This window comes from Bremerella cremea (genome assembly GCF_003335505.1).
Taxonomy (GTDB): domain Bacteria; phylum Planctomycetota; class Planctomycetia; order Pirellulales; family Pirellulaceae; genus Bremerella; species Bremerella cremea_A.
In genome coordinates, this window is sequence record NZ_QPEX01000034.1 from 1 (window position 1) to 57,671 (window position 57,671).

The window sequence follows — 57,671 nt, forward strand, 5'->3', positions numbered from 1 at the left end:
GAAATTGCATCGTTTTTAGGCGACAAAGCTTTGTTCGTTGCGTTACTCGTCAAGCGACAAGCAACTCAATCAAACAGCACTTCGTCACACAAAATGCCATCTACCAACCAAATTGTCAAAGATCAAAAAGACTCGGCTTGAAGGCCTTGTCTTACTCCGCTGAGCGGAATGAAAGAGAGTTGAATGAACTCCGTTTCATTGCGACCAGTGAAGTGTTTCGTAACTGGGAAGCGTCAAAGTTTACTCGGCGTTTTCGCTTTGTAAAGGGCCCCTCGAAAAAACTTTCGAGAGATTTTTTCGAGGCCGATCTGACGCAGATCATTGGCCTCGAAAGTGGAGCTGACAGGGATCGAACCTGCGACCCTCTGCTTGCAAAGCAGATGCTCTCCCAACTGAGCTACAGCCCCCTTCTTGGGATCGACTACTTTAGAATACGCTTCTAAGGTTGTCTAGTGGGCACACCAAGATTCGAACTTGGGACCTCGTCGTTATCAGCGACGCGCTCTAACCAACTGAGCTATGTGCCCCCTTGTTGAGACCATTGCCTCAACGGGAAGTAGCAAATTCTAGCGAGGCTTACCAATCTGTCAAACGGGGGTTTGCCGAAAAGTGTAAGAACCGCTCGATTATTCTTCGCGTATAGGTAAGGTTCTGGGGTAAAGGACCCGAAAACACGGGGAATGTTCGCGGAAAACGCCCATATCAGGTTTAAAAAAACTGAGGGTGAATTCATTCGCCCTTTTGTAGATAATCTGGCTTAGCTATCGCATGCAATGAACGAGTTGCTGTCAGCTTTTGCGACACTATTTAGAGACAAGGATGTGTGGAATGAAGAGTCATACGGCTCGATGGGCGATGGCCCTGGGGTTGGCGGCTTTAAGTGGGGGGGCTGCATTTGCGGCAGGACCGACCGCAGAACAAGCCCTGAAGTTGCAGCCTATTCAACCGGATGTCGAGTTCCAACGGCCCGGTGCAGAACAAATTGCTCAGTGTACGATTGCCGCTGAAAAGATCGGCAATGCCACCGGCTGGGTTGTCACCGGTGCTAATGGCGAGCGTTTACGTGTGTTTCTCGACACGAACGACGACAAAAAGGTCGATCAGTGGTCGTATTTTAAAGATGGCGTCGAAGTCTATCGCGACGTCGATAGCGACTTCAACGGTAAAGCCGACCAGTATCGCTGGCTGGGGATGGCTGGAACCCGCTGGGGTGTCGATGTTGACGAAGATGGCAAAATAGATGGGTGGAAGATGATTTCCGCCGAAGAAGTCTCGTCGGAACTGGTCGAAGCCGCCAAAACTGGCGATGTCGATCGCTTTCTCTCGCTGATTCCTACCCAGGAAGAGCTCAAATCGCTCGGTTTGACCGGTCAGCGGGCCAAAGACATTACCGATAAGGTCGCCAACAGCGAAGAAGCGTTCGTCGCTTGGGCCCGCGCCCAGAAGGCGATTGATAAGAGCACCAATTGGGTTCACTTTGGGGCTACCCGGCCAGGCATCGTACCGGCGGGCACCGAAGGGGTTTCTCAAGATCTGATTGTTTACGAAAACGCGATCGCCGTACTCGAAACCGACGGACAGCATGGTCAGGTCGAACTGGGAACGTTGGTCCGGATTGGTGATACTTGGCGTTTAATCGGTGCCCCGAGCGGTAGCGCTGGTTCCGCTGACGTGGCGACAGCCCCTCAGGGTTCGTTTTTCTCGGTTAGCTACAACGGTGCTTCGTCTGCCGTGCCTGGTAATGTGGGCATGGGGGCTGAAATGCAGCAGTTGTTGGATCAGCTGGAAAAGATCGACCAGCAAATGGCCCAAGCGACCAGCCCGCAGCAGCGCGAACAATTGGCGATGCAGCGAATCGATGTCATTAAAAAGGTGATCGGGGCCGCCAAAGATCCGGAAATGCGTGAGAACTGGATCAAGCAATTGGCCGACGCCCTGAGTGGTGGGATTCAAACAGGCGAACTGACCCAGGGAATTGGTCAGCTACAGGCCCTAGCCGACGATATCGAGAAGCAAGTGCCTAAGTCTGACTTGGCAGCTTATGTTCGCTTCCGTGAAATGAGTGCGGCCTATACGCAGCAGTTCACCGATCCGAAGGCCGATTACACCAAGATTCAGGAAGCCTGGCTCGGAAAGCTGGAAGGCTTCATCGACACCTACCCCAAAAGTGCCGATGCTGCCGAAGCGATGATGCAGTTGGCAATCGCGCACGAATTTGCGGGTGAGGAAGAGGATGCCAAAAAGTGGTATGCCCGCATCCGCAGCGACTTTTCTGGCAGCACGCTAGGTGACAAAGCCGAAGGGGCAATCCGCCGCTTAGACGCCGTGGGCAAGCCGTACGTCCTGCGGGGCACGACGGTCGACGGTAAGAAGTTGGACACGTCTACCCTCAAGGGAAAGGTCGTGCTGATTCAATACTGGGCCACCTGGTGCGAGCCGTGCATTGAAGACATGAAGACGATTCGCGAACTCCAGGCCAAATATGGGGCGCGTGGTTTTCAGCCGGTTGGTGTTAGTCTCGATTCAGGCGAAGCGGAAGTACGTCAATTTCTGACGGCCAATCGTTTGCCCTGGCCGCAACTGTACGAAGATGGCGGCCTCGACAGTCCGTATGCCCTGGATATGGGCGTGCTGACGCTGCCAACGATGATTTTGATCGGCAAAGACGGGACAGTGATTAGCCGTGGCTTGCACATCTCGCAATTGGATGACGAGCTCGGCAAGTTGATCAAATAGTTTTGGTCGATGAATGTCGATAACAACTTAAGGGCACTTCTCGTGGTTCGGGATGTGCCCTTTTTCGTTGTGCGAAGCAGCGGATTCCTCTGGTGGGAATGCCTCGACTTTAGTAAAACCTGGCCTTCTCGAAAGGAATTCGAAGAATACTTCCAAGGATTGGAAAGCGGATGTTTCCATTTTACGTGCCACTACAAGTTTGGTGGTTTGCGGCTCTGATCTATTTGTGTGCGATTGCTAGTGTGGCGTGGTTGCGTTTTGCCCGCGACGCTCACAATCAGCAATTGGCTCAGGTTTGCTCGGTGACTTGCTTCCTGGTAATGACCGTTCACCTGGTCCACGAAATCACCAGCGGCTCAGGCTTCTGGCTGGCCGGGGCGATTGTCTTTGTCGTGCTAGCCGTGCTGTGTGTCTTCGAGCCGAGGCCCACTCAGCCGACGCGGCATATCTAAGTGAGAAGTCGAATCAACGAGCGTGATGGCACACAGGGAATCTACTGGGGCCAGCTTGACTGTAAACCTTCTCCCCTCGGGTGCCCCGAGCATCTTGTTCGGGTGAGACTATTTACCCGGTTGCTGCTTCACTGGGCTTTTGCCGCTGGCAAGCGTGCCGCAAACTCGGGTGCGTCGAGACGGCACCTAGCGATGGTTCGCATCGCGACTAAAGCCCCCCTTCCCTGCTCTGGATTAGAAAGCGGGAGTGCGATGGGCGGCGATTTGTCGCGTTTTTTCGAGTGCTTTTTGCAGCGAAGCTTCTAGGGCTGGGCCTCCCCATTCGTCGTTTTCAGCCGCGACGATTTCGATATCGGTAATGCCGATAAAGCCGAACACGGTGCGTAAGTGCGGATCGAGGTGGTTCATCGCTTCGTTAGGGCCGCCTGGTTCGTAGCCGCCGTCTCCTCGCGAGATCAAAGCGATCATGCGTTTTCCCTTTACCAGCGATGTATAAGGGGAATCTCGTTGCTGGGGATCAAAAGCGAATGTGCGACCAATCCGCACGATTTGGTCAACGTAGGCTTTGAAGCCGCTCGGCATGCCGAAATTGTAAAACGGTATTCCGGCCACAATCAGGTCGGCCGCCAGTAGTTCGTCTACCAACTCATCGCTCTGGCGTAACGCGGCTTGCATGTTAGCGGTCCTGGATTCGGCAGGAGTGAACGCGGCCGCTATCCATTCTTCGCTGACATGAGGGAGCGGGTTCAGGCCCAAGTCTCGATAGGTAACCGTATCGTGCGGGCTGCAAGCTCGCCACTTTTCAATAAACGAAGCGGTAAGTTGGCGTGTGTGAGAGCGGGCCTGGCGTGGGCTGGAATCAATGTGTAGCAGATGCATCGAGGTACCTCCGAAGTAGCGGTTGAATTTGCTTTCATACTCCGGGGCTGATCGTGATCGAGCAACTGGGAACAAATTTGTGGGGTACTTACTTTTCAGGACGACTATGCGAATATGGCCTTATGGACACCACCGATATTTTTGAAAAGTGCCTGGGCTGCCGTTACATGGTCGCTTTGATGCGCCGAATCGGCGAAGGTATTCAACGGCCAGGCCAGCTAGAAAGGGCCCTGGAAGACATTTCCGCGAAAGTGCTTTCCGAGCGACTCAAGCGGCTGGTTGAATATCGAATCGTCGAGAGAACGAACTTCCCCGAGATTCCGCCACGGGTTGAATACCGCTTAACACCCTTCGGCCAACGCTTGTTAGCAATCGTTGACGAAGTCGAGCAGCTGCATGCTATCGCGTCTCAGCAAGCAGATTAGCTGGCGATACGGTTTCTAGCTCAAGCTCTAGGTATTGCCGCTTTATCGGCACCTGCACGGCGGCAGCGATTCAACCACCCTGGTAACCGCTGCACACTCTATTAAACCGGTGAACCCCAAAACTCTGCCTGAAGACCTGTTCCCGGCTCAGTCAACCGGGATGGAAGTTACAGAAACGGCGAGTAGCAGAAATGGATTTTTGGGGTCAGGCCAATGGCCAGCAGGCCTCGCCCTGGCAGAGTCGCTCGGGTTATTTCGACTCTAGTTTGAAGTCAAAGGTGTTATCGCCTGGCTTCACGTCTGCCTCTAATTCGGTCTTGGTGTTATACCGGGCCGGAATTTTGGGCTTTTTGGATTTGGCGGGACGTTTGACCTGGGGGGTGTCCTCGTCTGTTTCCTCTTCGTCCTCATCTTCCGCTTCTTCGCTCGGGGCGATTTCAACGCGGTTGTGTCCCAGCTTGGTTCCTCGCGTATCGCGAATATAGATCAGCTCGTATTTCCCTTCGGCGTCTGTAAGGCCCCGGGCCGGGCGACCACTGTCGGGGTAAAACACAATCGCCGTGTCACTCAGCGGCTTTCCATCCAGCGTGACGGTTCCGGTTACTTGGCCGAGGTCTGGTTGATCGCTCGTCCCGCCGCAGCCGGTTACGCTGAGAAAGATGACCGATAAGGCTATCGTCCAGCAGCCAGCTTGTATCGATTTCACTAGAGAACTCGCAGAATGTGTATTGAATGATTATCGAGAATTCAGTCAGCAACCGCGCCGCTGCAAGGTGTGCGGCGGCGCTGGTTCATTTCCGCAGACTTTTAAGGATTAGTAATCCTTCAGGACTTCGCCACCTGCACGGGTGCTAACGCCCTGGTAGGTCTTCATGTCCATGTTTTCCGAAAGGAAGCGAACGCTGCCGTCTCCCATGCAGAAGTTGGCTCCGCCTGGGTGCCAGCTACCGGCTGCCTCTTCGCTGCCGCCGTTGATCGGGTCGTTGCCTTCCGCTGCGATTAAGTATTCCGTCATCTCGCTGGGCGGATTGCCGTCAGCACCACCAGAGAACACGGCACGTCGGTCGCAGCCAGATGAGAAATGGCCCATTGTGTCGCCGCCTGAATCAGGGACTTCACTAACGACGATCGTGTTGGACAAACCGTCTTTCACGTCTGCAAACCGGGTTTTGCTGTCTACGTAGAAAATGCCGTCCCCATTCATGCAGCCCCACTCATTCGTCATCATATCGGAGAGAGTCGAAATGCTCCCGCCTTTGCAGTTGTCACCAGAAGCACCGATATGAGTACCCATGTTGCCATTGTAATTGGACGGCTGGTACCCATTTTTTTGCGCGCCATTGGTGACATCGGGCTGCGAAGGACACCATAGCATGTTGATAATGGTTGCTTTCAGGATCTGAGTTCTGCCGGTGTTTTGATCGCCTTTTTCGTTACCGAATCCATCGGGCCCGGTGATCGCATCGGACAATGTCTTTTGTTCGATGAATGGCAAAATACTTGCCTGCCACGTCCAGCCGTGACCGTAGTACTTGGTGCCCGCCGAATTCACCATTCCGTAATTGCCGGAAGGGTATTTGTTGTAAGTGCCGTGATAGTTGTGCAGCGCCAAACCGATCTGCTTCAAGTTATTCTGGCACTGCATTCTGCGAGCCGCTTCACGTGCTTGTTGCACAGCCGGCAAGAGCAGCGAAATAAGGACACCAATGATCGCGATAACCACCAGCAATTCAACGAGGGTGAAACCACTCCGGGTAACCAATGTTTTACGCACTACAAATACCTATTCAGCACATGAATGGGAAGCCTGGACACGCCTCGTTCTCCGTGAAAGAGGGGATGCACCAAGCTATTAGTCGCTGTTAAAAATTGCGAAGGTAACCACCGACAAGATGCTTACCCTAGAAAGTATTTGGCAAAGTCTAGCCAGTGCTATCGCCGGTGCGGAAGTGCTAACAACCGCCTCTTGCGTGAATTCATAAAACCTTCATTTAACGCAACGCAAACTGCGTTAACCCGCTGTTTCGGCGGGGGCACTGCTTAATGAAACCGCTCTGTGTGCCACGGTGCCTCTGGCCGGTGTCTTAGGAAGCAGGGACATCGTCAGCCCGAAATTCAGTAGCCAGGAGTTCGATTGTTTGCTGCGTCCGGGGAGTCGGTTAGCAACTTTCTCTCGCGGTTGTAGGGTTCTACGAAACGACACCGTAGCCCAACCCGGGCAAGATGCCCGGGGCACCCGGCGGATAGAGGCATGGGCAGAAGACGAATCGCTTGGGTAGCTCAAGCTTCTTCCTACGGGGGCCAACGGGCATCTTGCCTGGGTGGGCCGGTTAACCTGTTTTGCTAATTCGCTGGGCAATCGTCGCTGGCAAGCAAGCGTGCCGGCAAATTCTGGTGCTTCGAGGGAGCACTCTGCGGTTGTTGGGCACTCTCCGTCAAAGTTTGCAACGGACAGATACCGCCAGTAGACTCTTGCGTATTGGTATAGCCAGTTCAATATTGAACGTTATTGAGGTCTGCGCCACCAATCCAAGAGGGGCGACCAACGGAAGCCCCAGATTCGTGGCAAATCGGTCTGCTGCGATGTTAGATTGCGTGCGCAGACATCAATAAACGGATTTGTCTATTTTCTTTCGCAGGGGTTCTTTTATGCCGTCAATCCGCCTATCGCTCGTTAGTTTCCTCTTACTTGCTTTCGCTGCGGTGGCCTGGGGGGAAGATGCCGCAGCGGACCCGCGCGAGACACTCGCGACCGCCATCCCTGAAGGAATTCGCCTTCTGGAAGCGGAGCAGTACGAAGAGTTCCTGACAAAGTTTGTGAGCCCTGCGGATCTTAAAATGATCACGGCTCGCAAATCCATGGATGAATTCGTCAATAGCTTTAACGAGCGAAAAGCCGCACGAGTACTCAAAGCCCTTAAGGCTATCGAAGGAACCAAGCCCAAACTGGATGCCGCAGGGACGAAGGCCAACTTCGTTTTCAAGCAGGAAATCGACGGCAAGAAATCGTTGACCTTCGTAAAGGTCGACAAATACTGGTATCTCAGCAACACATAAGGCGAGTAGCAACTATCTACGGAACCCTTTCCGTGAAATGGCTCAATTCTGCCCTATGAAATCGGCCAGGTGGCGCTGCCTAATGAAACTTCCCGGTGTGCCACGGTGCCTCTGGCCCGTGTCTTAGGGAGCTGGACTATGGCCAGCCAGTGAGCAAGCTGTGGGGAGTTCAATTGATTACTGCGTCTCGGGAATCTGTTGCCTGCTGCAGTAATAGGGGGCTCGGAATCAAAACCGTAGCCAGCCCAGGCAAGATGCCCGGGGCACCCGGCGCAGGATTTCAATTTGAAGGAGGTCGTGATTAGACAATGACACCCATTCCAAGAATTCAAGATTCATTTCCTTCTGCTTCTCATACCGATATCACAAAGTTTGAAAAGCAATTCAAACTGCAAATCCCTTTGTCTTACCGCAACTTTCTGATGACTACCAATGGAGGCAGCTTTCCTGTTGATGTCTGCTTTGGCCCTTATAAAGCCGAATTGGGTATTCGTCTGTTCTATTCTCTCAACGCAACATTCGACTATCTGGATCTTGGGGCTAGAAGAAAAGTCTATTCGTGGAAGCTCCCTAAATCGATGCTAGTTATCGCAGATGATGGCTTAGGGAATCCGATTTGTATCAATCTCAAGAGTCCCAGCGCTGAGGTCTGCCTTTATAACCACGAACAAGGGGATATCGAATCTGTCTGCACAGACTTTGAACAATTTCTTGCGGGGCTCCACTATCCGCTGGATCCGGCAATCCAGCTTTGGAGTGAGACGGTAGAGCCCTTTTTATCAATCGAACAAGGGAACATGAGTCGAGTCTCCCAAATTTCATTCGACGAAACTGCATTAACGAATGAAGATGGTTACACGCTTCTCGGCTGGGCAGCAGCTTCGCGGCAGCCAGAAGTTGTGGAGTTTCTTCTTGATCTTGGAGCCGATATCCAGGACGGAGCGGGCGATGCGATGACCCCGCTCATGCTGGCAAGTCGCGCTGGGGCCTTGGATGTAGTCCGCATCTTGTTAGATCGTGGAGCCAAGTTAGATGAAAAGGATTCGGTAGGCAAAACGGCCTTGTTGCATGCGTTATCAAGCAGGCAGACACGTGCCGCAAGGTATTTGATTGAACGCGGTGCTGACACTCGCGTGCAGGACAAGAACGGAAATTCTCCAATAGATTACTGCGAGGATGGATCAGCCCGTACATACATCTTGCCGCTGCTTTAACGATTACTGGCGTTAGCAATAACGTAACCCAACGAAGGCAAATTAAAACCTGTATTAAGCCCTCTTCTCGGATATGCGATAGCCCACGACTTTCGAACAGTAGCGGAGGGGACTCGGGCGGTTGGCACTGCCTAATGAAACCGCTCTGTGTGCCACGGTGCCTCTGGCCCGTGTCTTAGGGAGCTGGATCATGGCCAGCCAGTGAGCAAGCAGCCAAGAGGCAGATTGATTGCTGCTGCTCTGGATTCCGTTGGCAACTTCCTCTCGCAGTTTGTAGGCTTCTAGGCATCGAAACCGTAGCCCAACCCGGGCAAGATGCCCGGGGCACCCGGCGTGAAGTGACTCGTTAGCAAGGTTTGCCGAACCGACGAGATCGAAATTCCGGAAGTTATGGTCTCGTGAGACCATGTTCACGTGCCACTGCCGTGCTAGCCAAACAATAGATACAAAGTGAAAGGTGATCATGAAAGAAGACAGCTACCTCAATGACGTTGGATTGCAAACTCTAATTGGTTTTGTGGCACTTGTGATGGCAATCGGATCCTTGGCTCTTGCAATCACAGACTCAAGAATGACAAGCATGCTGGCATTCTTGGCGGTTAGTATATTATTTGCTTGCGCTAGCATCTCCGCATTTCGGAACGCGAGAAGAGCAAGGCGTCTAGCGAAGCAAAATGACGAACCATCAAATCCACAGAGCTAAGAAAGACTGATTCAAATTTTGCCTATAATAGAAAGAGCTGCTAATGCTCCAGCGGGGTGGCACTGACGACACAACCCTTTCCGTGTGCCTGTGCCTTCCAGCTATCCCTAACAGGCGAATCTCAGTCACGAGCAGCAAACACTGAAAAGCCCTGGTTAAATGCCAGGGATTTTTGCTTTGCCAGACAGATTCTTGACAGCAGGCCACTTACAATGATTTCAGCCAACTGATCACCGACTACCAGGCCCACGGAGGTGCCGTGAACATCTCAACCTCTCCCAAAGTCCAATACGGTTACGCCAACGGTTCGGCCAACACGATCCGGCCGACGACGCTCACCTATCCCAACGGGCGGGTGCTGACGTACGATTACGGCGCGGCCGACGGGATGGACGACGCGGCCAGCCGGGTTGCTTCGCTCATCGATGATGATGGCTCAAGTACCCACCTAGTCGATTATTCGTATCTCGGCATGGGAGGCTCCGCCCAATCGGTCGATTCTCCCTTCGGCCAAGGGTTTGTGATTGCCGACTATACGCAGCCTGACACCAAGTGGACGCTTGTCGATCTCTCAAGTTCTAATGACGCCGACACAGGCGACATCTACTCCGGTCTCGACCGTTTCGGACGCGTGAAAGACAACCGTTGGTACGATTATGGTAGCTCCGCCGACGTGGACCGCATCAAGTACGGCTACGACCGCGCGAGCAACCGCACCTGGCGACAAAACGTGGTAGCCAATTCGCTGAGCCAGCCCTTCGACGAGCTAAACCACTACGACGGAGTTCACCGCCTGAAAGAAATGTCGCGAGGTACGCTGAATGCCCAGAAGGATGCCATCACGAACCAATCCATGGCCGAATGCTGGTCATTGGATGCCACCGGCAACTGGCAGAAATACCTGGAGGACACCAACGGCGATGGAACCTGGGACCTGAATCAGACCCGCACATCGAATGATGTGAATGAGATTACCGATATTGCAGAGTTGGTCGGCACTTCCTGGGCAACACCGGCGTACAATCCAGCGGGAGATATGACCACGATACCGCAGCCGAATGACTTAGCTAATTCGTATATGGCAACCTACGATGCTTGGAACCGCTGGGGTGGCCGGCGATGGGAAGCGGAGCCCCTTGTTGCTCCTTCCTTGGGAGGCAACATTCTTCATCCTGCCTGCCGCAGTTGGAAGGATCGGGCCATACGTTTGTTCAACGAGGGATTGGTCAAATGAGCTGGCAAACAGAAAACGACTTCGACGCAGAGAGTACCTGCATCCTGAAAATAACAGAGTATTTCCTGACGGAATACTTTGGGCACTCGGAAAGTGCTTCCTCTGATATGATCGCCGAGTATTTTCGCAGATTCGATATCCCCTATGTCGAGAATTTCATTGCTCATGAGCTATCGTGGGAGTTGGCCATGAGAATCCATTACACGATTGGCCTTGGCGGAGACCGTGGGCTTTTCCCCACCTGGGTAGTGGAGAATAAAATGACACGCACACCAGCTAATGCCCTTGAATACATGAGAAAGCACTATTGGGAAAAATACCCCAATTTCGACTGAAATGGGCCGACTGGACTATTCAACACCGTGCCATGTTATTGAGGGACTGCACTACCTTTTACCCAACCCGAACTCTTATAACTGTGGATCAGAATTTTGGGGCACTTCAGTGGCACTGGCGAATGAAACCTCTCGGTGTGCCACGGTGCCTCTGGCCCGTGTCTGGGGAAGCAGGGATATGGTCCGTCAGCAATCAAGCAGCCCAACCAGGGCAACATGCCCGGGGCACCCGGTCAGGTTCCACGGTTCCACCGAGATACCTCACGCACACCTCCATGGGCCCGCGTGCTTTTCTTGGGCTCGCGTCTTGGATGGCGATTTATGCTTGATTGCGACGTTCGGGGCGTAGGGTGGAAGGTTGACTGCTGGCTGGCTTCCCCTGCCCTGCGTTCGATTTGTGAAGCTGGTTTGTTTGCGTAGACTTTGCCGGTTGCTGAGGGGGCGTGGGCTGGCTGGGGGGTACAGACCAATTGGCCGGAATTTGTGCTACGACTGGCAGAATTGGAAAATTTCCTTCGGTCGGACGGGTCGATCTGCCGAAACACCTTGCTAGGTCAACTTATGTCTATGACCCGAGCGATGGTAGATCGCGCGTGCCGCGGTTGGTAAGCGTCTGCCTGGAAGTGCTCGGAACAGCGCAATACTTTGCCGCGCAATTTCGGGAGAATGCGATGCGTTTGTCAGTCCTTTATTTCGCGTTGGTGTTTGGCGCCTTCGCTGTGCCAGCGACAGGGCTGTCGCAAGAAGGCATGCCGCAAGGCGTTCCTTCCCAGTCCGTTCTGGTGAACTACAATGCCGCCATGCCAGGTCAGGCTTACGGTGGTGCTTATTGCCCTCCGCAGCAACGGCATCATGGGATGTTCCAGCATCACCATCAGCCGAACCTGCCAGGCTATGCCTATCCACAGTACGCCCCGAATCCTAACTTCGGTGCGATGGATTACCCGCGGACGAATGCTCCGGCGGCTTGGCCTTACTCAGGCCCGTTTCATCCGTACCCACAGATTCCACCAGGTTGGAAGAAAGTGGCCTTGGAATGGGACGACGGTTACTGGTACCTCGACTTCAAGTCGGCCCGTAGCCCAAAGCATCACTAATAAGGTGATACCACCGATAGATGAAAAGCCTCCACACCACGTGGGGGCTTTTTTTATGCGCCGATTGATCTTGACTGTTGTTTAAACCGTTGTCGATTCGTCCCTTTTAAGTGTCAAAATCGAAAAAACACTGCCTTTCGGGCCAATCGTTAGCCGAATTAAGGGAAGGCAGGACCGTTGTGATCGGTTTCTGCGCTATTGCTAGACGATCCAGCGGATTGCTAACAGATTTTGGCCCCAGCTGTTCCCAGTAACAAATGGGCCGGATCGGATCGCAGTACGTTAAGCGTGAAGAGAATATTCCTAGGAGGGGGACGATGTCACGTCTATTTCAATTCGCGATGATTGCGGCCATGATGGCCCTGCCCGCGATCGCTATGGGTGGGGATGCAGAAATTACCCAGTCCATCGTGAACCAGCTTAAAGCCAAGAAGTCCGAAGGTAGCCTGAAGGGCTTCAACATTGGCTTGCGAGTCGAGGAAGGAGTCGTTTGGCTGGAAGGCCACGTCTCGAATCCGGCTCAGCATGATGTTGCGGTTGATATCGCACGTCGTGTTTCCGGTGTCCAGCGTGTGGTGGACGGTATCCGGATTGAAGGGGATACGGTCGCCGCTCCTGAATTGGAAGCTCCGGCCGAACCTGTTTCGGCTCCTCGCGAATTGGCTGCCGCCGATTTGACCGAGGAAGCTTTTGAAGAAGTGGCTTTAGAGCCACAAGGCGATTTCAGCTTTTCGCCAGTTCAGCCGGCTAGTGCCGAACGTCCGGCTGCCGACGAAAGCGTGATGGCCAACCAGCCCACGCCTGCCGCTCCGCTGCGTCAGCTTCGTCCGGTTCCGGCATCCGAGCAAGCTCGGCCGATGCCAGCGATGCAGCCTGCTTACCAGGTTGCCGCCAACACCAACGCTCGTGGCAACATGGCTCAGCAGCCCATGGTTGCTCCGCCAGTGTACTATCCGGCCCAGTACGGACAAGGTGGCTACTATCGTCCCGTTCGGTACGATCACCCGCACATGCCTGGCTACGCTTGGCCAGCCTATGCGGCCTACCCGAACTACGCCGCGGTGACCTATCCGCGTCAGTACTCGCCACAAGCTTGGCCTTACATCGGTCCGTTCTATCCTTACCCCCAAGTCCCGCTGGGATGGCGTAAGGTCGAAATGGAATGGAAAGACGGCTGGTGGACGCTCGACTTCAAAGCTCGTCGTCACAACGCCTTCTAGGCAGCGAGGAGAATCGCTTCGCACATTGCTTGCGAACGAAACATCCTCCAGGGGGAGTTCTCTCAGGCCTTCGCCAGTTTTGGCGAAGGCTTTTTTTGTGCTCTTTGCCTGATTTGGCTGGCTTAACAGCCATGCCAGCAAAGTGTGATGCGTTGCTAGCGATGGTATTGCTGGAAATTTCGCGCCAGGCGGAAAAAGCCGCAAGTTTGTTACAGCTTCACACGATAACTAATCAACAGATAAGTGCCCACTTCGTGGAGAGAAGTGGATCTCCGGCGGGTCGAACGAATAGGGGCCCAGCCCTATAAACGCCCTGGAAGCCATTGAGGAAAACGATGAAACGAAGCATTCTGAAGCTCAGCTTGATCTTGGGTGTGGGATTGGCTGCAATTGGTAGCACTGGCTGTACGACCCAAGGCCCTTACCTTGGCCCGCTGCTGTTTCCCATTCCGGTTACCCCGTACTATCAGCAGATGAAGGAAGACCAGTTCCACAACCACGAACGGTACGAGCGAGCCCCAGTCTTGGGCCCACTTGCTCCGGGAGCTCCCCATGTGGCGTTGGATCCTCCGAGCGACGACGAAGTGATGCGGTCGCTGGAACGTTCGCACCCAGTCAACGGCGGCATGCCCTTCCTGCACGAAGTTCAACGTAACAACGTGCGAATCACCAAGGAAAAGATCGCCGACTATGTCGATCCTCCGCGAGTGATGCCCCTGGTTGGTCCGGTTCAACTGCACCACGCTCACTACAAGTGTACCGTTTATTACACCGAAGTGACCCGAGTTGGCTGGCCTTTCCCGCATACCATTCGGGATGAAGACGCCCGCGAAGTGATCTACATCGACCACAACCACTTGCACCGCGTCGGCAACATTCAAGAAGACCTGCCAGGCCCGGTCGGCCCGACCCCCACGGCCCTGTAAGCCGCCTCGGTCCGCCAAACGAAACAACCAAAGCGTCGTATCCAACCTGGGTACGACGCTTTTTTTGTGTTTTCGTTGAATTTATCTTGGCTAAATTGGGCTCCAGATGTTTTATTGATCACCAATTCTGGGGTATAGTAGTCACGATTTTATGAAGAATTACGCTATCAGCCGAGCGATGACGGCTAACAGAAGCCCCGGAATTCGTGGTAAAACACCTGACCTGATTAAGATTGCCTGCGTAGAGATCAATAATTCATAAGGGAGAGAAACTCTCCTTCGACCCGGGTAGGGCCCACGGTGAACTTGTCCCCTTCGCTTACAAACCGCGCTTTAGACGAGACGCTCCCGTCGTGGGGAGTGTTGATCTTAGAGAGTCATCATGGCCCTGAATTCGAAATGGAATTTCGGGTCCACGATTTCGTCAAAGTACTGTACGTCATTGCCGGCAACGGCAAAGCCCATGTTGGGGACGAAACGTACGAGGTTGCCCCGCGCGACATGGTGGTCGTTTTACCTGGCCGCCGTAACCGAGTGGAAGATTCCCCCAATTCGCCGATCTCGTGCTACGTGCTGTGCATTCATCGTTCGCTTTTGGCGTTCGATACCGAAGCGATCGCCTCGCTTCCCTTGGGGTTGTTGCCTCGCCAGACTCACTTTGCTCAGCGGATTGAACGTCGCCTGAGACGGCTACTCTTTCAGCAACTACAGAACAGCCCGCTCACCCCGTTGGCAATGGTTTCCAACGGGCTAGAGATTCTCTCGCTGATCGCCTGCCATCAGGTCGCCAAGTCGGATGGCATGGCCGATTTGTCGCAAGAACCGGGCGTGGACGAGATGGCCGCCTACATTCGCCATTTAGATACGCACTTCTTCGAAGCGACCACCATCGACGACGCCTCGAATAGTATCGGCATCCCCCGCCGCCGCTTCACGCAGCTGTTCCGTGGTATCACCGGCCAAACTTGGCTGAACTACGTCCAAGAGCTCCGCGTCGAGCACGCCTGCCGCTTGCTCGAAAACACCGACCGCCCCATCACCTCGATCGCCTTCGAATGCGGCTTCGCCGAACTATCAACCTTCTACCGCGCCTTCCGCAAAATGCGCGACGTAACCCCCAGCGCCTGGCGGCGCGCGAAGGTCGACTAAGGGATTTGCTTCTCTGAGTTTCAAAGACCAGCTTCTTCTAGTAGCCGTGGGCTTCAGAGAATCGAAACCACATCCAAACCCGGGCAACATGCCCGGGGCACCCGGCTTGATTCCTCTTTTCCCCGAACGAGAATAGGGCCACTGATTTTGTTGTTTTGGTTTGGGGATTCTCGGCGTGGAAGACATCGACAAGAAGTACTTGTGGCCAATACTGAACTGGCTAAACAGATGGAAGTCTTACCTCGTAATAGCGACTCTCGGCATCGCAGTACTTTGTTACATTCGATATGAATGGTGGCAAGTCGTTGAGATGAATCGCAGTATGATTCTTGAACAGAGTCAGCGGCATATTGATGAATCAAAAGGTCTGGAGCAAATTGCACAGCAGGGCGACGCCTTTGGATCTGTGAATGCATGGTTCTCTGGAGTGGCAATGCTCGCGGCGGTCCTGGCGATCGTATTTCAAGCGTTTGAGTTTAGCCATCAACGGGACGAACTAGCAAAGTCGACACAAGCACATATAGATAGGCTTGAACTTGACGAAACACTGCACTTTCATTCTCGACGGATGATAATAATCGAGTTTATCCGTCGCCTAAAGTCGCAGGAGATTAGCAATATCATTAATAGACTCTGGGATAGGTCGCTAGATAAGATCGACCTGAAAGTAGCTTTCGCCTTGGCCTGTGATCCGAAAAGACGCTACCAATACAAACGCAACGAGAGTGCTGAAGTAAAAGCCGAAATTGATGCGAAAGTGCAGTTAATAAGAGACTCCGAACCATTGTTCAATCTTATGCTAGAAATTGGCATCTTTGAGCCAGAAGGGCCTGAACTGTTCTACCTGCTTCCAGTGATTCAAGACACGCGACACGTTTTAAATGAGTTTTTTGCGGCATCAAACGGACTAGACACGATATACATCCCTTTGTGGGTGTCGGCCATCAATCGTGTCTTCCAAGACGTTATAGAAGATTGCTACCAACGAGAGGAGGCACGCGAACTTTCAATCTCTGAAGTTTGGAGTTCAAAGAAGATTAGCAAACACAAAAGAGAGAACTAGAAAGTCGAGGGCGTCCAGTTTCCTTGGCGATTGCCCCGCCCCCGGCTACGTTCGAGGGGGCGGGCAGGTGGCCCTGGCGAATGAAATCTCTCTGTGTGCCACGGTGCCTCTGGCCCGTGTCTTGGGAAGCTGGTACATGCCCAACCAGACAATCAACCAGCCAGAGTCGGACTGGTTTCTACTGCACTGAAATCAGAGCCCAGCATCTTCTAGCACTCTTAGCCTTCAGGCATGCGAAACGGCATCCCAAGACCGGGCAAGATGCCCGGGGCACCCGGTGGATTCTTCTCTCTCATAGCATTCCCTTTGCGGGCGGGTGGCACTGCTTAATGAAACTTCTCGGTGTGCCACGGTGCCTCTGGCCCGTGTCTTGGGAAGCTGAGACATGCCCAACCAGCAATCAAGCAGCCAGAGTCAGACTGGTTTCTGCTGCTTTGGAATCCGTGGCCGGTTTGCCTCTAGCAGTCGTGGGCTTGAGAGGATCGAAACGGTATCCAAACCCTGGCAGGATGCCCGGAGCAGCCGGGGCATAGCGATGTTGCAGTGGTGCCTACTGGGAGATCCTTCTATGCAATACAATGAACGCAATGGCAGCAATCACTATAATATTGGCCATCACTAACAATCCCCTCATGCTCCAGTGATCCCCGCCAGTCAGGCTATTGATGTCTGCGCCGGTAATCCAACATAGCAACGGACCGATTTGCCACGAATCCAAGAGGGGCTTCTGTTGGTCGCCCGTCTTGGATTCGTGGCGCAGACCTCAATGGCGGGGGCTGTGTCCTATTGGGCAATCTTGGGTGATTGCTTAATCAGTATATCTGAGTATGGCTTGCTGATCTTTTGGACATCCGTCGTTCCATTGATAGGGTCGATTTCAATGTACGTGTCGCCGGGAATGGCAGAAACGAAAAACTTAGAATTGGCTATCGGAATATCTAGCTCACATTGAGTGATAAAATAGACTCTGCAGTTCCAACGATTTGGCAACGATGTTTTTCGTAATTCAAAAGTGAGGGATGGAACGCTATGTGGTACTGGAATTTCTGCCTCGCGATGATCAAAATGAAATGCAATTATATGAGGCTTACCTGTCGAGTTCTTTGTAGTTACGCGAGCGAAAATTGAGTCTTTATTCGGGTGTATGAGGAAGTGCTGTGTTGCCACACCTCTGTCAATCGAATACATCGTGAAGTTTCCAACCTGTCTTTGAGTTGCGTTCCCGTTGAACCAAGCGTCCGATCGCGAAAACAACTCTGCGACGCCTTCCCTGGATTGGATTGCCTTTCCCGTTGTACGGGTAATTTGCTTTGCCTGTCCCTGATAGATAATAGATGCGGCACCTTGAGGGGTCTTGACTTGGCGTATTTCGTTATTTGCGAAGTACTCAGAAATGGATTTGCTACTTCCGTCAAAATAGATCTCGGTGCGAATCCAAGGCCGTTGTTTAGGAACGTTTAAAGGGTTAATGCCTTGTGGAATCTTTGGTTGCGGCATTTCCAGAAGGCGTAAGTCAAGCTTATCCAAAAACTCCCACGATGGCTTCGTTTCTTGGACTCTCAATGACTCGTACTTTTCGTAGAACTTTATGACATCTTCAATCGAAGTGAAGGTAATGCCTTCGACCTCTCTGACTGTAGTTCGCATGTATTCGACGTGGCCGCTAATCGGTACATGGCAACGAGAAGAGAGGTCTACCGCCAGGGAAAAGGGGAGAGGCGCTAGAGTGGTAGCAACAACATAGCCGATCAAGAAGATGCATGCTCTTAAGCTCAGTTGCCGAAGCAACTGGCAATGCGTTGCAAGATGGAATAGACAGCTAAAAGTGGTTCCGTGAATCGGCTTCTGCCCGCCACTCCAGTATGAGTGTGTGTTGCCTCGCAAGAGATGCGATGCTGCATATCGCTTGTTCATTGAACTGGGTCCTTAACACGGGTAATAGGTACGTCCTGGCATTGCGAATACCAGTATTACTTTTTTTCAGAAAAATGAATAGTGCGAGAATTTATCGTGGTGATGCATGTGTGCAAAATACCAGGCGAGTTACTGACACAGACATGAACAGGGCCACGGCAATGGGGCAACATGAGGCATCAGGGAGTCCTCGGGCAGGTGGCACTGCCTAGTGAAACCTCTCTTTGTGCCACGGTGCCTCTGGCCCGTGTCTGGGAAGCTGAGAAATGCCCAACTAGGCAATCAAGCAGCCAGGGGCAGACTGGTTTCTGCTGCTCTGGAATCAGAGCCCAAGTATCTTCTGGTAGTCGTGGGCTTCAGGGAGTCGAAACCGTAGCCAGGCCCGGGCAAGATGCCCGGCGCACCCGGCGGAGACAAAAAATTCCGGACACCCTTTTCTTCTCCAATCAATGCCCCCCTTCACCTTTACTTTCCCCGATATCTGAGTCACCCAGTTCCTTCTCAAGCTGATCTATCGCGGCATTCAAACAATCATCAAATTGAGAGGGGCCACTTCCAAGTTTTGAACGAAGGAGCGGCAAATACTTGACCCCTTCTCCTCCGATGTTTCCGATCGTCTGTGCAGAAAACCACGTAGAATCGTTACCTGGACTTGCATCGCGCACCTCTTGTGCGAGTCGATCGAGCGCGGGTGCGGCCGTTGGTCCAAGTCGGCTCAAACTAAGTGCAGCCTCGCGTCTAACGTACCCATCTTCCGAACCCAACAGTAACACCAATTCAGAAACAGCTGGCGCTGCCAATTCACCCAACGTTCCGATAACACCCGTAGCACGAGACGCAGCAAAGCTATCATTAGAGTGCGCAATCCTGACAAGTTCAGCAAGCGCCTCTACGCCGTCCTCACCGGTTCTTACGCGCTCACCCAAGGCGTCAACACGCTTCGACTTTTCCTCGCGAGACTCAGCGCAACCCGAAACCTCTGACAAAAGTAAGAACAGAAGGCAAAACAGCAGGGGTGCGAGTCCGCTCACCCAACGTTTGCGATGTTGTCCCTTTTCCATATTTCTCACTTTAAATTCTTCAGGACTTGGGACGGTTTCCCGACATATCGGAATAAATTTCTTCAATCCAGTTTTTAGGAAATGTGTCGCCACCTGTATCTACAGGATTAGGTGTTTTCAGCTTTTCATAGAACCCGTTATACCTGACTCTTATGTTACCGAAATACTGAGTCCAAATATTCTTCTGCTCCTAATTTCCTGCCATATATGCCCCAAAGTCATTCAGTAACCCCACTTTTCGATCGATCGGCGGTTGGCGCTGGCGAATGAAATCTCTTTGTGTGCCACGGTGCCTCTGGCCCGTGTCTGGGAAGCAGGGACATGCCCAACCAGACAAGCAACCAGCCAGAGTCAGACTGGTTTCTACTGCACTGAAATCAGAGCCCAGCATCTTCTAGCAAGCTTAGCCTTAAGGCAAGCGAAACGGCATCCCAACCCGGGCAAGATGCCCGGAGCACCCGGTGGATTCTTCGCTATCATAGCCTCCCCTTTGCGCAATTGGTGGATGGCATCCCCCGCCTTGGTAGACTACGCTGCAAGTGGTCCCTTTTTCCCGGGGCTACTTGGAATACTTTGCTTCTGGATAGGCTGTCGATGGTCCTTCGTGTTTGTTTTTTGCTGTTAGGAATGATGACCAGTTTGTCTCACGTCGTTTCTGCTGCTGAGCCGCCGTCGCGTCCTCGGGGGCGAGACTTGGGGGTGGCTCCTGGCGTGTTCGCGCCGGGGCCGTTCAATGCCGTGACCGATGTCGCTGGCGTGCAGGTCGGTCAGGTCACGCTGATTGAAGGAGACAACATTCGCACCGGCGTCACGGCCATCATTCCGCACGAAGGGAACCTCTTTCAGCAGAAGACGCCAGCGGCCGTATTCATTGGCAACGCCTTCGGCAAGCTGGCCGGTTCGACTCAGGTCGAAGAACTTGGCAACCTTGAAACGCCCATCATTCTGACCAACACGCTTTCGGTCGGCACGGCGGTCGACTCGGTGGTGAAGTGGACCCTCGCTCAGCCAGGCAACGAGAACGTTCGTAGCGTGAACGCGCTGGTCGGCGAAACGAACGATGGCGGGCTCAACGATATTCGCGGGCAGCACGTTCGCACCGCGCATGTGATGCAGGCGATCGAGTCCGCTACCTCGGGCCAGGTCGCTGAAGGCAACGTCGGGGCTGGCACCGGCTGCATTGCTTTCGGCTGGAAGGGAGGCATCGGTACGTCTAGTCGCGTGCTCCCCCAGCAGTACGGCGGTTACACGGTGGGTGTGCTGGTGCAAGCGAACTTCGGCGGCGTGCTCCAGGTCGATGGTATTCCGCTGGGCAAGGTGATGGGCAAACATGCCTTCGCCGACAAACCACAGCCCAGCCCCCCTGCCCCGCTGAAACCAGGGGACGGTTCGTGCATGATCGTCGTCGCGACGGATGCCCCGCTCGACGCCAGAAATTTGAAACGCCTCGCCGCGCGGGCCTTGTTCGGCCTGGCCCGGACTGGCTCGTCGTATACCAACGGCAGCGGCGACTTCGCGATCGCCTTTTCAACCCATCCAGATCTCCGCGTCGCTTACGGCGAAGAAGAAGTTCAAACCCAGCCCACACTCCCCAACGACGCCGTCTCGCCCCTGTTCCAAGCGGCGCTCGAATCAACCGAAGAAGCGGTCTACAACGCCCTGCTCAAAGCGAACACGATGCAAGGCCGCGATGCCCGCACGGTGGAAGCCTTGCCACTGGAACCGCTACGGACGTTGCTTCAGAAACGAGAACAGATGCTCGCCGAGTAGGTGTTGCCAGGTGCTAGGTCGCCGCTGCCCCGGATTGTTTTTCACGGGTACGCCCACCGACGTACTATTATCGCAAGGACGAGTACTTCGAAGGCGAGCCCCTTCCAAGGCCCAACAGGCCGGCCGTCAACAACCAGGGACAGAAGCCCTTGGTAGAGAGCTATTATTCCAAGGACAAGTGCTTCGAAGGCGAGCCTCTTCCAAGGCCCAACAGACCGGCCGTCAACAACCAGGGACAGAAGCCTTTGGTAGAGAGCTATTGTCCCAAGGACGAGTGCTTCCAAGGCGTGCCCCTTCCAAGGCCCAACGGGCCGGCCTTCAACAACCAGGGACAGAAGCCTTTGGTAGAGAGCTATTATCCCAAGGACGAGTGCTTCCAAGGCGTGTCTCTACCAAGGCCCAACAGACCGGCCGTCAACAACCAGGGACAGAAGCCTTTGGTAGAGAGCTATTATCCCAAGGACAAGTGCTTCGAAGGCGAGCCTCTTCCAAGGCCCAACAGACCGGCCGTCAACAACCAGGGACAGAAGCCTTTGGTAGAGAGCTATTATCCCAAGGACGAGTGCTTCCAAGGCGTGCCCTTCCAAGGCCCAACGGGCCGGCCGTCAATAGCCAGGGGCGGAAGCCCCTGGTAGAGAGTTTCTGAAAAAGTTCTAAGCCCCGAAGGGGCGTTCGTCGTGATAAATATCGAGCTACGGTTGCCCTCTAGGGGCTGGGAATCGGCGTTCACCTTGGCAGGCAGGCGACCAGGCAAGCCGTTGGGCTGCTGTTTCCTTTCGCATTGGCGTAGCGAATGGGGCGGGGGATGTGCCCTCTCCAGATTATCTCTCTCGCTGAAGGGGCGGCACGCGAGTTGCTTTGTAGTTAACTTGGCTAGGCGTTACGCACCTGGCAAAGTTGTTTCCTGAAGCTTCGTAACCAGCGGTGAATTGCCCCCGATGATTGTCAACAAGAACCTCGACTGGCGACACGTTCTCTTCTATACGTGGAAGAGTTTGCTTTATTTTGTCTTTCTGTCGATCGCTGTGTATACGCTGCATCACGTGTATGACATGGAGAAGTTGACGGTTCCCTTTAACGTGGTGGCCCTACTCAGCACGGCCTTGGCAATCTTTCTCGGTTTCAAAAACAACAGCGCTTACGATCGTTGGTGGGAAGCTCGTAAAATCTGGGGCCTGCTGGTCAATTACAGTCGGGCTTGGGGGCGTGAAGTATTGACCCTCAGTCAACATCCCGACGGTAAACCGAACGAAGAACTTTCGGCCTGGCAGCGGCGACTTATCTATCGCCATATCGCGTTCGTCCATGCGCTGCGGGTTTTCCTGCGGCATCGTCACGCTTACAACGAGAACGGCGAAGAATGGATGAAAACTACGAACGACTACGCCGACATTCGCCCGTTTTTGTCCGAAGCGGAAGCGAACGAAGTGCTGCGAAAAAATAACCCGCCCAACTATCTGCTGTTAATCCAAGGGCAAGAGTTGAAAGAAGCCTATCAAAAGGGCTGGCTGTCGGACTATCGCTTTGTGCAGCTTGACGAAACGCTGACCGAGTTCAACAACCACCAAGGGAAAAGCGAGCGGATTAAGAACACCCCTTTCCCGCGACCGTACAGTTTCTTCTCGCGGGTGTTCGTTTATCTGCACGGCACGCTGGTTCCGTTTGCGTTTGTCGAAGAGTTGGGTTTGCTGAACATTCCGCTGGCGTTGTTGATTAACTTCATTTTCTTAAGCCTCGATCAAATCGGCGAAACGACCGAAGACCCCTTCGAGAACCGCCCCAGCGATACCCCGCTCACTGCGATCAGCCGGACGATCGAAGGCAACCTGAAAGAGATGCTCGGCGAAACCCAAATGCCCGCCAAGCCGGAACAAGTCGACGGTGTGGTGTTGTAGCACGCTTTTACGTGTCTTAACAACTCTTAACCGCAGTCTTCGCAGCATGAACGACTGCGGTTAAGTCACGGCTGTCTTGAAAGGTCAGGCCGGTTACCATTTGCTCGCCACGCAAGCAGAAAAGTAGCAGACGGACAAATGATCAAAAGTCGACTGCTACTGCAGCGGCAGAGTGCTGGGTTGGGGGAATTGCTCTGCGGTTTCTGGTAACCTAGCATCCTTCAGGGGATAACACCTTTCTGCTCGGCATTGGTCGTCCTCGCTAACTTACAGAACCGTTTGCGACTTGCGAGGAATACGCGTACCTACGATGCCAACGCCTGAACCTGAAAATCCGTTTCAGTCGCCGGAAACCGTTTCGCAGGACGCGGATGTTAAGTCGCAGGAAGCCTTGAGGGTGGCCACCCTCAAGGCAGCGATCCGGTGGTTCTTGATCTGCGGAATCAGTGCGGCGCCTAGTTGGATAATCGCGGCTGAAGCGACGTGGCCTTCCCAGGCGGGAATGGCAACCGGCGTGCTTATCTTCATGGTTGGTTATACGCTGGTGGACGTGTCGACACGCAACCATCCCCTCCGCCAGCGTAGTGATGTCAAAATAACTCTGGCGGTTACTTACGGAACCAGGATTGCGATTTCGCTTCTGTTTCCGGTTGGTTTCTTTGTCGATATAATGTGCGGTGTTTTCGCGGTTTCAGTTACCGGTTTTTTATTCCATGCCAACTTCGATATAGATGCTCCTATCGTGGGATTCTTTCAAACGCTCGTAACCACACTCATTCAGGGGTGCCTGCTCAACGGAGTCTTGGCAGTTTATGGTCTCTTGATCTACGGCATCTTCCGATTTGCTGTAGGAAGCGGACTTGAAGGTACCAAGTATCGTCGGCGCGGCTACGGTAAGTAGCTGGTTCTCGGCCCGCGCAGCGGACCCTACTGAAGTTTGGAGCAACGTTCCTTCATGTTCACTCTTCGCCCTTCTCGTCCTAGCGATGTCGAGCGTGTCGTTGAAATTTGGTGTCAGGCGGTCGATGCCACGCACGACTTTCTGCGTGCTGAAGATCGTCTCGCTCTCGAACAGGAAGTTCGCGGCTTCTTCGCCACCGCACCGCTGACCCTCGCCGTCGATACGGACGATAACCCACTGGGCTTCATGCTGGTGCAAGACGGCAACATGGATGCCTTGTTCATCGATCCTCACCAGCACGGGCGAGGCATTGGCAAGGCGTTAGTTGCCGAGGCCTTACGGCAGCATCCGCAATTGACGACCGACGTCAACGAGCAAAACCAAGCCGCCGCCGCGTTCTACGCGCATCTAGGCTTCGTGCCCACCGGCCGTTCGGAAGTCGACGGCCAAGGTCGCCCCTACCCGCTGATTCATCTGCGTTACGCGCGATAGCACTCGGTAACCCAGGCCAGGGCTTGTTCCAGTGTGGGTACCGAGACAGCACCACCCAGGCACAAGCGGAACGCATTCGGCGAGATCGGGTCGGTGCGAAAAGCTTCGACCGAGACCGCGCCAATGCCGAAACCTCGCAGCGTTTCGACCATCCGTTTGGCCGAAGTCGTCTCCGGGGCAGTGACCCAAGCGTGGAAACAATGCTCGGCGGTTTGGACTTTTTCCTTGGGAATCGCCGGCAGCAGCAGCTTACGGCGCCGACGCGTTTCGTGGCGGATGCCAGCCAAGATCTTGTCGGCCAAGCCACTTTCGATCCACTGGGTGACAATGGCGGTGGTAATTGGCGAGGCCATCACCGACACGGCCCGCAATCGCTCGGACACGCCCAAGGTCTTGCGGGCAATTGGCACCAGCAAGTTGGCGATTCGTAACCCAGGGGCCATACATTTGGCCAGTCCACCCACGTAGTACGTCTGCTCTGGGGCCAGCATCACGAAAGCCGGAGGGGGTTTGACCGGCAAGAAACCGTAGGCGTCGTCTTCGATAATCGGAATCCCAAACTGGCGGGCCACTTTCACCAAGTCGAGCCGCCGCTGCAGCGGAATCGTGGCAGTGGTCGGGTTATGCAGCGTTGGGTTCAAGTAGATCGCCCGCACCCCTTTTTGTTCGATCGTGCGAGCCAGAGCATCAGGCAGCATCCCTTCGCGGTCGGCAGGTATCCCCTGAACTTTTCGTCCCAGCAAACTGGCAATGCCAAACAAGCCTGGGTAGGTCAGCTGATCGCACGCAATCGCTCCGCCAGCGGCCAGTTCGGCAGAAAGAATCGCGGTGAGCGCGGCGTGGGCTCCGGTGGTGATGTGCAGCGAATGATTCTCGACCACAATCCCGCGGCGCGACATCCAATTGAAAGCAGCCGCTTTGTCGCGGGCATCGCCTCCTTCCGGCTGATACCGCAAGATTTGCGGAAACGCTTCCAGGGCGGTCGCAGCCGAGCGTTTCATCGCTTCCAGCAGCTCTACCGGAAGATCAGGCGGCTGGTTCATGCTGCGATCGACGACATCGGTTCGCGTCGCTGATGTGGCCTCCGAGGACGACACCGCGCGGACAAAAGTGCCAGACCCGACGCGTGATTCTACATGCCCGCAACTGGCCGCCGTGGCATAACCGCGGGCGATTGTGGTGACATCCAGATTCAACCGTTTGGCAAGTTGCCGCTGGGTGGGCAAATGATCGCCCGGCAAAAGCGTCCCTTCGGCGATGTCCTCGGCAATCGACTGGGCGATCGCTTCAAACAAAGGAAGGTCGGTGGCTTCAATTCGAGGAATCCAATCGGTGCGGCGCATGGCGAAATCAGCTTGTCGTCACCGAGGATCTCTCGGCAACTTCTTGTAAAACGACGTCCGCCGCTTTGGGGGTTTGAAAGATTGAGGGCATGATTGCCTGGGCAATTGATCGGATTTTAGCATGTCAGGCCGGCATTGCTTTCATTTTTTCGTCCCACGCTTGAACGTTCAAGGGCTCCCCGCGTACCCTGCCCCTGAATACCGGACGCTGCCTCTCACTGAAAACAAGACCATGACATCTTCCCCGAAAGCCAGGCCCAACCGTGTTGAAGAGATCAAAGCCGAAAGCCACTTCCTGGCCGGTACCATCAAAGACGATCTCGTTTCCGAGGCCAGCACGTTTGGGAAAGACAACCTTCAACTGCTGAAATTTCACGGCACTTATCAGCAAGACGACCGCGACGCACGGGTTTCGCTGCGGAAGCAAGGCAAAGACAAAGCCTACTCGATGATGGTCCGCTGCCGCATTCCAGGGGGCCGATTGACCGCCGAGCAGTTTCTCGCCCACCTCGATATCTGCGACCTGCTTGGCAATTCGACCATGAAGATCACCACCCGGCAGACGATTCAACTGCATGGGATCGTCAAGCAAGATCTGCAGAAGACCATCGTCAAAATCAACTCGCTCGGCCTTTCCACGTTTGCTGCGTGCGGCGATGTGAACCGTAACGTGATGTGCTGTTCGGCGAAGAAAGCGACGCCGGTGCATCGCCAGATCGAACAACTCACCAACGACCTGGCCGAAGCATTAGCCCCCCGGACGACCACCTATCGCGAGCTGTGGATCGTCGATCAGCAGACCGGCGATCGCCATTTGGTCGCAGAGCAAACGGCCTCGCAGCCTGAGCAAGCCGAGATCGAACCGCTGTACGGGCCAACCTATCTGCCCCGTAAGTTCAAGTGCGCCGTGGTTTCGCCTGACGACAACTGCGCCGACGTTTACACGCAAGACCTGGGATTTATCGCCGTGGTCGAGCACGACCAGGTCGTCGGCTACAACGTTGTGGTCGGCGGCGGCATGGGGGCCACGCCCAGCAACGCCGCCACCTTCCCAGCGGTGGCCCAGCCTATGGCGTTCTGCACGCCAGAGCAAGCCATCGATGTCGCCAAGGCGGTCTTGATCGTGCAGCGCGATCACGGCAACCGTGCCGACCGCAAGGTGGCTCGCATGAAGTACCTGATTGCCAACTGGGGCCTGCCTCGCTTTCGTCAGGCAGTGGAAGCGGTGCTCGGTTTCGCTTTGGCCGATTGCCGCGATGTGCAAATCACTGAAATCGACGACCACATGGGCTGGCAGCCGCAAGGGGATGGGCTTTGGTCGTACGGTTTGAATATCGAAAACGGCCGCATCAGCGACGGCAAGACGACGCAGCTGAAAAACGCCCTGCGTCAGCTGACCACTTTTCATCAAAAAGAGATTCGCCTGGCCGCTAATCAAAGCTTGATCTTCTGCGATATTCGCCCAGAAGAACGAGAACCGTTTATGGCCATTCTGCGAAACAACCAGGTCCGCACCACCGAAGAAACCAGCCTCGTGCGGCGTCTTTCGCTGGCTTGTGTGGCGTTGCCAACATGCGGCCTGGCCATCACCGAGGCGGAACGCCGCTTGCCTTCGGTGATGGACGAACTGGAGGTGGTGTTGGCTCACCTGAAATTGGATGCCAGCCAGTTCACCATTCGCATGACCGGTTGCCCCAACGGCTGCGCTCGCCCTTATGTGGCCGACATTGCCTTGGTCGGCAAAGCGGTCGATCGCTACACGCTGTACGTGGGGGGAACAATCTTAGGAACGCGCCTCGGCTACGTCTTGAGCGATATGGTCTCGGTAACAGAGATCGTGCCGCAGCTATCGAAGATCTTTCTCGCCTACCAGGCCGACCGCCACGGGGAAGAAAGCCTCGGCGACTTCTGTTTTCGTTTAGGGCAAGCGGCGCTGCTGGAAGCTTGCCAGCAACAAGCGGACGCGTGGGAACTTATCAACCAAGAGATCAACGGGAAAGGAAAACCATGAATCCGGTTTTAGGTTTGTGGAGAGATACCTGGTACGTCTGGCTGCTGATAACGTTGGTGCTGGGATTTGGCGTGTTTTATGTCACCGCGTTGTTTATCGCAGGCTTCCCGGCTTTGATTGTCTACTTCCTCTATTTCGCCTTCGTCCGATATGATCAGGATGGAAACAGAAAGTCCGCCTAGCTGGCTGCAAGTGGACTTCGTACATCGGATAGAAGGAGACGCGGTATGCCACAACTGACCACCATTCTGGCACGCAGCTTACGATTAAAGTGCCCCTGCTGCGGGCAAGGCAACGTGCTGCGAGGCTGGTTTGGCAGGCCAGAGCGTTGTCGCTCGTGCGGGATCGTCTTCGAGCGAGAATCAGGCTTCTTCCTCGGCCCGATGCTGTTCAATGGAGCCCTCACCACCATCGTAACAGCCATCGCGATGCCGATCTTCTTCATCACCAATCTCTACAGCCGAGAAATCATCTTGGCGTGCGGCTTCGGCTTCGGAATCCTCTTCCCCCTCCTCTTCTTCCCCTGGGCCCGCAGCTTGTGGCTTGGCCTCGACGAATATTTTGATCCCCGCGCGACATGATCGGAGACCACTCAGCGATGTTCGTGAAGGCTGCCAAACGCCTAAGCGACAGGAGCAGATCGTGAGACGCTCGCATGCTTGTGGAAGCGATTCACGGACTTGGTGGGCTCACAGGTAGGGTCGTGTCAGGCAAAACTCTAGGGACTCTGGAAAATACCGGGCAAAACCACTTTGACGCCACGTGATATCTCGCGCACAATAGGTTTTCCCCGCTTGCCTACCTTTCTATTTTCTCACACCTGATTAGAGAACGTGACTATGCGAACGTTGTTGGCTTCCCTGGTTGTTGGCTCGTTGATGCTCTGCTCGGCTGCCGTGGTTTCGGCGGCTGAAACCGAAAAAGGCTTTACCTCGATCTTCGATGGTAAAACGCTGGACGGTTGGGTGGGTGCCACCAAGGGGTATAAGGTCGAAGATGGCTGTATCGTCTGCGATCCTCACACCGGCGGCAACCTGTACACCGAAAAGGAATACGACAACTTCGTCCTCCGTTTCGATTTCAAACTGCCAGCAGGTGCCAACAACGGCTTGGCCATTCGTGCTCCGCTGGAAGGGAATGCGGCCTACGTTGGTTACGAACTGCAGATCTTGGATAACTCGGCGGAAGTTTACGCCAAGCTGGCGCCTTACCAGTACCACGGTTCGATCTACGGTTTGGCAGCCGCTAAGCGTGGTTTCCAAAAGCCGGTTGGCGAGTGGAACACCCAGGAAGTCGTTGCCGATGGCGACCACATCAAGGTCACGCTAAACGGCACCGTGATCCTCGACGCCGACCTGGCCGAAATTCGCAAAAACCCAACGCTCGACAAACAGGAACACCCCGGCTTAGAGCGTAAGGAAGGTCACATCGGCTTCCTCGGCCACGGAGCCAAAGTCGAATTCCGCAACCTGCGAATCAAGGAACTGCCCGAAAAGAAGGCCGAGTAAACCCACGCCACCGGCAATCGTTCCCACCAAATTCACCGATAAAAAAAGCCCTCGCCCCAAAGCGAGGGCTTTAGCATGCGCAGAAATACGCTCGCAATGAAAACAAAACCACAATGCGATCACCGCCTTAAGAACTTGACGGAATGAACACCATCCGAAACCCGCCAGCCCCAAAGGGGCAACCGTCAATAGCCAGGGGCGGAAGCCCGAGAAAGTTCGTTTCCAAACGTCTCAATAGCTTGAAGCAATGAACGTCAACCGAAACCCGCCAGCCCCAAAGGGGCGACCGTCAATAGCCAGGGGCGGAAGCCCCTGGTAAGAGGTTCCCAGGAATCAAGCCCCAACGGGGCGGCCGTAGTCATCAATCCCACATATAACGTTCATCAAACGGGATCCCATGTTTCTCTAGAAACATCAACAACTCATCGCGAAACGATCGCTGGCGATGATGCTCGGCCTGTTGGGCGATGTAACGTTTCACGTCGTCCAGCGCCGATTGGCTGACGGAAAAGACGGAGTACCCTTGTTGCCAGGCAAACTCTTGCGACTCGGCTATGCACTGGTGGACCCAATGGCTTGAGATCGATTTCACATCGCGTACCAGCGCGGCCAACGTGATCTCGCGAGAAAGGGAGATGAGCAAATGAATATGATCCTCGACGCCCCCAGCGGCTAAAAGTTCGCACTTCCGTTCGCGGAGTATCCCACCCAGGTACTCTTGCAGTCGAGGGGCCCAAGCCGCATCGATCCAACGTTGACGCTTCTTGGTGCTGAAGATGAGATGGACGTAGACGCCAGCGAATGATTGGGGCATGGCAAGAGGTCCTGGCTACGAACGCCCCGTTGGGGCTGGAAGATGATTTGCCCAACTTACCAGGGGCTTCCGCCCCTGGCTATTAACGGTCGCCCCTTTGGGGCTGTTTTGTCGTTGAAATTCTTGCGAAAGATCTTAGCTCGTCATTCCAGCTTGTCATTCGAGCTTGTCATTCGAGCTTGTCATTCGAGCTTGTCATTCGAGCTTGTCATTCGAGCTTGTCATTCGAGCTTGTCATTCGAGCTTGTCATTCGAGCTAGTTGTTCGAGCTAGTTGTTCGAGCTAGTTGTTCGAGCTCGTTGTTCGAGCTAGTTGTTCCAGCTAGTTGTTCCAGCTAGTTGTTCCAGCTCGTTGTTCCAGCTCGTTGTTCCAGCTCGTTGTTCCAGCTTCAGACGGTCGTCTGGGTTGTGGTGGGTTGGGAGTATCGCGATTAGCAAGATAAGGGCTGCCGCTGCAGAGTCGCAAGTCCCTGAAAAGCGTCCCCAAGGCCCGCAAATGCTCTAGGCAGATCACGCCAACCGAAGCCCGTCAGCCCCAAACAGGCAACCGTTAATAACCAAGGGCGGAAGCCCGAGAAAGCTAGGCGTTTCCAAACGTCTCAATCGCTTGAAGCAATGAACGTCAACCGAAGCCCGTCAGCCCCAAACAGGCAACCGTTAATAACCAAGGGTGGAAGCCCGAGAAAGCTCGTCGTTTTCAACGCCTCAATCGCTTGAAGCAATGAACGCCATCCGCAACTCGTCAGCCCCAAACAGGCAACCGTTAATAACCAAGGGCGGAAGTCCGAGAAAGCTAGGCGTTTCCAAACGTCTCAACCGCTTGAAGTAATGAACGCCAATCGAAGCCCGTCAGCCCCAAAGGGGCGACCGTCAATAGCCAGGGGCGGAAGCCCCTGGAAAGAGTTTCCCAACCAGGAATCAAGCCCCAACGGGGCGGCCGTAGTCAGACTCGAAGATCATTCCATCTATCGAGTCGGACTTAGCTCAACTCCGACTTCTCAGAAGAAGATTGCGGTGGGGGCTCGAACTTGGGGGCCGAGGCTTCTTCGAAATCGTCGTAGTCGTCGAGCTTCGCTGGCGTGCTTTTCGAGCTGTAGCCGTTGTTGATCGAGCCTTCGACGTCGCGGGTAGCGTTGTTGAATTCGCTTTGAATGTCCGACAAGCCCCGTTTGAAGTCGCCGTAGGTTTTCCCGAATGTCTTGGCGACGCCTGGCAGGTTTTTGCCGAACAGCAAGATGGCGACCACGCCGATGACGGCCAGCTCTTGCATGCCGACCCCCGGCAGAAAGCCAAAGATCAACGGCGATGTTCCTAGTTCATGCAACATGGTGACGATGTTTCACTCCCAAAGGCAGCCCCAAGAACGAGGACTGCCTGATACTGCTCAAGTGAAGGTAATGAACGGCGAAATCGGCCCCGGCCTATGCCTTGGGGGATTCGCTTTCGTGATCGCCGTCGTCCGACTTATCGTTCATACCACGCTTGAATTCGTTGACGCTTTGCCCCATGCTGCGCATCAGGCTAGGAAGCTTTGTCGAACCGAACAGCAGAAGCAAGATCACCAGGAAAATAACCATTTCCTGAGTGCCGATGCCCATAAAACCAAACAGTGCCAAATCGTTCATACCGATCATGCTATATCCTCACACTCAACGAAGTTGGAGCATTGAAAATACACGCAAACAAGTCGGCGAAAGCGAGTCAGCACCCGGGTGGGTCTAACTAGAACCAAACTCGTGCGGTTCCCAAGACAAAAAACGGAACGTCTTAGATTGAATTCCGACACTTTATTCTAAGCAGCCCGCTCGATCTGTCAAAGGGTTTCAGTAAATCGCTGCCCAGAGATCAACGGGGAATCGAGATCGAAGGTACCGGTTTTTCCGCTATATGCGGCTCTTCCGGCAATACATCGCGGTAAATAGGCAAGTAGCGAAAATAGACTTCCAGCGAAAGCGTCGCCATTGCCGTCGAATAGATCCGCCCCCCGTAGCCGCCCCAATGGCAGTCTGGATTCCAGCTTCCGGCTAATTCACCCCCCTTAATTTGGGAGGAAAGCAACCGGGGGTGGAGCGTATCGGCCCACTTTTTCCAGGCCTCGTCTTGCATCTGGTACATCGACAGCGTGCCGTAATAGGCATAGTAAAGGTCGACGCAGCCGTCGCTGGGCTGGTTGAGCAGCAGAAAATCGGTCGCTTCGCTGATCTGTTCTGGTTTGTCTTCGATCCCCAGGAAAAAACGACAGGTGAGCGCTTCGGCGGTCATCGTGGGGGTCGCCTTCTCGCCGGGGCGATAAGCGGCCAGACCTTTGCTTCCGCCGGCGGACGAATCATCGAGAAAGCGGGTCATCAGTTGACGGGTGGTCGTGTCGATCTCGATGCCTGAAAGGGCCGCGCTATGCAGGGCGAGTACCTGCCAGCCGAACTGGCTCATGTCTCCTCGGTCGCCAGGGTGATACCGCCAACCGCCCATCCGTGGATGCTGGGCCGTCACGGTGTAAGCCAAGCCCCGGTCCAAGAACGGGCGAATCCGTTCGTCTTTGGTCATCGCGTACGCTTCGCTAATCGCCAGCAAGGCCATCGCGTGGCAGTACATCCGTGCGTACAGCCCGGCTTGTCCGCTAAGCGAGCCATCTTGGGCTTGGTGGTTCACCAGGTACTCGAGCGCCTTTTGCACGGTCACCCGGTGTTTGCCTTCTAAGTGGGTGTGCCCTTTGGCCAAAAACGCCAGCAAGGCCAGGCCGGTAATTCCCATGTCGGCGTTGTTGCCGGCGCCTTGGCGATCGTGACCGGCGACCATGTTCTCTTGCCCGGCACCATGACGCGTAGCGTTCCAGCGGCCATCGTCTTCTTGCTGCGCTGCCAGCCAGTCGAGGGCCGAGTTCACCGCTGGTTCAATCTCGGGCGAACCACCCAGCATCTCGACCCAGTCCTGAGGATCTTCCACCACGCGGGCCTGCATAATCAGCGGCAGTGGCTGCGCATCCATCCGAGTTCGCGTGGCACGGGGAAGCGGCAAGTTGCGGGCGGCCATCCGACTGGCCCACAGTTCCTGCATTTTGTTCCCTTTCAGCGAAGCCAAGGTCGCATCGAGTGCCATGTGAGGGCCGCCACTTGCTTGCCCGGCACTGGTGGGCGAAGTGGTGGCCGAGCCGCGCGACATCGCTTCCAGTTGATTGGTCGAGGCGGTCAACTGATCACGTTCCCCTTGCAGCAAGTCGGCTTGCTCGGCCTGTGGGTGCGAGCCACGCAGCATGTGCAAGTCGCGCGAAGGCTCGTTCTGGGCGGCGGTGGCCAGCGGGGGCGGGGTGATCTGCGGCATGTCGCGCGCGATCCGCTCTAGTGGTGGCATGGCCGCTGGGGTGGGGGCATTGTTCACCAAATTTCTCTGCGGCGTCGGTGCTGGCGGCGCGATCGTTTTGGCTTCGAGCGGCGTCGGAGGCAGCTCCAGTTCCGGCTGAGGGCCGGTTGGGGTGATGCTAGGCTCCGTTTCGAGCGTCGGCAGCGGCGGCTCGGTCAACTGCGGCATGTCCCAGTTGCGCTGGGCGGGGTTAGGCAGTTCTGGCTCTGGCAGGGCCGAACCGGGCAGCATCGGCAGCGGCATATCGAGCCGGTCGAGCGGTTTCATCATCCCTTCAACCGGCGCTGGCGACATGGCCAGTTGATCCCACGGTTTGACTTCGCGCGGGGCGTGCTTTTGGTTGTTCTCTTCAAACTCGACCTGACTCAAACGAATGTTCACCGGTGCCGAGTTATGCGCGATCGGTGGTTGAAACAAGCTGGTGACCTGGGCATAGGTCATCAGCAATAAGTGGGCGAAGATCGAGAGGATCACGCACTTCGAAACCGGGCGAGCCTGCCCCCAGCGCGTTTGCATGAGGATCAACAGCGACAGCGTGATCAGGGCGAGGCCACCCCATAAGATGCCCCACACAATCTTCGAGGTCACCTGACTCATGTCGGCTATTAGCGCGAGATCTGCCCCTAGCATGGCCTACCTCCGCTCGTTGGTTAAACGTACCGAGATAGCCATCTCGGCAATGCCGGCCTGACGAACGGTTGTCAGCACGGTGGCGACTTGCTGAAAGGGAACATCGCTATCGCCGCGTACCAACACGCCTAAGTCTTGGTATTCGGCCAACGAAGCGGTCAGTTCGGCTTGCAGGTCGCTAAGATCGACTTCGCGAGTACCGAGCATGACGCGGCCATCGCGGAAGATGTTGATCACCTTCTTTTCTGGGGCGGCGGTCAGGGCTCCCATATCGCTAACTTGTGGCACGTCGAGATCGACCGCCTTTTCTATTTCGGTGAACTTCGAGCCAACCATGAAGAAGATGATCAACAAGAACAAAATGTCGATCATCGGCGTCAGATTGAGCGTCGGAGCGTCTTCGTGATGCGTTTTTAGCGGCATGACACGGCCTTTCCGTGGGCGTGGTTAGGCCGCTTTCGCGGTGGTGCGAGACGAAGTACGACGTGAAGGGGACTTCTTCTTTTCTTTCCAGCCGTCCGAGGCGATCGCGTTGACCACTTCCTGGCTATGGGCGTCGATCTCGATGATTAATCGATCGACCCGTCCCGAGAAGAAAAGGTACGCAATCAGGGCCGGCAGGGCGACCGTCAGCCCGGCTGCCGTCGTTAGCAAGGCCTGGCTAATGCCGCTGGCTAAAAGCTCGCGTTGACTGGCCGCTTCGCCATTGGCTGCAATCGCATTGAACGCGCTGATCATACCTAGGACCGTGCCGAGCAGCCCCAGCAAAGGACTAATGGTGCTGATCCCGTTGAACAACCGCAGGTACTGACGCAGTCGCGAAGTCACCCGTTCGCCGGAGTCGAGAATCGCTTGTTCGACTTCCACGCAACTGCGGCCCCATTTCTTAACCGCTGCGGCAAAGACTTCCGCCACGGGGCTTTGATTCTCTTCGCACAGGGCCAGGGCTTGGTCTTGGTCGATGCGACCATCTTTGACTTGTTCGATGAAGCGTTTGACGAACGGACGCGGAATGACGCGGCCTCGGCGGAGGCTGATGGCCCGCTCGAAGACAAACACCAGCAAGATGAACGAGCAAAGCCCGATCGGGTACATCAACAACCCGCCGTCACGAAAGACCTGCAGCAGGTTTTTGGTCGGAATCGGATCCCCTTCGGCGACGGCCGGCATGCTTGGCAGCGGTGCCGGCTCGGCGTTGGTGGGGACCGCCTCGACGATTTGCGGGCGTTGAGCTTGGACTTCACCTATCGAGATCCCAACCATCACCAATAGCAGCGTGCTTCCCAGAAGCGCGCGGCCAAGACGTGAGGCTCGAATCCGTTCTACCCCATTGTGAATCATCTTATTTCCTTGTCGGTTCTCGTACTGCCTGCTGGGTTCGCTGACGAACAACACTCAGCCGCGTTTCCGCCTCTGGGGCAAAGGGCGAATCGACATGATCGGCTTTGACCTCGGTATAGTACTGGGTCGCTTTCTCCCAGTTCTCTTGAATCTCGTGGCACTTCCCAATTTGCAACAGCGCCGCCGCTTTCCACTTGGGGAAATCTTCCGGCGAGGTCGCGACCTTCACGTAAGCTCGGATGGCCGCGTCGTAATTCTTTTGATGGAAGTAGGTCTCGCCCACCATCCACTGTGCCATCGCCGCCGTTTCGCTGCCGGCAGCAACCGGCGATTGAATCACCTTCATATAGGCCGCACGGGCCTCTTGAAATTCCCCTTGGCGAGCCAAGCAGCGGCCGAGCAAGTAGTCGAGTTCGTGGGCTTGCTGGAAGTTGGGATACTTGCGTTCGATGGCCTGGGCTTGTTCGTACGCTTTGTCCCAATCTCCTTCGTGGGCATGAATCTGAGCGAGCCGCATCTCGGCTACCGGCAAGCTTTCCTGCTCGCGTCCCAGGTTGTCGGTTAGCAGTTGCTCGAACTTGGTACGGGCAGCGGTGAATTGCTCTAAACGGAAACGAGCTTCGCCGCTCCAGAAAACGGCCATGCTGTGCAGTGGTTCGTCTGCGGCTTCTGCGGCCACTTGATCCATCAGCGGGATGGCTTCGCTCCAGTTGTCTGCTTGGATCTCGACTTGGCCCAGCATATAGCGGCCAAACAACGCGACCTTCGATTTCGTCTCGGCAGCGCGGACGTTGTTTTCCAGTAACTGCTTGAGGTACTTGCGGGCTTTGTCGGTGTCGCCGGCTTTCAAAGCGGCTTCAGCCAAGCGGTAGGTCGAGTCTTCCCACAGGTCGCTTTCGCGGAAATGCTGGTGGATTTGCTCGAAGGCATCGAGCGCCTCGGCGACCTTCTGTTGGTCGAGTCGAACCCAGGCCAGGCGATACCAGATGTCTTCGGTTGGCAGCACCGAATTTTCGTCGGTGGTTAGCTTCAGCAAGATCGCTTCTGCTTCGGCGTCTCGGTCAAGGCGATCGAGAATCGTCGCACTTCGCAGCCGAGCATGCGAGGCCAGGCGGTCGGTTGGGTGGTGCTCGATCAGCTGACCGTAGCGGGCCAACGCCAAGTCGAGGTCGGTCGTTTCCAACTGCTGAGCTTGCTGATACAAAGCCCCCACGGCCAATGGGCTGCTGGGGTTTTTCGCCAACAGGTCATCCAGCGCCGAGGATGCCGAGGTGGCGTCGGACGAGGCCAATTGGCACCACGCCAAGCCAGCCAAGCCTTGCTCGACGATTTGCGGCGGGTTGCCTTCAGTGGCCATCTGTTGATAAAGCTGTTGAGCCCAAGCGGTTTCTCCGGCACGATAGGCCGTGTTCGCGATCTGGGCCACTTCGTTCAGGTACTGATCGGCGGGAATCACGTTACGATCAACCTGGCTCCAAGCTTGCTTGGCATCGGCCAACTTTTCGGCATGCAGCAAAGCGGTGGTACGACGGAGCTGAGCGATATTGCGATGCTCGGTCGATTCCAGCAAGGCAAGCGATTGATCGTACGAGACCGCTGCGGCAGCCCAATCTTGCTGTTGGCTCTGAATCATTCCCAGTAATAGAAGCGACAGCCCGCCGTAGCTTCCTTGGCGATTGCCTGCCTCTTGCAGCAGTAATTGACGGGCCTCGTCGGCTCGCTGGGTGGCGAACAACGAAACCGCCTTCAGGTAGATTTTTCGTTGGGAACTGTCAGCCTCGACGTCAACCGACGGGAACTCAGCCGAGAGAACTTGCAAAGCTTCGCTGTGGCTACCGTGTCGCTGTAGCGTGGTCGCCAAGGTGAGTTGAGCCCGCACCGTCAAAGGGCTTGCGGTGGGCAGCTTCGCTAACTGCGACCAGGCTTCGGTCGCCGCTGGCATGTCGTCTTTTTCCAAAGCGATCGTCAACAGTTGATACAGGGCTTCGTCGGCCCATTTCGACTGCGGCCAGGCTGCCAACTGCTCGCGGAACATGGCGACCGCTTCGTTCGACTTGCCTTGTTCGAGGTACGTTTTGCCGATCAGATAGTGAATTTCGTCTTGGAACTCTGGCAGCGCCTGGGCGGTCTTTAATTGGTTCAGCCGCGCAAGTGCGTTGTTCCAATCGCGAACCTGGTAATAGGTTTTCGCAATCCAGAAGTTGGCTTGATGGGCCAGGTCGGTTTGATTCTGGGCGGCCAGTTCAAATCGACTGACTCCGCGGCGATAGTTGCCACCGCGATATTCGGCGATGCCAGCTTCCAGGGCGATCGAGCCGGTGGGATAGGTGTCGGCCTGTTCTTTCAGGTCGATCAGCAACTGTTCGTACGCGAGGCCCGCTTCTTTCCAGAGGTGCAACTGCGAGTAAGCCCGAGCCAAGCCGAGCCGCGATTCGATCACCACATTCGGCGAGGCGGCCGCTTTGACCGCTTTGCTGTACATCAGGATGGCATCTTCCCACTTCTTTCCCTCGACGGCGATTTCCGCCAGGTAAGGATAGGCATGGGGGGCCAGCTTGCTGCCGGGATATTTGGTCAGAAACAGATCAAACGCATTGGCGGCAGCTTCTTTCTGATTGCTCAGGAAGTAGCACTCGGCAATGCGGAACTCGGAATGTTCGGTGAAAGGGTGCCCGGCCGCTTTGCTGAGAAACAGCGTGTGGGCTCGCAACGCTTCGTCGTAACGACCCAGCTGTAACAGGCATTCGCCCCGGTAAAAATGGACCGATCCCACTTGGGGATGATCAGGGTTGTCGGCCAAGAACTGATCGAACGCGTCGATCGCCGCTTTCCATTCGCCACGCGAATAATGGAACGACGAAACACGATACTGCTCCGACGCACGATCAGCCAGGACCGTACGAGCTTGGAAGCCGCAGAGCAGCAATACGATAATCAGTAGGCGATATTCGATAAGGGGTTTCATTCCTTGAACCCGAGCAGCATTCTCGATCCTTGAGAAATAAGATCGCTTCGCGGCCAGATGATAGCCACGATGGCGTAGTCAGGTGAATAGCGGTCCCCCGACAATCGCAGGGACCAACCTGACTCGTTGGTAAAAATCGTCCTGCCTGAACCCCGGAGTTTACCTGAATTGTCCCAGCCTTGGCCGAATTGCGCGGAACCCCATGAAAAGGGCATGCCTGCTAGCAGCCTTGAGCCCTGTTTCGCCCCCGTAACTGCCCCAGTTGCACGATAGCCGCAAAGTGATAGCAGGCCAGCCAAACCTATGGGCTCATTCTGGAGAAGGGCCAGCCGTTAGCTTGCGGTTCCGTCCACTTGGCACTCCCCGCCAAGTGGGCGGCTGGTGTCCCATCGCTTCTCATTTTCTGCCTGCGGCGGCTTCGCTTTCCTCTCGGCGAATACGTCTGTCTTGCCAGGAAATTCATGGACAATTCTTCGTTTTTTCATTTCGTAGCCCTTGCCCTACGTGATTCCCTTTCGCTTCCTGCCCGTTTTTTTCCCTTCGCGCGGCCGCCGGTATAAAAACATTCCTTTTGGGTTCAGATTTCTGACAGAATAGGGCGGGGGCTGTGTTAGTCCCGTAGGAGGAAACATGGTCAGCGATTTCCCAGAAACTCGAGACAGCCTGCTGGTACTGGTCCAAGATCCCGCCAATCGCGAGGCTTGGGACCGATTTGTGGCCGTTTATCAGCCGGTCATCTTTCGAATTGCTTTGGCTCGTGGGCTGCAGCATGCCGACGCGTTAGACCTCGTTCAGCAGGTTTTGATCGCGGTGGCTGGTTCGGTCGAGCGCTGGGAACGCAAAGATGCCTCGTCGAAGTTTAGCCATTGGCTGAGCCGGATTACCAAGAACGCCATCATCAACGCTTTGTCGCGGCGTCCGCACGACCGAGCCGTAGGGGGCTCGGCGGGCGAGTTGCAGTTGAACCAATTGAAAGTGATTGACGAAACCTGTTCGCTGGTCGACTACGAACTGCGACGCGAGCTTTATCTGCGTTCCGCCGAGATCGTGAAGGCCGACTTTCGCCACGAAACGTGGGAGGCATTTCAGCATACCGTCATCGACGGCATGAGCCCCGAAGAGGCGGCCCAGCAGATGGGCAAATCGGTGGGGGCCATTTACACGGCCCGCAGCCGGGTCATGTTTCGCATGAAGGAAGTCGTTCGCCAGCTTCAGGAGCAGTTGTCATGAATTCACAGGAAAACGCTTGCTGCTCGCACGAAAAACTTTATGCCCTGGTCAGCGGGAAACTCGTGGCTCAGGAAGAACAAGTCATCGAGACGCACCTCGATGCCTGCACCGCTTGCCAGCGCAAGCTAGAACAAGCCGCCGCCGATGCCGACAGTTGGAGCGAGGCGAGCGCCTTTCTGCAAGACGATCCGTGGCGCAGCTCGTTCGTGGGCGATCCGCCTGATGCGACTTCCCCCAACGCGTTGCCGATTCAGCAAACGTTGGAACTACTCGGCCCGACTGACGACCCTGGCATGCTGGGGCGAATCGGCGTCTACGAGATTTCTGGCGTGATCGGCAGTGGCGGCATGGGGGTCGTGCTAAAAGGTGTCGACCGTTCGCTCGATCGCACGGTGGCCATCAAAGTGCTTTCGCCTCACTTGGCCAGCACGGCTGCGGCCCGTAAACGGTTCGAGCGCGAAGCGAAGGCGGCCGCCGCCGTGATTCATCCTAACGTCATCGCCATTCATGCCGTCTCGGTCGACTCTCCCCTCCCCTACCTCGTCATGCCGTACGTTCGCGGCGCGACGCTGCAAAAGCGGATCGATAACGAAGGTTCGCTCCCGTTAGTCGATGTGCTGCGGATTGGCCGGCAGATCGCCGAAGGACTGGCCGCCGCCCACGATCAAGGGCTCGTCCATCGCGACATCAAGCCCTCGAACATCTTGCTGGAAGATGGGATCGAGCGGGTCACGATCACCGACTTTGGCCTGGCCCGCGCGGTCGACGACGCCTCGATTACCCGCACCAACATCATCGCTGGCACGCCGCAGTTCATGTCACCGGAACAGGCCCGCGGCGAGTACGTCGATCATCGCAGCGACCTCTTCAGCCTCGGCAGCGTCTTATACACCGTGTGTGCCGGGCGGCCTCCTTTCCGGGCGGAAACCACCTTCGGCGTGCTACGTAAAATTACCGATCAGCCGCCGCGACCACTCCGCGAGATCAACCCTGAGGTTCCCCCGTGGCTGGCTTGTTTGATCGATCGCTTATTGCATAAGACATCGTCAGGCCGCTACGGTTCGGCCCATCATGTGGCGGAACTCTTGCAGCAATGCTTGGCCCACGCCACGACGCCGAACGCTCCGTTGCCGCGTGAACTGCGTTCGACCTGGCGACTTTCCCGCCGCGCGATTGGCGGCCTGGTCGCCACGGTGATGCTGGGGCTCGTGACCATTGGCCTCGCCTCGCAAGGTCGGTACGGCGAGAAACCTGCGCAGCATTCGCCCGGCGAAATCACCGAAGCCACGGCCCCGTCCACGCCGCAGAGGAACACCCCCAACCATTCCAACATAGAAGCTGTCGCCCCGCAGCCGGTGTGGGCACCCCGTTTCTCGATACCGCAGAAGTCGCAGCAAATCTCGCCGCTTGACGGGGAGTTGGTGCCGGAAGAAATCCTCTCGTGGGAGCCGCCACCGCAGTTCTCGCCGGGGATGCTGCTGGGCGAAGCGGAGCAACTTCATCAGCAAACCCAGCAACCATTCGCCCCGGCCGCGCCCACTTGGGAAACCGTGTCGCCGGTACCGGTCTGGTCTGAAAATTCGGGCTCGGCTGCCCCAACTGTCAAATCCCCCGGTTACAATCCTTAACGCGACGCACGACGTCCGCCACAACCCCCGAGGAGTCGAAGTATGAAATGGAAGCCTCTCTTCATCACCGCATGCGGCGCGGCGGTAGCCGTTGGCTCGCTGGCGGCCTGGGCCCAAGTTCCAGAAGAAACCAAGCCGACTGCCGATGTGCCCCCGGTTGCCGAAACCGCCGAACAGCCCGACAAACCGGCCGCTACGAAACCGGCTGTGGTAGAGGCGTCTGTTGAGGAGGTCACCGAAGAGAAAAAAGCCGAGCAGCCCACGGCCGAAGTGAAATCTGCCACGACGATTTCTGCTGCCACGCCCAAGAGCAGCGGCACGGCAACCGTCGCTCCTGCGGACACCCCAGCGACGGCAACCGTGCCAAGTGCGTCCTTGAACTTCTCGGTCCCGCAACCGGCAAAGAGTACCGACACCCAGCCACCATCTTCCAGTGGTTACGGTAGCAGCGCCACAACCATTCCAAGTGCGTCAGCACGCTATGGTGGTTACAACAACTTCTCGGTGCCGCAATCGGCGAAGGGTACCGGCACCCCGCCGCCATCTTCCAGCACAGGCGGGTCTTATGGTAGCAGCACAACGAACACTCCCGGAGCGTCAGTACGCTATGGAGTTGATGGCAACAACCACTCGGTGCCGCAGCAAAGTGGTTACGGCCCGTCTACGAGCGAACCTCAGCAATCTTTTATCCCTGGCATGGCTAGCTACGGCGAACGTGTTGCGGTGATCTTCAGTAACATCGCAGTGAATGACAGCGAGATCACCAAGTCCCTGCAAGCCTGTTCCGACGCGTACCTCATTAACGAGGATAACGGGAATGCGATGGCTCTCTCTCTCTACGATTTGGATGACGAAGCATTGGCGCAACTGGGACGGGTTATCCAGAAGACGATCGAAAGCGATCCCCAGCCGCCGAAAAAACGCATTGAAGAAGTGCGCTCAAACAACTCATCAGCCAAGTGCCTGCACCTCCACTTTTCTAATCGAGGCTACGAAGAGTACGGCAAGCTTCTCTCTACCGTGATTGAACGCTTGAGAGAGCAATCGCAAGAACGCCAGGGCAACCGGGTGGAAGAATTGCTGGGCATCGCTGCAGGCACAGCTACCCCTTCCGAATCCCGTACCGCAGCCCCGACCTCCGAGGCGAAACCATCGACGTCGGAACTCGTGCTGATTCCGGGGAAGAAATCAAGTAACGGAAATCGACTCGCGACGTACTTCCATCAGGAAGTGGAGTTGAAAGAGGTCGAAGTTACGAATGCATCCATCGTGAAAACGCTCAAGCAGTTAGAAGATGTCCTGTTGATGAAGGAAAACCGGCACTTATTCCAATTTTCCATCGCTGGATTCGACGATCAGGCCCGCGAGCAATTGGGCCAGGCAATCTTTCGAGCCGTCGAGCAAGCCCCCAACCCGCCAGCAATTCCCTTGGAGATTATGATCTTCGAGAAAGACAACAAGCAATATTTGTGTATCCACTTCTCCCCAGAAGGAGTCAAAGAGTATGCCAATTTGCTCCTGGCCCTGAGGGCACGTCTGGCGAATGAGGTCCATGAGCGACGCGATCAGATTGTGGATGTCAAAATAAATCAGCTTCTCAATGCCTCCGACAGCTTCACCACCGATTCCCCCGATGCCATGGGCCCAGGGGCCGACGACGTGCCGGCGAGCGGAGATCGCCCGGACTTGCCTGCCACAAAGCCATCGGTCCACAGTAGCCAAAACGAGAGGCAAGATGTCGTCGATGGCAAGAATCACGCCAACCAAGAATTTGTGATTAAGGACATTGGGGGCAAGGACACGGAAAGTAAACTGCAAGCGATTGCCAGGCTGATCAAGGATTGTCTAAGCGTGAGGGTGGTCGTCGATGACAAGGTGACGGAAGAGATACCCACGCCGCAGTTAGACGACGCGGCTGTCAAGCAGTTGAGCCAGGTGATTTTGCGGGCCATGAAATACGATCGCACGGACCCCAACACAAGCGTCAGCGTTCGTTATCGTCCCAAGGAGAAAACTTTGGGGATCCTCTTTTCCCAAGCAGAGTACGCCCAGTTCGAGCAAGATCTGCGGCCGATGATCGAACGAGCAAAGACCCAATCACGTAGTAGTCTGCCGGACCAAATGGCCGGTGAGAAAGCCAAGCAACCGTCGGTCTCTCAACTTGCCAGCGAAACAACCGATTCCTTCGATGCCCCTACCGTAGCGTCATCAGCGGATGGTAAATCCATCAGCGACGAAGCACCTCAGCTAAAACCGATCGAAGCCAACGTCAAGGCAATCGCCGCAGCCCTCGAACGTTTTACGCGGGTTGAATTGGTTGTCGATGGCAAGATCGGTCAGAACATCCCTACCACTGATTTCTCCGACACGGAACGGCAGTCGTTAGGGGAAATGATTATGCGGGCAATCGAAAAGGACCCTCATCCCCCAGCCACGCCGGTCGAAGTTCGCATCAGCGAAAAGACAAACGCCCTGCGAATTCACTTCTCGCGGGAAGGGTACGAACAGTATGGCAAATATCTGCCAGGTCTCATCGCACGTTTGCAATTCCAAGTTAATGTGCGAAAGCAAGAGCTGGCTGATAAACGAATGGGGGAACTGATGGGGCAAACCTTTGAGCCTGAGATGTCCCAGCCACCGACCTCCAACGCAGATGAGTTAGAGATGAAGGCCGCAGTCGAACGACGCCCTGCTTTTGAACGTAGTCCTCAAGCATTGGGTAGACGCTGGGGCGGTCCCACAGGGGGCAGCGGCTACGTTCGCGGAAATTCCAGCCAAGTCGTCGGCCTGAACGAAAAGGCCATCGCCGAGGCGTTGGTGGGCAAGGAACATCTGGTGGTCGTCTCGCCGCAGCAGCAATGGGTGTCGATCCGCATACAAGATCTCGACGACCTGGGGCGGCAGAGTCTCGCCCGGGTAATCGTTAAAGCGATCCAGGATGACAAGCTCCCCGACATCGATCGCGTGGTCGCCTATCCTGCCACCGAGAATAACGAAGGCTCGCTCGACCTAATGGTTTCCGACAAGGTTTACGAAGAATATCGCACTCTCATGCCCAAGGTGGTGAACAAGCTGCACCAAGATTTCATCAACCGCATGAAAGCCGCAGAAGGAGTGAAGCTGAACGAACTGCTAAAAGCGGCTGAAGGGGGCGAAGGCGGGCGTTCTCTATCCAGTCCGACTGTGGCATCCTTCAAGAACGCTTTGAACGGGGAGAAGCCAAACAATCAGACGTTGCCTGGGCAGCCAACCTATCAGCAGCCAAGCGGGAAGTACCCTGCGCCCGCTTTTCCTAGTGGTCGCACACTGCCTGGCCCAGGCTACGCTGGCTGGCAGCCTACTTATCAGCCTCCGATTGCATTGTTCGACCACGATCCGGAGTACCGGCAGTTGGAACAGCAAGCTGCCGAGTTGGCCCGGCGAGTGAAGCAAGCCGCCGGTAAGCCGGAGGAAGAAGACCGTTTGGCGGAAGAGCTGCGTGCGGTCGTCACGCAGGCCTTCGAGCACCGCATGGAGAGACAACGCCAGCAACTCGACCAGGCCGAAGCCAAGCTAAAGGCCAGCCGCGAGCATCTGCAGAAGCGAGCAGAACACGCCGATCAGATCATCACCCGCCGCGTGGAAGACCTAACCGGCAGCAACCCATTCCCGTGGAACGAGGCACCCCAGCCAGGCCCAGCCTATTCCCCCACCTTCTCGCCACCCTATGGTAGCAATGGCAACAGCGACAACAAGGCAACGAGGCAAGCCGCGCCATCGCTATATGTTACTCCTCCGCAGTACCCGCAAATAATGAATTCCGGTTTGGGCACACATGGACAACCACCCCAAGTTTATGTGCCGCCAACGCCAGCCAGTAACCAGTCGACTTCGCTGCCTCGCTTTCAATTCCAAACCGCTGAGCCTGCCTCTACGCAGGGGCTCTTGACGATTATTCAGCCTGGTACAAGCTTTTGGCTACCGGAGGAAAAGATGCCAGGGCCAAGCCCCAAGCGAACCAACGCCCCAGCGAATCCTCCGGCTGCTTCTTCCCACAAAAAGAAGCCAGGCCCACCGCAAGCGGTGCCCTCGTTCTAAGCGAATCGCTGCACGGCAAAAACGCAGCCTCCAGTTCCCCTTCCTCGGAACTGGAGGCTTTTTCGTGCCTGCCCGGCCTGGGCCTGGTCGTCGTCGAAATCCCCCCACCCACGAACCTTCCCCCGCAGCACGCGTCCTTCCGGAAAAGAGAAAGGGGGGAATTCAAAGACCTCCGCTTTCAAAAACGCGTTTCGAGAGGTAAACTACGTCACGAAAGCAGCACAAACCGCGTTAGCCCAAAAACTTAGCCTAAAGCGGCAACTCCTTTCTACCGAACAACTTAGATATCGGGCGATTAGCTCAGTTGGTTAGAGCACTGTCTTCACACGGCAGGGGTCGTTGGTTCGAATCCAATATCGCCCATAGTGGACTTTTGTACAGATTCGCAATAGTTCGCTTTACCCCGGTTTTTCCGGGGTTTTTTATGCGCTGGCAGTTCTCCCAGCGAGTTTTACGAGGAAACCGTGCCCCGACTGCGCCGGATTCTGCGCCGCTTTTGGTGGTTTGAGTGGGATGGGAGGCAGCGGCAGCTCGTTCGGGTTGTTCTTTGGCTAATTCCGTTGCTTGGTTGGCCCGTAGGTAACGTTCCGTCTGTTGACGAATGCCAAGCGATTTCCACCAGGGGTTACTGGTCGCGATGCTCGTGTCGTGATCGATGTCGTCCTGAACCAGCGGTCTTGAATCATCCATCGCGTCACGTCTGGAACGACCCTCTCTAGCCCTTGTGCGACGTTATCACGTGCCAGAGTGAGCTTCTGACTTAGGTCCTCAAATCGTTTGAGGTTCAACGGTTGGACGGAGAGGTCCTCCATCTAATTCACCTTTCCGCATGTGCCCCCTTGCCCACGCTTCCCCTGGCGGTGCGCCGCGTTACGGGGGAAGTGTGGGTTGGGCCTTGAAGGAAAGGGGCCGCGATTGTTGGGTTAATCGGCGGGGATGTCTGCGGTGGTCCAGGTTCCGTTGATGTTGCGCCAGAGGTTGCCGGTTGGGTTTTTGTTTTTCAGTTCTTCTGGCAGGTGGGCTGGGCGAACTTGGTCGTAGGACTGGAGCATCGCGAAGCGGCGCAGGGCGTGGGGGATGCCGACCGAGGTGAAACCGGGGTGCCCGCTGGCAGGGAACGGGCCGCCGTGGACCATGCCGATGCTAACCGGCATGCCGTTGGGCATCTTGTCGTTCATGAAGCGGCCCACTTTGCGGCGAAGTCGCGGGGCGAGTTCGTTGTAGGCTGCGGCGTCGGAACCATCGGTGCTGCTGTAGATGCCGCCAGCCAATTGGCCATGCAGCGCGTCGATCACCGACTTCGCTTCCGCCACGTCTTGGCACACCACGAACAGCGCCGTGTTGCCGAAGGCTTCGGTTTGCAGCGCTTGCGGCGAGGCCAGAAAGTCGGCGCCGCTGACTTGGAACAAGGTGTTCGGGTGGCTGAAGCCAGCGCCGGGGGCTTGGCCTGCGTCGCTGATGACTTTGCCCCCGGCCTGCTTGAGGACGTTAATCTGTTGGACGAGGTTGTCGAGCGTCTTCTGCGAGCCGAGCGTGCCTGGCGTGGCTGCATTGAACTTGGCGGTGATGGCAGCGATGAAGCGTTGAGACGCCTCTCCATCGATCACAATCGCCAACCCCGGCTGGGTGCAGAACTGGCCCGTTCCTTTCAGGCAGACGTTGCTGTAGCGGTTGACCAACTGCTCGCCATGTTCGCGAATCGCCCCGGGGAGAAAGACCAGCGGGTTGACGCTGGAAAGGGAAACGTAGATCGGCTTGCCGGCTTGGTCGGCGGCAGCTTTCAGGGCGAGCCCGGCGGCTGTGCTGCCGGTGAACGCGGTCGCTCCGAGGCGTGGATCTGCGACCAGGCGTTTGCCGTCTTCGTGGTTCAAACGATACAAAAGTTGAACCATCGCGGCTGGGAGTTCCGCTGCTTGCGCAGCTTGAAACGCCAGCTCGGCGAGGGCTTGGGTGGTGCCGGGCGCGGCAGAGTTAGCGATAGCAATGACCGGATTGCCTGCCGCGATTGCCGAGGCGAAGTCGCCGCCAGAGAGGGTGTTCCAAGAGAACGGGAAGTTGTTCGGGCTGAAGATGGCAACCGGGCCGATAGGGGCCAACATCGAGCGGAGATCGCGTTTGGTTTCGATCGAGATTTGCTTCCACGAGCGCTGCTCGGCAGCGTCGGCAGCTTGGCGAATTTGATCGGTCGTGCGATCCATCTCGCGGCCTGCCAGACGATGTTCGGCGGGCAAACCACTTTCGCGGCTGGCCAACTGTCCGAGTGATTCGCGATGTTGTTCCATCAGGTCGGCGAATCGTCGGAGGAACTGAGCAATTTGGCCGGAAGAAGTAGGGGCCAGTTCGTCGGCTGCCGCCGCTGCTGCGGTCAGGGCGGCGTCGCAATCTTCCCAGGTACTAACAGGATAACTGCCGGGCAGTGCTTCCTGCGTGATGGGGTTTTGGGCGGTAAAGGTTTCGCTGTGCTGAGCAGCCTTCCATTCACCGTTAAGCAAGATGGGAGCGGTATTCGACATTCTCGTCAATCCTAAGTTTCGAGGAGTAAAGTTCGTTGTTTTGTGAGCAACACTAGCAAGCTCGTTACACCGCTTGCCGCTGTGGTAGCGGCCGCCGGGCGATGCAGTACGGGGAAGCGGACTCTGGATCGATCAGCACGCTGGCAGCGATGCGGAAGACGTTGGCCAGAAGTTGCGGGGTAACGATCTGGCGGGGGGAACCTTGGTCGACGATGGTTCCGTCCTCTATTGCAACCAAGTGATGTGAGTAGCGAGCAGCGTGATTGATATCGTGCAACACCAGCACGATGGTTCGTGCTTGTTCGCGCTGCAGCCGGTCGAGGACGTCGAGGACTTCCAGTTGATGGACCATATCGAGAAACGTGGTCGGTTCGTCGAGCAGGATGATTTCGGTATCTTGGGCCAAGACCATCGCAATCCAGGCCAGTTGCCGCTGGCCACCCGAGAGTTCCCCCAGGGGACGCTCGGCGAGGTGTTCGATTCCGGCGACGTGCAGGGCTTGGTCGATCTTCGATTCGTCTGCGGAAGTAATCGACCCGAAGAACCCTTGATGAGGATAACGCCCCAGGGCAAGGAGTTCGCGCACGGTTAAACCTTCCGGGGCCTCAGGGTTCTGCAGCAAAACACCCAATTGTCGGGCGACCTGGCGGGTTGATTGGAGGTGAATGGCTTTGCCATCGAGGTAGGCCGCACCTTGCTTCGGACGAAGCAGCCGGGCAAGTCCTTTGAGCAACGTCGATTTGCCACAACCGTTCGGGCCGATGAGGGTCGTGATTTGGCCGACGGGGATCTCGAGCGACAGTTGATGGACGACTTCGGTCTGATCGTAGGCCAGGGTCAACTGATCGCAGTAAAGTCGATTGGCGTGCGTCATGAAGGTTATCCCTTGGTTGTCATCAGTTGGTACACGAAATAGATCCCCCCTACCCCGCCGACCATGATGCCTGCGGGAATTTCGACCGGAGCAAACAACGTTCGACCGGCGGTGTCGGCGACTAACAGCAGCAGCATTCCCATCAGTCCAGCGGCTGGAATCAGCCAGCCATGCTGCGGGCCGACCAGGCGCCGAGCTAGGTGGGGGGCGATTAATCCCAGGAAGACAATGCCGCCAGACATGGCCATGGCCGCAGCGCCCAGCGCGACGGCGAGAACCAGGAGCAGAACTCGCCACTGAAAGACGTTCAGGCCAAGGCCGATCACGTTTTCATCACGAAGACGGAGGATGTTCAGTACGGGACAAATGGCGAGCACGATCGGCATGAGAACGACGAGCCAAACCGCGAGCGCGAGGACATAGTTCCAATCGGCCTTGTTGAAACTGCCGGTCGCCCAGGCAAGGGCTTGCGCGTAGATTTGTCGGTCGATGTTCAACGAAAGAACAAGTGTGAAAGACCCTAACGCTGCACTCACGGCCACCCCAGTCAGCAGCAGCCGCGCCGGATAAATACCACTTCGATCGATGGCCAAGCCACATACGAGCAGCACAGCCAACAAGCCGCCTGCGATGCTCATGGCCGGCAGCGACCAGGGAGATGCGATCTGCGTGCCGAATAGAATCAGCGCCAAGGTCACGCCCAGATTGCCCCCGGTGGCTACGCCCAAGATGCCAGGTTCGGCCAGGTCGTTGCGGAGGACGGCTTGCATGAGGACGCCGGAAATAGCGATGGCCCAGCCGACCAGTAAGACGAGCAGCACGCGAGGTAAACGAAACGACCAAAGTATCATTTCGTGGGTTGCGTGGCCGTAACCAAGCAAGCTGCTGGCCAGGGAAGTCGGCGACATCCAGTGGCTGCCCAGGCTCATGCTAACCAGGCTGGCGACGATCACAATGGCGAGTACCAAGAGAAGCGTGCGGAGGTGGCTGGACATCAGTGCGGCCCTCCTCGCTGCGAGCTTCTTCGCCGTGCCAAAGCGATGAAGAAGGTTGCTCCGATCATCGACGTGAAAAGCCCCAAAGGGATCTCTTGGCCATCGATTGCCGTACGAGAAGCGATGTCTGCCGCAACCGTTAAAATTGCGCCAAGGAGCGCTGTCAGTGGGATAATCTTCCGATAGTCGTAGCCGACCAGGTAGCGGGCGAGGTGGGGTGTCATCACGCCCACAAAACCAACCGGGCCAGCCACCGCCACGGCTCCGCCGGTGAGCAGCAGAACGCTAAGCGTCGCGACGGTGCGAACCAACTGCGTGCGTTGTCCGAGCCCGCCAGCGACTTCTTCGCCCAGACTCAATAGGGTGATCGAAGGAGCCAACAGCAAAGCGGCCAGCATGCCTGGCAAGGCGGGAAGTAGCGCGGTTGCAACTTGCGGCCAGGAAGTATTCGCGATGCCACCGACCGTCCAGTAAAGCATCTCGTCGTGCAGCGTGAAGTAGATCGTTAAGCCTTGCGTGAAGGCGCTCAGCAAGATCGAAACGACCGTGCCGGCCAAGGCTAGGCGAACAGGGGTAATTCCTCCGCGAGCCAGGAAGGCGACACTGTATACCGTGAAATAGCCGAGCCCCGCTCCCAGGAACGAAAGCCAGATCGCTTGGTTGAATCCAAGACCCGGCAGCAACAACAAGCCCAGCAGCAGACAAAACGTTCCGCCGCTGCTAAGCCCCATAATCGTGGGACCAGCCAAGTCGTTGCGGGTAACGCCTTGCATGATGGCGCCGGAAGTGGCCAGCGATGCCCCGATGATCGCGGCCAGAATCGTGCGGGGGAGGCGAATCTGCCGGATGGCGAATTGGGCATCGCTGGCATCGTCGTAAGCGAAGCAGGCGTTCCAGGCATCCCAGCTACTCGTGGGCGTGGGCCCCAGGCGTAAGGAGAGCCCCATCAGCAACAACAAGGCTGCTGCGAACAACAGACAATAAAACCAACTGGCCACTTGCCGCATCATGGCCGCTGGGCCTCGTAGGCTGCGGTGGCAGCTTGCTGAACTTCAGCGAGCGATTCCGGAGCTAGGGCGGCGACAATCTCGTCGATCATCCGCGACTTCCCTTGTATGCCTGGGACGAGCCATTGATGTTGCGCTTGAATTGGATAAACGTGTTTCTGCTTCACCGCTGGCACACGTTGCCATGCAGGATGGCTGAGTAAACTTTCCCACGAACGTTGAGCACCTAGGTTGTTTTCCGCCGCGACAAATAAATGCTCCGCATCCAACTGCAAGAGGGCCTCTGGAGAAAGCATGTAGCCGCGCGGTGAATCGTTGAGCAGCGCTGGCGGTTTCAGACCGAGTTCGTCGTAGAGCAGCAGCCCCCCTCGGGTGTGCCCGTGGATATACATCTGGCGACCGAAAACGCGAAAGAAGGAAACCGGTTGAATGCCGATCTTCTGCTGCAAGATTGCCTTGGCGGCGGCCACCTGCGCTTGATAAGCGGCCAGCACGGCTTGGGCTTGCTGTTCTTTGCCCAGCAAGTTGCCGACATCGAGAATCCGCTGCTGATCGTCCCAACTGCTTCGCTGCAGGACGACGACGGGGGCGATCTTCGAGAGTTGGGCGTACGTTTGCGGATCGGTGTTGGAAGTCAGGATCAAGTCAGGTTGCAACTGCACGATCGTTTCAAAGTCTGGCAGCATTGTCCCCAGCATTTGATAAACGGGGACCACCCCTTCGAGTTGCGGGCGAAGGTAATCGGGGAAGCCGGTCGCCGAGCTAGAGGCGGCTGCTGGGGGCATGCCAATGGCCAGCATTTCGTCCGCGAATGCCAACGCGCAGATACGTGTTGGCCAAGCTGGAATCTCGCTGGTACCGCACAAATGCTCGACTCGCCAGCGGTTTTCGTTCAGCGGTGTAACCACAATTGGCACGCCTGCCGAGCCAGGCGGCTGACTGGCGGGTTCGCGCTGGGGTGATTGCTGTGCCGTGTCAGAGGGGGATGCCGAGGCGTCCCCTGCGGCGCAGCCGACAAATCCCACCAGCGCGGCAATCAGCAGAAGTGCGATCGCTGGCTGCCAGGTTGAAATCGAAGTGGACTGAATTTGCGAACGAGAACGTCGCCTTATCACCAATGGGGTCATTCGCCACGCAGCATATTGGAAGCTTTCAGTTCGATCGGCGGTAGCTTGTTTTCCCCTGGGGTGATGGTCACCTTGGTGGTCGACTTGGCTGGCAAAGCGTACTTGCCACGCAGGCGGTCGTCGCCTGGGTCGTCTCGTCCGGGAAACTGTGGCCAAAACACGGTAACCTTATATTCCCCGGCGGGCGCTCCATCTTCGACGTCGAATGTCGAGACGGCGAACGTGCCGTCTTGCTTGACTTTGCCAGCAGGAATCGTGCCACGTTCGTCCAAGTCGCCTTGCGTTGGGTGAAAACCAAGGATGGCACCTTGGGCAGGCTCGCCGTTGACAGTCAGCGTTCCCCTGACCGGATAGACGGCAAGCGACGACTCTTGCTGACAACCAAGCTGCGTCACGGTGGTTAGCAGAAGGGGGATGAGGATTGCTGGAGAGGCGAAATTACGGATCACTTAAAACGCCCCTTCCGAACTGACGACCTCGCCCATCGCTGGCGTAACCAAGGCCATATAGGTCATTGCGTTGATTGTTTCTGGAACGAAGTGAACCGAACCATCGACCGCCAGAACATTGATTCCGCCGGGGTGAAATGAAAACGGTTGCGAGTTCTTATTCGTGGCGTTCACAACGTACGAACCACCATTGGCCGTCCCGTCGCGGCTCCACGATTGCATGAAAAACGAGTTGCCCGAGGCCCACGCGCAGTTATCGGGAGACACCTTGAGGGGCACGCCTGACGAGTCGGTCCACAGCTTGCCAAACAGATAAACCTTACTGCGACCGGCCGATTCCCAAACCGCGATGGTGTGGGTCGTGCCGTCGGTGATGTCGCGGAACCGCTGAGGCTGAACCGGAAAGGCGCGCACGAAAAATCCTTTGCGGCCTTCCTTCGTTTGAGCGTTGGGCAGTAGCAGCGAAGCCCGCTGACCGCTGTTGCCGGCGTAATCGGCAGACCAGCCTTTTACTTCGGAGTTGATGCTGGTGTATTCGGCGGCGAAGTTGTCGGTACCGATTAGTTCGGTTCCGCTTGGGGTCGAGGGACACTCGAATGCTGGCAGCTTCTGCGTTACCACTTGGGCGTTGTTCGCGTCCATCCAGGTATAATTGAAGTTGTATTGATCTTGCAGGTTGCCCTGTTCTAAGTAAGGCAAAAGATTACTGACCCAGCCTGACTTGTATTCGTGCCCCGACCAGTGGTTGAGATCGAGAAACTCGTAGCATGGAAACTTGCCGAAGGTATCGTGATAGTTGTGCAGGGCGATACCAATTTGCTTCATGTTGTTGGTGCATTGCATGCGACGCGCCGCTTCGCGGGCTTGCTGCACGGCTGGGAGCAGCAGCGCGATCAAGACGCCAATGATGGCAATCACCACGAGCAGTTCAACCAAGGTAAAGCCAGCGATACGATTCGTTCGCCCTCTCGATGAATTTCCCTTCATCCGTTCTCGTTCTCTTTCCAAATTCCGGGGTAGAGGTTGCAACCCTTCATCGCCGCAAGAAATACAAAGCGTAAGGTCAGCGGCAAAGAAAGACATAGATCGAAGGTTGCCATTCGCAATCAGCATGCCGTAGAACGGGCGAATCGCGGAATTGCTAAGGGAATTGCCTTGACGTAAGCACGAAGCTGAAAAATGCCTAGGTATCGACGAGGTTTTATGGAAAGCAATTCTGGACGCTGATGAAAAGTGTTATGCCAGAATTCGTGAGAGGTTTAGGCATGTCATTTAATGCGACATGCGTGTCGACGAGGGCGACAAGATGATTGGGGATCTAGAAGTATCTAGATAAAGTGTGGCTGCGATATTAGGAGAGAGACGTCAGTGCTTTCGTTTGCCACTGCCGACCGGTTTGCCGCGAAACTTTCTTGGGGGACGGCCTGGCCGGGGTGGTGGTTGTTCCGAGGTGTTGGAGGTGCAAACGTGTTGACCTGGGTTCATAGAAAGAGGTTTTGGTGAAGCGGCCCAGTCAGGCTGGCTGCCTTCGGTGAGGAGAGGTTTTGCCGGTGCCACGAATTTTGTGGGCGAAGCGGATTGCTGTTGGTCGACCGATTCGTTGTTAGGGAGAAGCTGGTCGGCGTCGGCTGGCGTGGGAACGGGCGACCGGTTATCGCTGGCGGCTGGTGGAGTTTGGGGTTCGGGCTTGGGGGGAGCGTTTTGCATCGTTTGCAGGGCGGCGACGGTGTGGGCCAGGAAGAACTGGGCGATGCCGATCGCGGCTTCGATGGTTTCGGCGGAAACGTCTGTATCAGGTAATTCGCCTTCCTTTTGTTGACGGATGCAATGCAGCACGGCGGCGATTCGCAGCGTGTTGCCGGTGAGGTTGTCGCCCCAAGCTGCAAACGAGGCCAGCGGGGCATCGGGGGCCAGCATCGTTTCGACTTCGGCCTCCCACGCCTCGAAGCTGTGCCGAGCAGCATCGCTGAGCCGGAGCGTGGCGTGCCCTTCGATCGCAATTAAGTCTTGCACCAGGGTGGCGTACTGCTGGTTACAAGCTTCCGCGACCGCTGGCGGAGCGATCTTGCGTTGCCCCAGCTTGCTTTTTGGCATGGCCAGCAGAAAACAATCGGTGACTCCCCTGCTCTGCTGCGGGCGTTTGTGCAAACCTTCAACGGCGGAACGAGGGATCGCACAGACGCAGGTGATGGCCGTTTGCTGGAGCGCCACTCGCTGTCCGCCTGGCTGATCGAGCGTGATACTTTCGCCCCGGTACGCTTTGCGATAAAGCTCTTGCCGAGCCAGATTACTTTGAGCCGCGCTGCCGGCCAAAAGTTCGCGCACGGCGGCCACGCCAGAGAAGCGGGCGATGTGCCCTTGCTGCTGGGCCAGAACCGTACTGAGCTTGGCCGTACTGCTATCGTCGAGAATCAACCGAGGGACCGGCAGCAGCGGGTTGTCGGCGATCTCTTTTGCCAAGGCAAATGCTTGCGGCCGGGCGAAGTCCCGTTCCAGTTCGCGGAGGCGAAGGTGGGCCTGACGCAGACGTGACTTTTCTTCGGCTTGAACGCTGCGGGCGGCGTTGACTCGCCCCATTTCAATCACTTCCAGCGGTCGCCGAATTCGCGTGAAGAGACTGGCTTCGTGGTTGGTTCCGTCGTTGATGGCGGCCACAAACAAGTTGCTTGGCTGCGAGCAACCAGGCCGGGCCGCAATGCTTACCTTGCCCCCAATCGCCGCACTGCAAACCCCCAAAACCAAGGTCGCCGCCACCGCATCAGGCGTCTGCGAAGCGGTCGCTTCGCCAATGACATAGTCACGCACCGCTGGCGGTAAATGCCAAGTCGGAAAACAAGGAAGCGGAAAATCAGACGATGTGCCAGCCGGGGGCACGCTGGGATGAGGCAAAGAATTCATCGTCAACTCTCTCGGTCAAGTGCGAGCGTGTGAAAGCAAGTGCTGACGATTTTGTGAAGTAAGTGTAAACTTGTCTATTATTATTTGAGTGTGAAGTTTTCAGTGTTCCGTTTTCAGTGAAGAGTTGCCAGTAGAAGCCTCCACCCGCCGCACGCTCTTCTCCGGTCCCCTCGCCCCTCCGGGGAGAGGGCTAGGGTGAGGGGCGCAGCACGCAACGGCAACTCCCCACGGAAGACTTTACTCCCGCACGAACCGTCTCACCGAAATACGCTCTATTAAACTACCGTCAGAAAACCGACACACGATTCCAGCCAGCCACTCTTGGCGGAACACTTCAAACGAACGCAGCTATGTCCACCCATCATCCTGAAAACTTGATCTACTCGGCCGGCACCCAGGTTGTGACCTTGCGCGAGGTGGTGGGCCAGGCGGGGCGGGTGTTGCATCCTCGGGGGGCGGTGGGTGTGGTGGTGAAGTCGCCGGTCGATTTAACGCACGACTATCGCGTCCGTTTTTTAGACGGCGTGGAAGATATGCTCAAACCGAGCGAGATTTCGCAATTGGCCTTCTTCAAAGAAGGACAACTCAGCGCCGGGCGAGGGCTCGATCAGCATGGCGATTTGTACCAACAGGTGATCTACCAGTGCATCATCGGTTCGCAGGCATACGGCCTGGCGGACGAGGGGTCGGATATCGATCGGCGGGGGATTTATTTGCCGACGGCCGAGCAGCATTGGTCGTTGGCAGGCGTGCCAGAACAGATCGAGTGCGACGAAACGCAAGAAGCTTATTGGGAAGTACAGAAATTTCTGGTGCTGGCCTTGAAAGCGAACCCGAACGTGCTGGAATGTCTCTATTCTCCGTTGGTCGAAAAGGCGACGCCGCTGGCGCAGAAGCTGCTTGACATGCGGTCGATCTTCCTGTCGAAGCTGGTGTTCCAGACTTATAACGGCTATGTGTTTTCGCAGTTCAAAAAAATGCAAGCCGACATCCGCAATCAGGGACGCGTGAAATGGAAACACGTGATGCACCTGATCCGCTTGCTGATGTCTGGCATTCATGTCCTGCGCGAAGGACACGTTCAGGTCCGCGTCGAAGAGCACCGCGAGCAACTACTGGCCATCAAACGAGGCGAAGTCCCCTGGGATGAAACCGAAAAGCTACGGGCTGAGCTGCATCGGCAGTTCACCGACGCCGTCGCGAAAACCCGTTTGCCAGATCGACCGAATTATGAAACCGCGAATGCGTTTTTGATGACAGCTCGGCGTGAGGCTGCCGGTTTGTTGGTTGAGGGGAACGAAGCAAGAGAAAGACCAGATGGATCGGTTTAAACAAACATCATGAATACGACCAACATGAAAACGCTTTACCGCCCTGTCGGTCAAGCGGAACTTGATTTGATTGTGGCAAGCGAGTGGAAACGCTTTCCACCCCGGCTCGACTGGCAACCGATCTTTTACCCGGTGTTAACCGAAGAGTATGCGATCTTCATTGCCAAGCAGTGGAATACCAAAGACCAAAACTCTGGCTTCGTCGGTTACGTGCTGCAATTTGAAGTCGATGCGGAATACGTCCAGCGATTCCCGGTGCAAAACGTCGGAGGCCCCGAGTCGCTAGAGTTGTGGGTACCCGCCGAGGAACTGGAGACGTTCAACGACAAGATCGTAGGAACGATCCAGGTTACGCACGAGTTCCGGCCTTAATAGGGGAGCTGCGGTTAGTTTGAAGTGTTCAAGGACTGCGAGTATGAAGTTTACAGTGTTCAGTTTTCAGTGAAGAGTTGTAGATGTAAGCCTCCACCCGCCGCACGCTCTTCTCCGGTCCCCTCGCCCCTCCGGGGAGAGGGCTAGGGTGAGGGGCGGCAGCACGCAAGAACAACCATCAGCAACTCCCCACTGAACACTTCAAACTTCAAACTGAAAACTAGCGAAGCTCCGGGGAGAGGGCTAGCAGCACGCTAGAGCAACCAACCGTAACTCTCCCACCGATCCCAACAAGCGAATCATGAACCACGAACCACGTCTGCAACAACACGTCGACCAGCATCCCTACCCGCTGCTATTTGCCACGATCAGCGGGGCGCATTTGTATGGTTTCCCTTCGCCTGATTCTGACTTTGATTTGCGGGGCGTGCATGTGTTGCCGGTGGAAGAGGTAGTGGGGCTGACGACGGGGCCGGAGACGGTCGAGAAGTCGGGCGTTTACGATGGCCTGGAATTGGACTTAGTGACGCACGACGTGAAGAAGTTTTTCAGCTTGATGCTGAAGAAGAATGGATACGTCCTGGAGCAGGTTCTTTCGCCGCTGGTGGTGCAGAGTTCGCCTGCGCATCAACGCCTGGGCGAGCTGGCCGCTGGCTGCGTGACCCGTCATCACGCGCAC

General features: G+C 56.0%; 48 protein-coding genes and 3 tRNA genes (1 of these 51 running past the window's edge). 27 read left to right on the top strand and 24 right to left on the bottom strand.

The features are described from left to right. Positions 1–334: 334 nt before the first annotated feature. Positions 335–407, bottom strand: a tRNA-Ala gene (locus DTL42_RS16830). A 46-nt stretch (positions 408–453) separates the two neighbouring features. After that, positions 454–527: transfer RNA gene (locus tag DTL42_RS16835), tRNA-Ile, on the bottom strand. Between the two features lie 301 nt (positions 528–828). Between DTL42_RS16835 and DTL42_RS16840 the strand changes: the two genes are divergently transcribed. Both DTL42_RS16840 and DTL42_RS16845 read left to right on the top strand, forming a co-directional pair. Next, positions 829–2,736, top strand: a complete 1,908-nt coding sequence (locus DTL42_RS16840; protein WP_234824244.1) for a redoxin family protein — start codon at positions 829–831, stop codon at positions 2,734–2,736. Positions 2,737–2,906: 170 nt separating this feature from the next. Further along, complete coding sequence (locus tag DTL42_RS16845) at positions 2,907–3,188, top strand: hypothetical protein (RefSeq protein WP_114370069.1); 282 nt, start codon at positions 2,907–2,909, stop codon at positions 3,186–3,188. Between the two features lie 234 nt (positions 3,189–3,422). Here DTL42_RS16845 and DTL42_RS16850 read toward each other — a convergent pair whose 3' ends face one another. Next, the gene (locus DTL42_RS16850; protein WP_114370071.1) at positions 3,423–4,067 is read right to left on the bottom strand and encodes an FMN-dependent NADH-azoreductase; all 645 of its coding nucleotides are present in this window, start codon (positions 4,065–4,067) and stop codon (positions 3,423–3,425) included. A gap of 122 nt (positions 4,068–4,189) precedes the next feature. Here DTL42_RS16850 and DTL42_RS16855 point away from each other — a divergent pair, with 122 nt between their 5' ends. Beyond that, positions 4,190–4,492, top strand: a complete 303-nt coding sequence (locus DTL42_RS16855; protein ID WP_114370073.1) for a winged helix-turn-helix transcriptional regulator — start codon at positions 4,190–4,192, stop codon at positions 4,490–4,492. A gap of 250 nt (positions 4,493–4,742) precedes the next feature. Here the strand turns inward: DTL42_RS16855 and DTL42_RS16860 are convergent, their stop codons facing one another. Beyond that, complete coding sequence (locus DTL42_RS16860; RefSeq protein WP_114370075.1) at positions 4,743–5,198, bottom strand: hypothetical protein; 456 nt, start codon at positions 5,196–5,198, stop codon at positions 4,743–4,745. Between the two features lie 108 nt (positions 5,199–5,306). Beyond that, positions 5,307–6,266 carry a DUF1559 domain-containing protein gene (locus DTL42_RS16865; protein WP_199590164.1) on the bottom strand — a complete coding sequence of 320 codons (960 nt, stop codon included), beginning with the start codon at positions 6,264–6,266 and terminating at the stop codon, positions 5,307–5,309. An 875-nt stretch (positions 6,267–7,141) separates the two neighbouring features. On the opposite strand from DTL42_RS16865, the gene DTL42_RS16870 reads away from it, so the two are divergent. The 9 genes from DTL42_RS16870 (at position 7,142) to DTL42_RS16920 (ending at position 16,490) form a co-directional block, all read left to right on the top strand. Next, positions 7,142–7,549: a hypothetical protein gene (locus tag DTL42_RS16870; protein ID WP_114370077.1), complete on the top strand. Its 408-nt coding sequence runs from the start codon at positions 7,142–7,144 to the stop codon at positions 7,547–7,549. Positions 7,550–7,857: 308 nt separating this feature from the next. Continuing rightward, positions 7,858–8,763, top strand: coding sequence for an ankyrin repeat domain-containing protein (locus DTL42_RS16875; protein WP_114370079.1), 906 nt, complete (start codon positions 7,858–7,860; stop codon positions 8,761–8,763). Positions 8,764–9,725: 962 nt separating this feature from the next. After that, a complete protein-coding gene (locus DTL42_RS16890) occupies positions 9,726–10,700 on the top strand; it encodes a hypothetical protein (RefSeq protein WP_114370085.1) in 975 nt (324 codons plus the stop codon). Continuing rightward, on the top strand, positions 10,697–11,035 hold the full coding sequence (locus DTL42_RS16895; protein WP_114370087.1) for a hypothetical protein: 339 nt from the start codon (positions 10,697–10,699) through the stop codon (positions 11,033–11,035). The genes DTL42_RS16890 and DTL42_RS16895 overlap by 4 nt, the downstream gene beginning before the upstream one ends. Before the next feature lie 671 nt (positions 11,036–11,706). Beyond that, a complete protein-coding gene (locus tag DTL42_RS16900; RefSeq protein WP_114370089.1) occupies positions 11,707–12,132 on the top strand; it encodes a hypothetical protein in 426 nt (141 codons plus the stop codon). Between the two features lie 317 nt (positions 12,133–12,449). Further along, on the top strand, positions 12,450–13,352 hold the full coding sequence (locus DTL42_RS16905; protein WP_158545435.1) for a BON domain-containing protein: 903 nt from the start codon (positions 12,450–12,452) through the stop codon (positions 13,350–13,352). A gap of 335 nt (positions 13,353–13,687) precedes the next feature. Next, positions 13,688–14,278 (top strand): hypothetical protein, encoded by a 591-nt coding sequence (locus DTL42_RS16910; RefSeq protein ID WP_114370093.1) that lies wholly within the window; start codon positions 13,688–13,690, stop codon positions 14,276–14,278. A 360-nt stretch (positions 14,279–14,638) separates the two neighbouring features. Further along, positions 14,639–15,427 (top strand): AraC family transcriptional regulator, encoded by a 789-nt coding sequence (locus DTL42_RS16915; RefSeq protein WP_114370095.1) that lies wholly within the window; start codon positions 14,639–14,641, stop codon positions 15,425–15,427. A 175-nt stretch (positions 15,428–15,602) separates the two neighbouring features. Continuing rightward, entirely contained in the window at positions 15,603–16,490 is an 888-nt protein-coding gene (locus DTL42_RS16920; RefSeq protein ID WP_147274316.1) for a hypothetical protein, read from the top strand. 783 nt (positions 16,491–17,273) lie between these two features. Here DTL42_RS16920 and DTL42_RS16925 read toward each other — a convergent pair. Continuing rightward, a complete protein-coding gene (locus DTL42_RS16925) occupies positions 17,274–18,404 on the bottom strand; it encodes a hypothetical protein (protein WP_147274317.1) in 1,131 nt (376 codons plus the stop codon). Positions 18,405–18,850: 446 nt separating this feature from the next. Further along, the gene (locus DTL42_RS16930) at positions 18,851–19,531 is read right to left on the bottom strand and encodes a HEAT repeat domain-containing protein (RefSeq protein ID WP_147274318.1); all 681 of its coding nucleotides are present in this window, start codon (positions 19,529–19,531) and stop codon (positions 18,851–18,853) included. Between the two features lie 528 nt (positions 19,532–20,059). Here DTL42_RS16930 and DTL42_RS16935 point away from each other — a divergent pair. After that, positions 20,060–21,235, top strand: a complete 1,176-nt coding sequence (locus DTL42_RS16935; protein WP_114370104.1) for a P1 family peptidase — start codon at positions 20,060–20,062, stop codon at positions 21,233–21,235. 41 nt (positions 21,236–21,276) lie between these two features. Here the strand turns inward: DTL42_RS16935 and DTL42_RS16940 are convergent, their stop codons facing one another. Beyond that, complete coding sequence (locus DTL42_RS16940) at positions 21,277–21,615, bottom strand: hypothetical protein (protein ID WP_114370106.1); 339 nt, start codon at positions 21,613–21,615, stop codon at positions 21,277–21,279. Positions 21,616–22,173: 558 nt separating this feature from the next. On the opposite strand from DTL42_RS16940, the gene DTL42_RS16950 reads away from it, so the two are divergent. The 3 genes from DTL42_RS16950 (at position 22,174) to DTL42_RS16960 (ending at position 24,523) form a co-directional block, all read left to right on the top strand. Beyond that, on the top strand, positions 22,174–23,130 hold the full coding sequence (locus DTL42_RS16950) for a bestrophin family protein (protein ID WP_114370110.1): 957 nt from the start codon (positions 22,174–22,176) through the stop codon (positions 23,128–23,130). Positions 23,131–23,440: 310 nt separating this feature from the next. Continuing rightward, positions 23,441–24,031 carry a hypothetical protein gene (locus tag DTL42_RS16955; protein ID WP_114370112.1) on the top strand — a complete coding sequence of 197 codons (591 nt, stop codon included), beginning with the start codon at positions 23,441–23,443 and terminating at the stop codon, positions 24,029–24,031. A 54-nt stretch (positions 24,032–24,085) separates the two neighbouring features. Next, positions 24,086–24,523 carry an acetyltransferase gene (locus DTL42_RS16960; protein ID WP_114370115.1) on the top strand — a complete coding sequence of 146 codons (438 nt, stop codon included), beginning with the start codon at positions 24,086–24,088 and terminating at the stop codon, positions 24,521–24,523. Here the strand turns inward: DTL42_RS16960 and DTL42_RS16965 are convergent. Next, on the bottom strand, positions 24,511–25,866 hold the full coding sequence (locus tag DTL42_RS16965; RefSeq protein WP_114370117.1) for a PLP-dependent aminotransferase family protein: 1,356 nt from the start codon (positions 25,864–25,866) through the stop codon (positions 24,511–24,513). The genes DTL42_RS16960 and DTL42_RS16965 overlap by 13 nt on opposite strands. Before the next feature lie 232 nt (positions 25,867–26,098). On the opposite strand from DTL42_RS16965, the gene DTL42_RS16970 reads away from it, so the two are divergent. The 4 genes from DTL42_RS16970 to DTL42_RS16985 all read left to right on the top strand — a co-directional run bounded on the left by DTL42_RS16970 (position 26,099) and on the right by DTL42_RS16985 (position 29,385). Continuing rightward, positions 26,099–27,877 carry an NADPH-dependent assimilatory sulfite reductase hemoprotein subunit gene (locus DTL42_RS16970; RefSeq protein WP_114370476.1) on the top strand — a complete coding sequence of 593 codons (1,779 nt, stop codon included), beginning with the start codon at positions 26,099–26,101 and terminating at the stop codon, positions 27,875–27,877. Beyond that, positions 27,874–28,059: a hypothetical protein gene (locus DTL42_RS16975; RefSeq protein ID WP_114370119.1), complete on the top strand. Its 186-nt coding sequence runs from the start codon at positions 27,874–27,876 to the stop codon at positions 28,057–28,059. The genes DTL42_RS16970 and DTL42_RS16975 overlap by 4 nt, the downstream gene beginning before the upstream one ends. Positions 28,060–28,104: 45 nt before the next feature. Next, positions 28,105–28,458, top strand: a complete 354-nt coding sequence (locus tag DTL42_RS16980) for a DUF983 domain-containing protein (protein ID WP_114370121.1) — start codon at positions 28,105–28,107, stop codon at positions 28,456–28,458. Between the two features lie 258 nt (positions 28,459–28,716). Then, positions 28,717–29,385: a 3-keto-disaccharide hydrolase gene (locus DTL42_RS16985; RefSeq protein WP_114370123.1), complete on the top strand. Its 669-nt coding sequence runs from the start codon at positions 28,717–28,719 to the stop codon at positions 29,383–29,385. Positions 29,386–29,746: 361 nt separating this feature from the next. Here the strand turns inward: DTL42_RS16985 and tnpA are convergent, their stop codons facing one another. From tnpA to DTL42_RS17020, 7 genes are all read right to left on the bottom strand, one after another. Continuing rightward, positions 29,747–30,199: an IS200/IS605 family transposase gene (tnpA, locus tag DTL42_RS16990; RefSeq protein WP_114370125.1), complete on the bottom strand. Its 453-nt coding sequence runs from the start codon at positions 30,197–30,199 to the stop codon at positions 29,747–29,749. 978 nt (positions 30,200–31,177) lie between these two features. Next, positions 31,178–31,525 carry a Sec-independent protein translocase subunit TatA/TatB gene (locus tag DTL42_RS16995; RefSeq protein WP_234824245.1) on the bottom strand — a complete coding sequence of 116 codons (348 nt, stop codon included), beginning with the start codon at positions 31,523–31,525 and terminating at the stop codon, positions 31,178–31,180. 94 nt (positions 31,526–31,619) lie between these two features. Then, the gene (gene tatA / locus DTL42_RS17000; RefSeq protein ID WP_234824246.1) at positions 31,620–31,832 is read right to left on the bottom strand and encodes a twin-arginine translocase TatA/TatE family subunit; all 213 of its coding nucleotides are present in this window, start codon (positions 31,830–31,832) and stop codon (positions 31,620–31,622) included. A gap of 211 nt (positions 31,833–32,043) precedes the next feature. Further along, positions 32,044–34,185, bottom strand: a complete 2,142-nt coding sequence (locus DTL42_RS17005; RefSeq protein WP_114370127.1) for a prenyltransferase/squalene oxidase repeat-containing protein — start codon at positions 34,183–34,185, stop codon at positions 32,044–32,046. A 3-nt stretch (positions 34,186–34,188) separates the two neighbouring features. Then, entirely contained in the window at positions 34,189–34,608 is a 420-nt protein-coding gene (locus DTL42_RS17010; protein WP_114370129.1) for an ExbD/TolR family protein, read from the bottom strand. A gap of 24 nt (positions 34,609–34,632) precedes the next feature. Then, positions 34,633–35,526, bottom strand: a complete 894-nt coding sequence (locus DTL42_RS17015) for a MotA/TolQ/ExbB proton channel family protein (protein ID WP_234824247.1) — start codon at positions 35,524–35,526, stop codon at positions 34,633–34,635. A 1-nt stretch (position 35,527) separates the two neighbouring features. Continuing rightward, entirely contained in the window at positions 35,528–38,491 is a 2,964-nt protein-coding gene (locus DTL42_RS17020; RefSeq protein ID WP_114370133.1) for a tetratricopeptide repeat protein, read from the bottom strand. Between the two features lie 630 nt (positions 38,492–39,121). On the opposite strand from DTL42_RS17020, the gene DTL42_RS17025 reads away from it, so the two are divergent. The 4 genes from DTL42_RS17025 (at position 39,122) to DTL42_RS17045 (ending at position 45,789) form a co-directional block, all read left to right on the top strand. Beyond that, complete coding sequence (locus DTL42_RS17025) at positions 39,122–39,721, top strand: RNA polymerase sigma factor (RefSeq protein WP_114370135.1); 600 nt, start codon at positions 39,122–39,124, stop codon at positions 39,719–39,721. Next, positions 39,718–41,349, top strand: coding sequence for a serine/threonine-protein kinase (locus tag DTL42_RS17030; protein ID WP_114370138.1), 1,632 nt, complete (start codon positions 39,718–39,720; stop codon positions 41,347–41,349). The genes DTL42_RS17025 and DTL42_RS17030 overlap by 4 nt, the downstream gene beginning before the upstream one ends. Before the next feature lie 42 nt (positions 41,350–41,391). Then, positions 41,392–45,426, top strand: coding sequence for a PspA/IM30 family protein (locus DTL42_RS17035; protein WP_114370141.1), 4,035 nt, complete (start codon positions 41,392–41,394; stop codon positions 45,424–45,426). Positions 45,427–45,715: 289 nt separating this feature from the next. Next, positions 45,716–45,789, top strand: a tRNA-Val gene (locus DTL42_RS17045). Between the two features lie 560 nt (positions 45,790–46,349). Here DTL42_RS17045 and DTL42_RS17050 read toward each other — a convergent pair. The 8 genes from DTL42_RS17050 to DTL42_RS17085 all read right to left on the bottom strand — a co-directional run bounded on the left by DTL42_RS17050 (position 46,350) and on the right by DTL42_RS17085 (position 55,289). After that, on the bottom strand, positions 46,350–47,939 hold the full coding sequence (locus DTL42_RS17050; RefSeq protein ID WP_114370146.1) for an aldehyde dehydrogenase family protein: 1,590 nt from the start codon (positions 47,937–47,939) through the stop codon (positions 46,350–46,352). A 64-nt stretch (positions 47,940–48,003) separates the two neighbouring features. Beyond that, positions 48,004–48,813: an ABC transporter ATP-binding protein gene (locus tag DTL42_RS17055; RefSeq protein ID WP_114370148.1), complete on the bottom strand. Its 810-nt coding sequence runs from the start codon at positions 48,811–48,813 to the stop codon at positions 48,004–48,006. A gap of 5 nt (positions 48,814–48,818) precedes the next feature. Then, positions 48,819–49,808: a FecCD family ABC transporter permease gene (locus tag DTL42_RS17060; RefSeq protein ID WP_114370150.1), complete on the bottom strand. Its 990-nt coding sequence runs from the start codon at positions 49,806–49,808 to the stop codon at positions 48,819–48,821. Beyond that, positions 49,808–50,818, bottom strand: a complete 1,011-nt coding sequence (locus DTL42_RS17065; protein WP_114370152.1) for a FecCD family ABC transporter permease — start codon at positions 50,816–50,818, stop codon at positions 49,808–49,810. The genes DTL42_RS17060 and DTL42_RS17065 overlap by 1 nt, the downstream gene beginning before the upstream one ends. Further along, entirely contained in the window at positions 50,815–51,942 is a 1,128-nt protein-coding gene (locus DTL42_RS17070) for an ABC transporter substrate-binding protein (RefSeq protein ID WP_114370156.1), read from the bottom strand. Before DTL42_RS17070 ends, DTL42_RS17065 begins: the two co-directional genes overlap by 4 nt. Then, positions 51,939–52,391 carry a hypothetical protein gene (locus tag DTL42_RS17075; protein ID WP_114370158.1) on the bottom strand — a complete coding sequence of 151 codons (453 nt, stop codon included), beginning with the start codon at positions 52,389–52,391 and terminating at the stop codon, positions 51,939–51,941. Before DTL42_RS17075 ends, DTL42_RS17070 begins: the two co-directional genes overlap by 4 nt. Next, positions 52,392–53,378 carry a DUF1559 domain-containing protein gene (locus DTL42_RS17080; RefSeq protein WP_158545441.1) on the bottom strand — a complete coding sequence of 329 codons (987 nt, stop codon included), beginning with the start codon at positions 53,376–53,378 and terminating at the stop codon, positions 52,392–52,394. It lies immediately after the preceding gene. A 378-nt stretch (positions 53,379–53,756) separates the two neighbouring features. Beyond that, entirely contained in the window at positions 53,757–55,289 is a 1,533-nt protein-coding gene (locus DTL42_RS17085) for a DUF3987 domain-containing protein (RefSeq protein ID WP_114370163.1), read from the bottom strand. Between the two features lie 350 nt (positions 55,290–55,639). Between DTL42_RS17085 and DTL42_RS17090 the strand changes: the two genes are divergently transcribed. The 3 genes from DTL42_RS17090 to DTL42_RS17100 form a co-directional block, all read left to right on the top strand. After that, positions 55,640–56,620 carry a nucleotidyltransferase domain-containing protein gene (locus DTL42_RS17090; protein ID WP_114370165.1) on the top strand — a complete coding sequence of 327 codons (981 nt, stop codon included), beginning with the start codon at positions 55,640–55,642 and terminating at the stop codon, positions 56,618–56,620. 9 nt (positions 56,621–56,629) lie between these two features. Further along, positions 56,630–56,992 carry a hypothetical protein gene (locus DTL42_RS17095; protein WP_114370167.1) on the top strand — a complete coding sequence of 121 codons (363 nt, stop codon included), beginning with the start codon at positions 56,630–56,632 and terminating at the stop codon, positions 56,990–56,992. Between the two features lie 301 nt (positions 56,993–57,293). Continuing rightward, a protein-coding gene (locus tag DTL42_RS17100) for a nucleotidyltransferase domain-containing protein (protein WP_114370169.1) crosses the window boundary here: on the top strand, positions 57,294–57,671 show its 5' portion. The gene runs 372 nt beyond the window's last position; only the first 378 of its 750 coding nucleotides appear in the window; it begins with the start codon at positions 57,294–57,296; the stop codon falls past the right edge of the window.

Excerpts from the sequence above, each read along its gene's own strand:
- DTL42_RS16840 (WP_234824244.1), top strand. The coding sequence starts at position 829 with ATGAAGAGTCATACGGCTCGATGGGCGATGGCCCTGGGGTTGGCGGCT.
- DTL42_RS16845 (WP_114370069.1), top strand. The coding sequence starts at position 2,907 with ATGTTTCCATTTTACGTGCCACTACAAGTTTGGTGGTTTGCGGCTCTG.
- DTL42_RS16850 (WP_114370071.1), bottom strand. The coding sequence starts at position 4,067 with ATGCATCTGCTACACATTGATTCCAGCCCACGCCAGGCCCGCTCTCAC.
- DTL42_RS16855 (WP_114370073.1), top strand. The coding sequence starts at position 4,190 with ATGGACACCACCGATATTTTTGAAAAGTGCCTGGGCTGCCGTTACATG.
- DTL42_RS16870 (WP_114370077.1), top strand. The coding sequence starts at position 7,142 with ATGCCGTCAATCCGCCTATCGCTCGTTAGTTTCCTCTTACTTGCTTTC.
- DTL42_RS16875 (WP_114370079.1), top strand. The coding sequence starts at position 7,858 with ATGACACCCATTCCAAGAATTCAAGATTCATTTCCTTCTGCTTCTCAT.
- DTL42_RS16895 (WP_114370087.1), top strand. The coding sequence starts at position 10,697 with ATGAGCTGGCAAACAGAAAACGACTTCGACGCAGAGAGTACCTGCATC.
- DTL42_RS16900 (WP_114370089.1), top strand. The coding sequence starts at position 11,707 with ATGCGTTTGTCAGTCCTTTATTTCGCGTTGGTGTTTGGCGCCTTCGCT.
- DTL42_RS16905 (WP_158545435.1), top strand. The coding sequence starts at position 12,450 with ATGTCACGTCTATTTCAATTCGCGATGATTGCGGCCATGATGGCCCTG.
- DTL42_RS16910 (WP_114370093.1), top strand. The coding sequence starts at position 13,688 with ATGAAACGAAGCATTCTGAAGCTCAGCTTGATCTTGGGTGTGGGATTG.
- DTL42_RS16925 (WP_147274317.1), bottom strand. The coding sequence starts at position 18,404 with ATGAACAAGCGATATGCAGCATCGCATCTCTTGCGAGGCAACACACAC.
- DTL42_RS16935 (WP_114370104.1), top strand. The coding sequence starts at position 20,060 with ATGGTCCTTCGTGTTTGTTTTTTGCTGTTAGGAATGATGACCAGTTTG.
- DTL42_RS16950 (WP_114370110.1), top strand. The coding sequence starts at position 22,174 with ATGATTGTCAACAAGAACCTCGACTGGCGACACGTTCTCTTCTATACG.
- DTL42_RS16955 (WP_114370112.1), top strand. The coding sequence starts at position 23,441 with ATGCCAACGCCTGAACCTGAAAATCCGTTTCAGTCGCCGGAAACCGTT.
- DTL42_RS16960 (WP_114370115.1), top strand. The coding sequence starts at position 24,086 with ATGTTCACTCTTCGCCCTTCTCGTCCTAGCGATGTCGAGCGTGTCGTT.
- DTL42_RS16965 (WP_114370117.1), bottom strand. The coding sequence starts at position 25,866 with ATGCGCCGCACCGATTGGATTCCTCGAATTGAAGCCACCGACCTTCCT.
- DTL42_RS16970 (WP_114370476.1), top strand. The coding sequence starts at position 26,099 with ATGACATCTTCCCCGAAAGCCAGGCCCAACCGTGTTGAAGAGATCAAA.
- DTL42_RS16975 (WP_114370119.1), top strand. The coding sequence starts at position 27,874 with ATGAATCCGGTTTTAGGTTTGTGGAGAGATACCTGGTACGTCTGGCTG.
- DTL42_RS16980 (WP_114370121.1), top strand. The coding sequence starts at position 28,105 with ATGCCACAACTGACCACCATTCTGGCACGCAGCTTACGATTAAAGTGC.
- DTL42_RS16985 (WP_114370123.1), top strand. The coding sequence starts at position 28,717 with ATGCGAACGTTGTTGGCTTCCCTGGTTGTTGGCTCGTTGATGCTCTGC.
- tnpA (WP_114370125.1), bottom strand. The coding sequence starts at position 30,199 with ATGCCCCAATCATTCGCTGGCGTCTACGTCCATCTCATCTTCAGCACC.
- DTL42_RS16995 (WP_234824245.1), bottom strand. The coding sequence starts at position 31,525 with ATGTTGCATGAACTAGGAACATCGCCGTTGATCTTTGGCTTTCTGCCG.
- tatA (WP_234824246.1), bottom strand. The coding sequence starts at position 31,832 with ATGATCGGTATGAACGATTTGGCACTGTTTGGTTTTATGGGCATCGGC.
- DTL42_RS17005 (WP_114370127.1), bottom strand. The coding sequence starts at position 34,185 with ATGCTAGGGGCAGATCTCGCGCTAATAGCCGACATGAGTCAGGTGACC.
- DTL42_RS17010 (WP_114370129.1), bottom strand. The coding sequence starts at position 34,608 with ATGCCGCTAAAAACGCATCACGAAGACGCTCCGACGCTCAATCTGACG.
- DTL42_RS17015 (WP_234824247.1), bottom strand. The coding sequence starts at position 35,526 with ATGATTCACAATGGGGTAGAACGGATTCGAGCCTCACGTCTTGGCCGC.
- DTL42_RS17020 (WP_114370133.1), bottom strand. The coding sequence starts at position 38,491 with ATGAAACCCCTTATCGAATATCGCCTACTGATTATCGTATTGCTGCTC.
- DTL42_RS17025 (WP_114370135.1), top strand. The coding sequence starts at position 39,122 with ATGGTCAGCGATTTCCCAGAAACTCGAGACAGCCTGCTGGTACTGGTC.
- DTL42_RS17030 (WP_114370138.1), top strand. The coding sequence starts at position 39,718 with ATGAATTCACAGGAAAACGCTTGCTGCTCGCACGAAAAACTTTATGCC.
- DTL42_RS17035 (WP_114370141.1), top strand. The coding sequence starts at position 41,392 with ATGAAATGGAAGCCTCTCTTCATCACCGCATGCGGCGCGGCGGTAGCC.
- DTL42_RS17050 (WP_114370146.1), bottom strand. The coding sequence starts at position 47,939 with ATGTCGAATACCGCTCCCATCTTGCTTAACGGTGAATGGAAGGCTGCT.
- DTL42_RS17055 (WP_114370148.1), bottom strand. The coding sequence starts at position 48,813 with ATGACGCACGCCAATCGACTTTACTGCGATCAGTTGACCCTGGCCTAC.
- DTL42_RS17060 (WP_114370150.1), bottom strand. The coding sequence starts at position 49,808 with ATGTCCAGCCACCTCCGCACGCTTCTCTTGGTACTCGCCATTGTGATC.
- DTL42_RS17065 (WP_114370152.1), bottom strand. The coding sequence starts at position 50,818 with ATGATGCGGCAAGTGGCCAGTTGGTTTTATTGTCTGTTGTTCGCAGCA.
- DTL42_RS17070 (WP_114370156.1), bottom strand. The coding sequence starts at position 51,942 with ATGACCCCATTGGTGATAAGGCGACGTTCTCGTTCGCAAATTCAGTCC.
- DTL42_RS17080 (WP_158545441.1), bottom strand. The coding sequence starts at position 53,378 with ATGAAGGGAAATTCATCGAGAGGGCGAACGAATCGTATCGCTGGCTTT.
- DTL42_RS17085 (WP_114370163.1), bottom strand. The coding sequence starts at position 55,289 with ATGAATTCTTTGCCTCATCCCAGCGTGCCCCCGGCTGGCACATCGTCT.
- DTL42_RS17090 (WP_114370165.1), top strand. The coding sequence starts at position 55,640 with ATGTCCACCCATCATCCTGAAAACTTGATCTACTCGGCCGGCACCCAG.
- DTL42_RS17095 (WP_114370167.1), top strand. The coding sequence starts at position 56,630 with ATGAATACGACCAACATGAAAACGCTTTACCGCCCTGTCGGTCAAGCG.